This window comes from Haloferula sp. BvORR071 (genome assembly GCF_000739615.1).
GTDB lineage: Bacteria > Verrucomicrobiota > Verrucomicrobiia > Verrucomicrobiales > Akkermansiaceae > Haloferula.
Genome location: NZ_BATP01000003.1, coordinates 403143 through 460335, shown reverse-complemented (window position 1 = coordinate 460335; position 57193 = coordinate 403143). Strand labels below are relative to the sequence as shown.

49 protein-coding genes (1 of these 49 running past the window's edge) are annotated in these 57193 nt (G+C 62.3%); 28 read left to right on the top strand and 21 right to left on the bottom strand.

Annotation, left to right across the window (positions count from 1 at the left end; genetic code table 11):
• Positions 1-147 precede the first annotated feature (147 nt).
• Positions 148-969 (top strand): thioredoxin family protein, encoded by an 822-nt coding sequence (locus tag BV071_RS02790; protein WP_035601642.1) that lies wholly within the window; start codon positions 148-150, stop codon positions 967-969.
• A gap of 607 nt (positions 970-1576) precedes the next feature.
• Here BV071_RS02790 and BV071_RS02780 read toward each other — a convergent pair.
• From BV071_RS02780 to BV071_RS35105, 4 genes are all read right to left on the bottom strand, one after another.
• Positions 1577-2080: a DMP19 family protein gene (locus BV071_RS02780; RefSeq protein WP_081885747.1), complete on the bottom strand. Its 504-nt coding sequence runs from the start codon at positions 2078-2080 to the stop codon at positions 1577-1579.
• 17 nt (positions 2081-2097) lie between these two features.
• Positions 2098-5553, bottom strand: a complete 3456-nt coding sequence (locus tag BV071_RS02775; protein ID WP_035601634.1) for a pyruvate carboxylase — start codon at positions 5551-5553, stop codon at positions 2098-2100.
• Positions 5554-5909: 356 nt separating this feature from the next.
• On the bottom strand, positions 5910-6344 hold the full coding sequence (locus BV071_RS02770; protein ID WP_035601632.1) for a hypothetical protein: 435 nt from the start codon (positions 6342-6344) through the stop codon (positions 5910-5912).
• 72 nt (positions 6345-6416) lie between these two features.
• Positions 6417-6632, bottom strand: coding sequence for a hypothetical protein (locus BV071_RS35105; RefSeq protein ID WP_035601629.1), 216 nt, complete (start codon positions 6630-6632; stop codon positions 6417-6419).
• Between the two features lie 139 nt (positions 6633-6771).
• On the opposite strand from BV071_RS35105, the gene BV071_RS02760 reads away from it, so the two are divergent.
• The 5 genes from BV071_RS02760 to BV071_RS02740 all read left to right on the top strand — a co-directional run bounded on the left by BV071_RS02760 (position 6772) and on the right by BV071_RS02740 (position 10812).
• Positions 6772-7221 carry a hypothetical protein gene (locus BV071_RS02760; protein ID WP_035601626.1) on the top strand — a complete coding sequence of 150 codons (450 nt, stop codon included), beginning with the start codon at positions 6772-6774 and terminating at the stop codon, positions 7219-7221.
• Positions 7222-7301: 80 nt separating this feature from the next.
• Positions 7302-8168, top strand: coding sequence for a prephenate dehydrogenase/arogenate dehydrogenase family protein (locus tag BV071_RS02755; RefSeq protein WP_035601623.1), 867 nt, complete (start codon positions 7302-7304; stop codon positions 8166-8168).
• Positions 8165-9517, top strand: coding sequence for a 3-phosphoshikimate 1-carboxyvinyltransferase (gene aroA, locus BV071_RS02750; protein ID WP_052572797.1), 1353 nt, complete (start codon positions 8165-8167; stop codon positions 9515-9517). Before BV071_RS02755 ends, aroA begins: the two co-directional genes overlap by 4 nt.
• Complete coding sequence (cmk, locus tag BV071_RS02745) at positions 9514-10188, top strand: (d)CMP kinase (RefSeq protein WP_035601620.1); 675 nt, start codon at positions 9514-9516, stop codon at positions 10186-10188. Before aroA ends, cmk begins: the two co-directional genes overlap by 4 nt.
• Positions 10189-10200: 12 nt before the next feature.
• A complete protein-coding gene (locus BV071_RS02740) occupies positions 10201-10812 on the top strand; it encodes a lysophospholipid acyltransferase family protein (RefSeq protein WP_035601617.1) in 612 nt (203 codons plus the stop codon).
• Here the strand turns inward: BV071_RS02740 and BV071_RS02735 are convergent, their stop codons facing one another.
• Positions 10813-11124: a pentapeptide repeat-containing protein gene (locus BV071_RS02735; RefSeq protein ID WP_035601614.1), complete on the bottom strand. Its 312-nt coding sequence runs from the start codon at positions 11122-11124 to the stop codon at positions 10813-10815. It lies immediately after the preceding gene.
• A gap of 85 nt (positions 11125-11209) precedes the next feature.
• Between BV071_RS02735 and BV071_RS02730 the strand changes: the two genes are divergently transcribed.
• The gene (locus BV071_RS02730; RefSeq protein ID WP_343123395.1) at positions 11210-11938 is read left to right on the top strand and encodes a metallophosphoesterase; all 729 of its coding nucleotides are present in this window, start codon (positions 11210-11212) and stop codon (positions 11936-11938) included.
• Positions 11939-11959: 21 nt separating this feature from the next.
• On the opposite strand, the gene mfd is transcribed toward BV071_RS02730, so the two are convergent.
• Both mfd and BV071_RS02720 read right to left on the bottom strand, forming a co-directional pair.
• Positions 11960-15133: a transcription-repair coupling factor gene (mfd, locus tag BV071_RS02725; protein ID WP_265593990.1), complete on the bottom strand. Its 3174-nt coding sequence runs from the start codon at positions 15131-15133 to the stop codon at positions 11960-11962.
• Between the two features lie 65 nt (positions 15134-15198).
• Positions 15199-15903, bottom strand: coding sequence for an SDR family NAD(P)-dependent oxidoreductase (locus BV071_RS02720; RefSeq protein ID WP_052572796.1), 705 nt, complete (start codon positions 15901-15903; stop codon positions 15199-15201).
• A gap of 246 nt (positions 15904-16149) precedes the next feature.
• Here BV071_RS02720 and trpS point away from each other — a divergent pair, with 246 nt between their 5' ends.
• The 11 genes from trpS to BV071_RS02665 all read left to right on the top strand — a co-directional run bounded on the left by trpS (position 16150) and on the right by BV071_RS02665 (position 29842).
• On the top strand, positions 16150-17118 hold the full coding sequence (gene trpS / locus BV071_RS02715) for a tryptophan--tRNA ligase (protein ID WP_035601609.1): 969 nt from the start codon (positions 16150-16152) through the stop codon (positions 17116-17118).
• A 31-nt stretch (positions 17119-17149) separates the two neighbouring features.
• Positions 17150-18091 carry an alpha/beta hydrolase gene (locus BV071_RS32400; protein ID WP_052572795.1) on the top strand — a complete coding sequence of 314 codons (942 nt, stop codon included), beginning with the start codon at positions 17150-17152 and terminating at the stop codon, positions 18089-18091.
• Positions 18092-18429: 338 nt separating this feature from the next.
• Positions 18430-19182, top strand: coding sequence for a YebC/PmpR family DNA-binding transcriptional regulator (locus BV071_RS02705; RefSeq protein WP_035601607.1), 753 nt, complete (start codon positions 18430-18432; stop codon positions 19180-19182).
• Between the two features lie 31 nt (positions 19183-19213).
• Entirely contained in the window at positions 19214-21163 is a 1950-nt protein-coding gene (gene rho / locus BV071_RS02700; RefSeq protein WP_265593989.1) for a transcription termination factor Rho, read from the top strand.
• Positions 21164-21306: 143 nt separating this feature from the next.
• A complete protein-coding gene (locus BV071_RS02695) occupies positions 21307-21639 on the top strand; it encodes a hypothetical protein (RefSeq protein ID WP_035601603.1) in 333 nt (110 codons plus the stop codon).
• A gap of 477 nt (positions 21640-22116) precedes the next feature.
• Positions 22117-23397 carry an NADP-dependent isocitrate dehydrogenase gene (icd, locus tag BV071_RS02690; RefSeq protein WP_035601600.1) on the top strand — a complete coding sequence of 427 codons (1281 nt, stop codon included), beginning with the start codon at positions 22117-22119 and terminating at the stop codon, positions 23395-23397.
• Positions 23398-23574: 177 nt separating this feature from the next.
• Positions 23575-23820: a hypothetical protein gene (locus BV071_RS02685; RefSeq protein WP_035601596.1), complete on the top strand. Its 246-nt coding sequence runs from the start codon at positions 23575-23577 to the stop codon at positions 23818-23820.
• 163 nt (positions 23821-23983) lie between these two features.
• The gene (locus BV071_RS02680; protein WP_035601593.1) at positions 23984-24649 is read left to right on the top strand and encodes a hypothetical protein; all 666 of its coding nucleotides are present in this window, start codon (positions 23984-23986) and stop codon (positions 24647-24649) included.
• Between the two features lie 161 nt (positions 24650-24810).
• Positions 24811-25263 carry a hypothetical protein gene (locus BV071_RS02675; protein ID WP_035601590.1) on the top strand — a complete coding sequence of 151 codons (453 nt, stop codon included), beginning with the start codon at positions 24811-24813 and terminating at the stop codon, positions 25261-25263.
• Between the two features lie 25 nt (positions 25264-25288).
• Positions 25289-25762, top strand: a complete 474-nt coding sequence (locus BV071_RS02670) for a hypothetical protein (protein ID WP_035601585.1) — start codon at positions 25289-25291, stop codon at positions 25760-25762.
• Between the two features lie 162 nt (positions 25763-25924).
• Positions 25925-29842: a HEAT repeat domain-containing protein gene (locus BV071_RS02665; protein ID WP_265593988.1), complete on the top strand. Its 3918-nt coding sequence runs from the start codon at positions 25925-25927 to the stop codon at positions 29840-29842.
• Positions 29843-29906: 64 nt separating this feature from the next.
• Here the strand turns inward: BV071_RS02665 and BV071_RS02660 are convergent, their stop codons facing one another.
• Positions 29907-30434 carry a hypothetical protein gene (locus BV071_RS02660; protein ID WP_035601580.1) on the bottom strand — a complete coding sequence of 176 codons (528 nt, stop codon included), beginning with the start codon at positions 30432-30434 and terminating at the stop codon, positions 29907-29909.
• A 157-nt stretch (positions 30435-30591) separates the two neighbouring features.
• Here BV071_RS02660 and BV071_RS02655 point away from each other — a divergent pair, with 157 nt between their 5' ends.
• The gene (locus BV071_RS02655) at positions 30592-31512 is read left to right on the top strand and encodes a hypothetical protein (protein WP_052572794.1); all 921 of its coding nucleotides are present in this window, start codon (positions 30592-30594) and stop codon (positions 31510-31512) included.
• Between the two features lie 119 nt (positions 31513-31631).
• On the opposite strand, the gene BV071_RS35100 is transcribed toward BV071_RS02655, so the two are convergent.
• Genes BV071_RS35100 through BV071_RS02645 form a run of 3 tightly spaced genes read right to left on the bottom strand, consistent with a single transcriptional unit; the run spans position 31632 to position 33938 of the window.
• Positions 31632-31778: a FeoB-associated Cys-rich membrane protein gene (locus tag BV071_RS35100; RefSeq protein WP_265593987.1), complete on the bottom strand. Its 147-nt coding sequence runs from the start codon at positions 31776-31778 to the stop codon at positions 31632-31634.
• Positions 31775-33673 carry a ferrous iron transporter B gene (locus BV071_RS02650; RefSeq protein ID WP_035601577.1) on the bottom strand — a complete coding sequence of 633 codons (1899 nt, stop codon included), beginning with the start codon at positions 33671-33673 and terminating at the stop codon, positions 31775-31777. Before BV071_RS02650 ends, BV071_RS35100 begins: the two co-directional genes overlap by 4 nt.
• Before the next feature lie 13 nt (positions 33674-33686).
• Complete coding sequence (locus tag BV071_RS02645; RefSeq protein ID WP_052572793.1) at positions 33687-33938, bottom strand: FeoA family protein; 252 nt, start codon at positions 33936-33938, stop codon at positions 33687-33689.
• Positions 33939-34087: 149 nt separating this feature from the next.
• Here BV071_RS02645 and BV071_RS02640 point away from each other — a divergent pair, with 149 nt between their 5' ends.
• The gene (locus BV071_RS02640) at positions 34088-35488 is read left to right on the top strand and encodes an ROK family protein (RefSeq protein WP_052572792.1); all 1401 of its coding nucleotides are present in this window, start codon (positions 34088-34090) and stop codon (positions 35486-35488) included.
• 136 nt (positions 35489-35624) lie between these two features.
• On the opposite strand, the gene BV071_RS02635 is transcribed toward BV071_RS02640, so the two are convergent.
• A complete protein-coding gene (locus BV071_RS02635) occupies positions 35625-36935 on the bottom strand; it encodes a porin (RefSeq protein WP_035601574.1) in 1311 nt (436 codons plus the stop codon).
• Positions 36936-37218: 283 nt separating this feature from the next.
• Here BV071_RS02635 and BV071_RS02630 point away from each other — a divergent pair, with 283 nt between their 5' ends.
• The 4 genes from BV071_RS02630 to pstB all read left to right on the top strand — a co-directional run bounded on the left by BV071_RS02630 (position 37219) and on the right by pstB (position 41966).
• Complete coding sequence (locus tag BV071_RS02630; protein ID WP_035601570.1) at positions 37219-38031, top strand: phosphate ABC transporter substrate-binding protein; 813 nt, start codon at positions 37219-37221, stop codon at positions 38029-38031.
• Positions 38032-38134: 103 nt separating this feature from the next.
• Entirely contained in the window at positions 38135-40081 is a 1947-nt protein-coding gene (gene pstC, locus BV071_RS35095; protein ID WP_052572791.1) for a phosphate ABC transporter permease subunit PstC, read from the top strand.
• A complete protein-coding gene (locus BV071_RS02620) occupies positions 40081-41190 on the top strand; it encodes a PstA family ABC transporter permease (protein WP_052572790.1) in 1110 nt (369 codons plus the stop codon). The genes pstC and BV071_RS02620 overlap by 1 nt, the downstream gene beginning before the upstream one ends.
• On the top strand, positions 41184-41966 hold the full coding sequence (gene pstB, locus BV071_RS02615; RefSeq protein WP_035601568.1) for a phosphate ABC transporter ATP-binding protein PstB: 783 nt from the start codon (positions 41184-41186) through the stop codon (positions 41964-41966). Before BV071_RS02620 ends, pstB begins: the two co-directional genes overlap by 7 nt.
• Positions 41967-42316: 350 nt before the next feature.
• Here the strand turns inward: pstB and BV071_RS02610 are convergent, their stop codons facing one another.
• The 4 genes from BV071_RS02610 to BV071_RS32390 form a co-directional block, all read right to left on the bottom strand.
• Entirely contained in the window at positions 42317-43459 is a 1143-nt protein-coding gene (locus tag BV071_RS02610; protein ID WP_035601566.1) for a hypothetical protein, read from the bottom strand.
• A gap of 215 nt (positions 43460-43674) precedes the next feature.
• Positions 43675-44274, bottom strand: coding sequence for a HupE/UreJ family protein (locus tag BV071_RS02605; protein ID WP_265593986.1), 600 nt, complete (start codon positions 44272-44274; stop codon positions 43675-43677).
• Positions 44275-44285: 11 nt separating this feature from the next.
• Positions 44286-44894 carry a HupE/UreJ family protein gene (locus BV071_RS02600; protein ID WP_035601560.1) on the bottom strand — a complete coding sequence of 203 codons (609 nt, stop codon included), beginning with the start codon at positions 44892-44894 and terminating at the stop codon, positions 44286-44288.
• A gap of 67 nt (positions 44895-44961) precedes the next feature.
• The gene (locus BV071_RS32390; protein WP_265593985.1) at positions 44962-46152 is read right to left on the bottom strand and encodes a HupE/UreJ family protein; all 1191 of its coding nucleotides are present in this window, start codon (positions 46150-46152) and stop codon (positions 44962-44964) included.
• Positions 46153-46270: 118 nt separating this feature from the next.
• Between BV071_RS32390 and uvrA the strand changes: the two genes are divergently transcribed.
• From uvrA to BV071_RS02575, 4 genes are all read left to right on the top strand, one after another.
• A complete protein-coding gene (uvrA, locus tag BV071_RS02590; protein WP_035601559.1) occupies positions 46271-49120 on the top strand; it encodes an excinuclease ABC subunit UvrA in 2850 nt (949 codons plus the stop codon).
• The gene (locus BV071_RS02585) at positions 49080-49739 is read left to right on the top strand and encodes a sigma-70 family RNA polymerase sigma factor (RefSeq protein WP_265593984.1); all 660 of its coding nucleotides are present in this window, start codon (positions 49080-49082) and stop codon (positions 49737-49739) included. Before uvrA ends, BV071_RS02585 begins: the two co-directional genes overlap by 41 nt.
• 33 nt (positions 49740-49772) lie before the next feature.
• The gene (locus tag BV071_RS35090) at positions 49773-50420 is read left to right on the top strand and encodes a hypothetical protein (RefSeq protein ID WP_035601555.1); all 648 of its coding nucleotides are present in this window, start codon (positions 49773-49775) and stop codon (positions 50418-50420) included.
• Between the two features lie 98 nt (positions 50421-50518).
• A complete protein-coding gene (locus tag BV071_RS02575) occupies positions 50519-51463 on the top strand; it encodes a PDZ domain-containing protein (protein WP_265593983.1) in 945 nt (314 codons plus the stop codon).
• Between the two features lie 21 nt (positions 51464-51484).
• On the opposite strand, the gene BV071_RS02570 is transcribed toward BV071_RS02575, so the two are convergent.
• From BV071_RS02570 to BV071_RS02550, 5 genes are all read right to left on the bottom strand, one after another.
• Positions 51485-52108, bottom strand: coding sequence for a hypothetical protein (locus tag BV071_RS02570; RefSeq protein ID WP_035601544.1), 624 nt, complete (start codon positions 52106-52108; stop codon positions 51485-51487).
• 176 nt (positions 52109-52284) lie between these two features.
• Positions 52285-52851 (bottom strand): hypothetical protein, encoded by a 567-nt coding sequence (locus BV071_RS02565; protein ID WP_035601542.1) that lies wholly within the window; start codon positions 52849-52851, stop codon positions 52285-52287.
• A 38-nt stretch (positions 52852-52889) separates the two neighbouring features.
• On the bottom strand, positions 52890-54248 hold the full coding sequence (locus BV071_RS02560) for a replication-associated recombination protein A (protein WP_035601538.1): 1359 nt from the start codon (positions 54246-54248) through the stop codon (positions 52890-52892).
• A 92-nt stretch (positions 54249-54340) separates the two neighbouring features.
• Entirely contained in the window at positions 54341-56908 is a 2568-nt protein-coding gene (locus tag BV071_RS02555; RefSeq protein WP_265593982.1) for a LamG-like jellyroll fold domain-containing protein, read from the bottom strand.
• 128 nt (positions 56909-57036) lie between these two features.
• Positions 57037-57193: the final stretch of a glycoside hydrolase family 2 TIM barrel-domain containing protein gene (locus BV071_RS02550; protein ID WP_265593981.1), read on the bottom strand. Its footprint extends 4226 nt past the window's final position; 157 of the gene's 4383 nt are visible here — the last part of the coding sequence; the start codon falls outside the window, past its right edge; it ends in the stop codon at positions 57037-57039.

Genomic DNA, 57193 nt, shown 5'->3' with positions numbered 1-57193 from the left:
AAAAAAAATGCAGTGAGGCTGTCCTGAAATGCTCCCGCGCTTCGTCGCATCTCGGAACGCACGAATTCCATCAAGCGTGGACGGATCGCCGGAGCGGCGTAGGTTTCGCATGCCCGGACCCCGAGTCACTCGAAACGAAGCAAAGTCATGAGCACGAATGCCACCATCTCCGAACCCCAAGGATTGGGACGGAAGCACAAGATCGTATCGCAGGAAGAATGGATCGCGGCCCGCAGGGAGCTGCTGGAACGCGAGAAGGAGGCGGTCCGCCTGCGGGACCGCTTGAGCGCCGCACGGCGCGCCCTGCCCTGGGTGAAGGTCGACAAGATTTACCTCTTCGACGGCCCTTCAGGGAAGGTGTCGCTGGCGGATCTCTTCGCCGGGCGGAAGCAGTTGGCGATCTATCACTTCATGTTCGGCCCGGATTGGAAGGAAGGCTGCCCGAGCTGTTCCTTTGTGTCCGATCACTTCGGAGGGACCTTGCCTCATCTGGCAGCTCGCGATGTCTCGATGGCGGCGGTTTCCCGTGCGCCATTCGCCAAGCTTGCAGCCTTCAAGCAGCGCATGGGCTGGAACTTCAATTGGGTCTCCTCTGCCAGCAGCGATTTCAACTTCGACTACCACGTGAGCTTCAGCGATGAGGAACTCGCGGAGGGCGAGGTCGACTACAACTACACGCGGCAGGAGTTCCCGAGCACGGAAGCGCCGGGCCTAAGCGTCTTCTACAAGGATGATGATGGTAGCATCTACCACACCTACTCCACCTTCGGTCGTGGTGTGGAGGCGGTCATGAACACCTACAGCATCCTCGACATGGTGCCGAAGGGCCGCAACGAGGATGAGCTGGATTTCCCGATGGCCTGGGTCCGCTACCACGACAAGTACGGCACCAATGAATTCGCGGATGCGGACAAGCCGTACTGGCCGGAGAACGCGACCGGCTCGACTGCGGGCTGTGGCTGTGACTGAGGCGAAGTGGTCTTGATGATTGGCTCCGCAATCAGGCATTTCCTGCCCTATGCCAACCGAATTTGCCTTCTTCTCCGGAAGAGGAGAAGGCAACCCGTTGCTCCAACAAGAATGGATGTAGATGGCTCCGGGACCAAGTGATAGGTTCCGGAGAGAATGGCTACGTAGCGGTCGGTGGGCGTGTCCACGATGAGGACCATTCGCTCCAAATCCACGGACCCGGCGAGGATGACGAACTCGACGGTACCGGAAAGCTGGGGAAAGGCATTGTCCCATAGTGGGGATATGCCGAGAAGGGCGCCCAATCCCGAAGCGGTTCCGTTGAATGTGGTCCGTTTGACAGGGACAGATTGACCGGTGGCAGTGATGGTGAGCGACAGGCGCTCCCCGAGATCCAACTCATCCTCTCCGAGAGTCACGGCATATTGATCCCCGGCGCCCGTCCCGGAGGTAGTGCGATCTAAAGTAAAAGTCCAAGTGAGCCGCTCCGGCGACGCGAAGACAACGGTAGCATCGCAACGCAAGCTGCCGAAGACGAGGGTGGCGATGCAGGCGGCGAGAGTAGATAGCCTGTTCATTGAGGAGATTCTTTCAGATTCCGCCGCGGTCACGGCACCCGGATCTCCGCCTGATGCTTCTCGACGTAGGCGAACAAGAGTCCCTCGATGTCCTCCTCGCAGTCGTAGTAGCGCTCGTCGCAGCCGTCGAGCAGATCGATGACTTCCTCGTCCAAGTCTTCAACATGATCCGGAATGTATTCCGGATCCATGTCTTCCGTGATCCCCGCATGGCCGATGGCATCCGCGGCGATCTTCGCGTGTTCCGGGCAGCCGATCCGCTTCAGTGAGGGAACGATGGCGTGGATGAAGATCGAAGAGGAGTTTTGGAAGAACTGCTCGTAGCCTCCATTGTTAACTTCCCGCGCCAAGGCCTCCACCGCCACCACTGTAAGCTCGGGCTCGGTTAGATGCGCAGGGTTCCTGCGCACCAGCGCGCGCTGGATTCCATCATCCAGCGCGCTCAAGAGGGAATCGATGCGATAGCGGTCCTGCATCGCAACCAACTCCCGGGCCGTTTGGCCGCCGTATTGCTCAAGCCAGGGTTTATCCATCGTGGGAGAGGGGAGCGTTATTCCAGCTTCACCAGCAGGTCATCACTATCCACCTGCTCGCCCTTCGCCACAAGGACCTCCTTCACCACGCCATCCTGCGAGGCACTGACGGTGGTGAGCATCTTCATCGCTTCGAGGATGATCAGCTTGTCGCCCTCCTTGACCTCCTGGCCGGGGGAGACGGCGACCTCGGTCACCATGCCGGGCATCGGGGCGCAAGCCTGGGTGCTGTCGTCGGGGCTGCCTTTCACGCGGGCTGCCTTCGAGTCCTTGCTGATGCGGGACTTGTCGACGATCACGCTTTCGCGCGGCATGCCGTTGAGCTCGTAGAAGAGCGTGCGCTTGCCATCCACATCGGCATCGCCGATCGAGACCAGCTTCACGAAGAGGGTCTTGCCGGGGTCGATCTCCATCTCGACTTCCTCGCCGACGTGCATGCCGTAGAAGAAGGCTGGGGTGGCGAGGCCACTAAGGTCATCGTACTTGCGGCGGAACTCCATGAAGTCCGCGAAGACGCCTGGATACATCAGGTGCGAGTAGAGATCGTCGTCGTCGACGTTGCGGCCGATCTTCTTGGCGATCTCGGTGCGGGTCGCATCGAGATCGACGGGGTCCGCGAGGTCGCCGGGGCGCTGGGTGGTGGCGGGCTTGTTGCCGAGCACGACCTTCTGCACATCTTCCGGCCAGCCGCCGTCCGGTTGGCCCAGGCCTCCGGCGAGCATGTCGATCACGCTTTCCGGCCAGTCGATCGAGCCGGGCTTGAGCTTCGGCACGTCCGCCGCCTTGATGCCACGGGTGATGAGGAACATCGCCATATCACCGACCACCTTCGAGGATGGGGTGACCTTCACGATATCGCCGAAGAGCTGGTTCACATCCGCATAGGTGCGGGCGATCTCGCGCCAGCGGTGGCCCAGGCCCATCGCATTCGCCTGCTCGCGCAGGTTGGTGTATTGGCCGCCGGGCATCTCGTGCTCATAGACCTCTGCAGTGCCGGCGCGCGGCGCGGAGTCGAAGGGCTTGTATTGCGCGAGGACCTCTTCCCAGTAGTCGGAGATCTCGTTGAGCGCATCGGCATTCAGGCCGGGATCGCGGTCGGAGTTGGCCAGTGCGGCGCAGATCGAGTTGAGGTTCGGCTGCGAGGTTGAACCGGACAGCGAGGCAACCGCAAGATCGACGATATCCACACCTGCGCGAGTCGCGGCGATCACCGAGGCGGCGTTCAGGCCGGAGGTGTCGTGGGTGTGGAAGTGGATTGGGATGGAAATTTCCTGCTTGAGCGCATCGACGAGGTTGTAGGCGGCCTGCGGTTTGCAGAGGCCGGCCATGTCCTTGATCGCGAGGATGTGGGCACCCATCTTCTCCAGCTCCTTGGCCTTCGCGACGTAGTATTTCAGCGAGAACTTGTCGCGCTTCGAGTCGAGGATGTCGCCGGTGTAGCAAATCGCGGCTTCGCAGAGTGCCTTGCCGTGGTCGCGGACCGCCTTCATGGCGACTTCCATGTTCGGCAGGTAGTTCAGCGAGTCGAAGATGCGGAAGATGTCCATACCCGCGTCCGCCGAGTGCTTCACGAAGCCGGCGACGACGTTGTCCGGGTAGTTCGAGTAGCCCACCGCATTCGAGCCGCGGAAAAGCATCTGGAAGAGCACGCCCGGGATTTTCTCGCGCAGGCGGCGCAGGCGGTCCCAGGGATCTTCCTTCAGGAAGCGCATCGCTGTATCGAAGGTGGCACCGCCCCACATCTCCAGCGAGAAGAGGTCCGGCAGGGCCGACGCGTAGGCATCCGCGATCCGCAGCATGTCCACGGTGCGCATGCGGGTGGCGATCAGCGACTGGTGCGCATCGCGCATCGAGGTGTCAGTGATCAGCAGGCGCTTCTCATCGATGATCCACTTCGAGAAGGCCTCGGGTCCTTTCTCTAGCAGGATCTCGCGGCTGCCCTCGAAGCTCTTCGCGGCAAGATGCGGCACGCGCGGGTTGAGGATCGGCTTCTCCGGCTTCCAGCCCTTGGCGGTGGTGTTGCCATTCACCGTGATGTCCGAGAGGTAGGACAGCAGCTTGGTCGCGCGGTCGCGCTTGGCCTTGAACTTGAGCAGCTCGGGCTTGGTGTCGATCAGCTTGGTGTGGGCCTGGCCGGAGCGGAAGGTTTCGTCCTGGATGACGTTTTCCAGGAACGGAATGTTGGTCTTCACCCCGCGGATCCGGAACTCGCGCAGGGCGCGGTCCATCCGCTGGCAAGCAGTCTCGAAGTCGCGGCCCATCGCCGTGAGCTTCACCAGCATCGAGTCGTAGAAGGGCGTGATCACCGAACCCGCATCACCGGAACCCGCATCGAGGCGGATGCCGAAACCTGCGGCCGAGCGGTAGTTCAAGATGCGGCCGTAATCCGGCGCGAAGCCCTTCTCGGGATCTTCTGTCGTGATGCGGCACTGGATCGCGTAACCGTTGCAGGGAATCTCGTCTTGTGGCGGGATCGCGATCTCATCGCTGAAGAGCGAGTAGCCCTTCGCCACCAAGATCTGAGAGCGTACCAAGTCGATGCCCGTGACGCACTCCGTGACCGTGTGCTCCACTTGGATGCGCGGGTTCATCTCGATGAAGAACCAGTCGCCGCGGACCATGTCGTAGAGGAACTCAACCGTTCCCGCGTTATTGTAGCCGATGCCCTTGGCGAGGGTCACTGCGGCTTCGCAGAGTTCCTTGCGGACCACCGGATCGAGCTCCACGGAAGGCGCGATCTCCACGACCTTCTGGTAGCGCCGCTGCACCGAGCAATCGCGCTCGTGCAGGTGCACCACATTGCCATGCTGGTCACCGAGGATCTGCACCTCGATATGCTTGGCGCGGGAGACGTAACGCTCGAGGAAAACCGCAGGATTGCCGAAGGCCTTCTCCGCCTCGCCTTGGGCTTCCGCCAGCAGGCCGGCGAGTTGCTCGGGCTTCTCGACCACGCGCATGCCGCGGCCACCGCCGCCGAAGGCGGCCTTGATGATGAGCGGGAAGCCGATCTCCTTGGCTGCCTTCAGTGCCTCATTCGGATCGGTGATCGGTTCCTCGGTGCCGGGCAGGGTTGGGACATTGAACTTCGCCGCGAGATGGCGGGCGGCGGTCTTGTCGCCCATGCTCTCCAGCAGCTCGGGGGAAGGGCCCACGAAGGTCATGCCCTCGCGCGCGCAAGCGCGGGCAAAGGCCGCATTCTCGGAAAGGAAGCCGTAGCCGGGGTGCACCAGGGTCACGCCCTTCGACTTCGCCAGCGCTGCGATACCGTCCACGTCGAGATAAGCACCCACCGGACCCTTGTTGTGATCGAGCTGGTAGGCCTCGTCCGCCTTGAAGCGGTGACGGGAGAAACGGTCTTCCTCGGCGAAGATCGAAACGGTGCGGAGACCGAGTTCATTGGCGGCGCGGAAAATGCGGATGGCAATCTCACCACGGTTTGCGGCGAGCAGCTTGTCGGTCTTGGGTTGCGGCATGCGGCGCTTTCCTTAGGAGGCACCGCCGAATCGGCCAAGGGCAAAGGTGGCGGCAGGCCGATCCTTTGGGTCCCTGAAAATTCCCGAAGAAAATTTCCAGAAAAGTGTTGACGGGTCGGTCGGTCGCTGGTAATCCTTCGGCGTCGCGACAATAGTAGGCGGCCCGATTGAAGAGTCTTTCCGGTTTTTGGGTTTTTCCGGAGTCTAGTCGATCGGGCCGCTTCATTTTTTGTCGCGGCATTTTCTTTTCCGGGGTGCGCGGGCTAGTTGAGGGGCGCTGATGGCGGTTTCCACTCCAGATGACCAGTGGGCCGACGAGGTCCTGATGAAGCGCTGAGTCAGATTGCAGGAATCGCTCAGGGCTTTGCCGTCTGCCCTTTTACGAGCTTCCGCAGGGTTGGGCCATCGATGGTGAAGTAGTGGCCTTGGGCGTCGTTCGCTTGGAGGTGATAGCGGATCTGCAATTGCCCAACCAGTTCATCCGCCACTTCGAAACTCACGGGCAGCGGGCTGCCGCTGGCGACATCGAAGCGCGCGATGGCATCGGCGGGGCCGCCTTCCCTGAGAATCGTGACAGAGCAGCCGCTGTAAGGGGTGTCGGCCCCGGCTTGGATATGCAGCGAGACCGTCGTCATCCCTCGCTGCGACTTGAGACCGACCTTCAGGGAGTGGTAGGGCAGCTTCGCGGCATTTTCGACCGTGATCGGGGTGATGGACGCCAAACCCTCGGCACGGAGGGGGAGCTGAGAAGAGGTCGCCAGGGCGATAAGCAGGAGGAATCGGGAGATCATTTCTACATGACACCCGATCGCTGGGAAACTTAGAAGTAGGAAAGGGCGGCAGTTCCAGCGGTTCCGGCCCACTCAGAGCACCTTCGCAATCCGCCCCCGGTCCAAGTCGAAGGGGCTGAGCTCCAGCATGACCACCGTCTGGTCCGGCAATTCCGGCGGATTGGCGGCGAGTTCCTTCGAGAGGTGGCATACCACCGGCTTGCCATTCGGCAGGGCGACCTCGTGGAGGCCGTTTTCGAGGGTCCGCAGAATCGTTCCGCGGGTTCTCAGGCAGTCGTCGTGACTCATCGCGCAGAGGCAGTCAGTTGTGACGCCGATTTGCAAGCCCGGGCAAGTCCGTGGCTTGACGTTACATTGCCGTTGATTCAAACTCCCCGCGTCTGCGACTGTGGCTTGATGGCACCGTTCCTGACCTATCCCTAGCACCATGAAGCTTCGCTTGATCCTTCCGGCCTCCGCCGCGTTTTTCCTGGCTGCGTCCTGTACGCCTTACAAGGAGCCCCCGCCGCCGGCTCCGGCTGATCCCGCTGCCAACAAGCAGACCGAGGAGCAGAAGCAGAAGGCTGCCGAGCTGAAGGAGAAAAGGAAGAAGGACGCCGAGGAGCTGGCCAGCAAGGAGAAGCAGGAGGAAGGCGCGACTCCTGGTGGCGGCGACGTGGGGAATAACGTGGGCAACGGCAACCCCGACGCGACCCCGCCCAAGAAGCCGGAGCCGAAGAAGACCTACGACACCGCCAGGCCCGTGCCCGGCCGCCCCGGCTTTGTCTTCAGCCCCTACAACAACAAGATCGTGGATGTTCAGGACATCCCGAGTGGCAAGCTGGTGCAGGACCCGACCTATCCGAAGTCGGAGAAGAAGTATTTCCGGGTGCCTTGAGATCACCGCGATTCCGCAAGATCTGATTTCGCGGAGCCGGTCCCACCCCAGGGTCCGGCTCCTTCATTCCCGGAAAACCGATGGATTTTCATAAGGTGGCCATTCTCGGCGGCGGGCTGCTCGGCGGTTCGCTGGCGCTGGCCCTGAGACAGCGTTGTCCGGAGCTGCCTGTAGCCCTTTGGGCGCGGCGGGCGGAGACGGTGGCCATGGCCCAGGATCGGGGGATTGACGGGGCCACCGGTGATCTCTCCCAAGCCCTTGCGGGGGCTGATCTGGTCGTCCTTTCCACCCCGGTCGGGGCGATGGCCAGCGTGCTGCTGAATGCCCAAGCGGCCGGACTTTCGGCAGATGCCCTGATCACGGATGTCGGCAGCGTGAAGGCCTCGCCGCACCGACTGTTGCGGCCGCTGCTGGAGCGGAGTGGTCTGCGCTTCATCGGCAGCCATCCGATGGCCGGCTCTGAGCAGACAGGGATGGAGGCCGCGGAGGCGGATTTGTTCGAGGGGGCTGCCTGCCTTCTGACCGACGAGGAGGGGGTGGGGGACCCTTGGCTCTCGCGATTGCAGGTTTTTTGGGAGTTTCTGGGGTGTCGCGTGACCGGGATGACCGCAGGTGATCACGACGGCCTGGTCGCGCGTATCAGCCATTTTCCGCACCTGATGGCGGCGGTGACGGCGAAAGTCGCGCTCCAAGACCCGGCGGATGGCCGCTTCGGCGGCGGCGGCCTGCGCGATACCACCCGGGTTGCCGGGGGAGATCCGGCCATGTGGGCGGAGATCGCCATGGAGAACCGCGAGGCCCTGCGCGCCGTGCTAAAAGATGGACTCCGGGAGATGAGTGAAATGCTTGCCATGCTGGAGTCCGGCGACCAAGAAGCGCTGCGCCATTGGCTGGCTGTCGCGAAAGAAGCCCGCGACGGCTCGCGCGGTTCCCAAGATTTCCCATGAGCGAGTTCCGAGTCCGATCCATCCGCACGCTGGCTGCCGAATTTCCGGTGCCCGGTGACAAGAGCATGTCGCACCGTGCGGCGATGATCGCGGGCTTGGCCGACGGCGTTTCCACCGTGCGCAACTTCCTGCCCAGCGAGGACTGCCTGAATACCCTGGGGGCCATGCAGGCCTGCGGCGTGCAGGTGGAGGTGCTGGAGGAAATGCCCGGTTTCGGTCCGACCTCAATGCGGATCCATGGGCGCAAGATGGAGCTTTCCGCGCCGACCAAACCGATCGATTGCGGCAACTCCGGCACCGGTATGCGCCTGCTGGCTGGCCTCTTTGCCGGGCAGTCCTTCGAGACCGAACTCTTCGGCGATGAATCGCTTTCCGGTCGCCCGATGGGCCGTATCACCGATCCGCTCGGCCAGATGGGCGCGAAGATCGATTGCCTCGGCGCCAAGCCGGGCTGCGCTCCGCTCAAGATCCACGGCACCAAGCTGACCCCCATCCGCTACGAGTTGCCCGTCGCCAGCGCGCAGGTGAAGAGCGCGGTTTTGCTGGCCGGAATGTTTTGCGATGGCACGACTACCGCGGTGCAACCGGCGGATACCCGGGACCACACGGAGCGGATGCTCGAGTCCTTCGGCGTGAAGATCCGGACCGAGGGCCAGGCGATTTCGATTGATGGCGGACAAGTGCCGCAGGCTCGTGACTTCCGCGTGCCCGGAGACATTTCCAGCGCCGCCTTCTGGGTGGTGGCTGCCGCCGCTCTGCCGGGTTCCCGCCTGGTGATCAAGAACGTCGGCCTGAATCCGACCCGCACCGCAGTGCTCGATGTCATCGAGCGCATGGGCGCGAAGATCATCCGCACGGTGCTCTCGACCGATGACGGCGAGCCGATCGGCGACGTGGAGATTCTCGGCGGTGCACTGAAGGGCACCGAACTGCTCAAGGCCGAGATCCCGAACCTCATCGATGAGATTCCCGTGATCGCCATTGCCGCCGCACTTGCGGAGGGCCAGACGGTGATCCGCAATGCCAAGGAACTCCGTGTGAAGGAGACCGACCGCATCACCACCGTGGTCAACAATCTGCGTGCCATGGGTGGGCAGGTGGAGGAATTCGAGGACGGCATGGTTATCACCGGCGGCAGCCCGCTGCACGCCGCTACAGTGGAAAGCCACGGTGACCACCGCATCGCCATGGCCTTCGCAATCGCCGGGCTCTTCGCGGAAGGTGAAACCGTGGTGCAGAACACCGCCTGCGTGAACACCTCCTACCCGGGCTTCTCCAAGCAACTCGCCGCCGTGCTCGCCGAGAGCAAGTCGCTTGCGGACTACGATCTCCCTGTCGTTCCCGTATGATTCTTCACCGCGCCATCGCCATCGACGGTCCCGCCGCCTCCGGCAAGAGCACGCTCGCGCGCATCCTGTCGAAGCGCCTGGGCCTGATCATGGTGAACTCGGGAGCGATGTATCGCGCCGTGACTTGGAAGGTTCTGAGGGACGGCGTGGATCCAACCGACCGTGCCGCCGTGGTGGATGCCCTGCGAGGCATGGAGCTGGAGTGCGGCGTCGATGGTCTGTCCTCAACCGTCAAGGTGGACGGCATCGACCCCGGTGATGAACTCCGCAGCGAGGAAGTGAATTCCAACGTTTCCGCAGTGGCCGCCGTGCCGGAAGTCCGCGAATGCTTGGTCTCCCTGCAGCGCGACTTCCTCAAGCTGGGCGACGTGGTCATGGAGGGCCGCGACATCGGCACCGTGGTCTTTCCCGAGACGCCCTACAAGATCTACATGGATGCGGACCCGTCTGTCCGCGAAGCACGCCGTGAGGAGGTCGGCGAGGTCGATTCCGTGGCTGCCCGCGACCATGCCGACAGCCGCCGTGAAACCGCTCCGCTCAAGATTGCGGAGGGCGCGGCGATCCTCGACACCTCCGGTCATACCATCGAAACCGGCGTGGCAGCTGCTTTGGACATTCTCCGCAGCCAAGGCTTCCTCATGTCCACGGAGGACGGAAGTTCACCGCTCTAACAATCGTCGCTCATGCGTTGGATTTACTGGTTGGGTTGGACCCTTTTCGGAAGTGCCTATCGCTCGCTCTTCGGGCTGAAGGTGATCGGCCGCGAGAACCTCGTGCGGGAAGGGGCGGTGCTGATCGCCTCCAACCATGAGAGCTTCCTGGATCCGCCGCTGATCGGCACGCTCTATCAGGACGAGATGTTCTATCTCGCCCGCAAGTCGCTCATGACGGGCGCGCTCATCAAGTGGATCTACCTTGCGTGGAATTCCATCCCCGTGGACCAGGATCGGCCGGACATGACCAGCCTGAAGGCGATCATCAAGCTGCTCGCATCGGGCAAGCGGGTGCTCGTATTCCCTGAAGGCGAGCGCAGCCTCGATGGTGTGATCGGCGTGGCCCAGCCCGGCATCGGCCTCATCGCCGTGAAATCGAATGCGGTGATCCAACCGATCCGTATCGAAGGCGCGCGCGAAGCCCTGCCACGCGGTTCGGGACGAATCCGCTTCAGCCAGATTTCCCTGCACATCGGCCCCCCTATCCGTCTGACGGAGGAGGAGTTGGCCACGGCGCGGGGCAAGCACGGCTACCAGCACATCGCCGACCGGATCATGAACGAGATCAAGGCTTTGGCTTAGTCAGTCCGCGGGCCCGCTTTCGGTGTCCGCGGCTTTGGCTTGCATCTCGTCGTAGGCATGAAGCAGCTCGGTCACGAGAATGCCATTGATCGTCATTCGGTCGTAGCAGGCATTCTCGATCGCCATGCCGGAGCAATTGGCGTCTGAGATGCGGGCTCCGCTGAGGGAGACATTCTCGAAGCCGGCACCTGCGAGACTGACGTCATCGAAGCGGGCGCCGCCGAGGTTCACATCGTGGAAACGGGCATCGCCGAGGTCCACATTGTCGAACTCGGCGCCCTTGAGGGAGGCGTTTTCGGTTTTGGGGTTCATGGGAGTGGGAGGGTGGGGAGATCGTCTGCCGAATAGCGGATGGCGTGCCCGTTGACGAGAAAGCTTTTGCTGGGGAAATGCCATCGTGGCTAGAGTGCAGTCCTTGAAGAAGGGCCTCGTTGTTTCCGATCTGCATCTTTTCTCTGCGCGCTCAAGCGGGGAGAAGTTGTTGGAGGATTTGAGTCCGATTTTGCGGCGGGTCGATCTACTCGTCTTGAACGGGGATACCTTCGATTTCCGCTGGAGCACTTTGGCCTCGGAGCATGAGACGCTGGTGGCCGCGCGATGGCATTTGGAGCGCTGGCTGAAGCTCTTCGAGGGGCGGGAGATCCATTATGTGATCGGAAACCACGACTGCCTCGTCGGCCACTGTGCGATCCTGGCAGAGATGGCTGCGGCGAGTGAGACCTTGAAGGTTCATGAGCGGGAATTCGTTCTGGGCGATTCCTTGTTTCTGCACGGCGATTGCGCAAACCGCGGGATGAGTCCCGCGCGGCTGGATGCCTATCGCGAGGCGTGGAGCCGCGACCGGCAGCGCGGGGCGGTGGGCAGGGGATTCTATCGTGTGGTGGATGCGACAGGGGCGGGGCTGATGTTCCATCGCGTCTACTTCCCGCAAGCGGCCACGGTGGCGCGGGTGAGCGGATATCTGGATCAAGCTCTGCCGCAGTGGCGGGAGGGAATCCGCAACTGTTACTTCGGGCACACGCATATGCCTTTCCGCGATCACGAAGTGGGTGGGGTGCGCTTTCACAACACCGGTTCAGGAACCCGCGGAATGGGCTTCAATCCGCTGGAGTTTGAGATCCCGTAGGGGAATGGCTGCGGCGCTTTTCTACAAGACCCTCAGCATCTCCAAGGTCTCCTGAATCTTCTTCTTCGGATCTTCCGACGTCAGCCGCGGGAAGCGCTTGCCCTCGAGCATGATGTAATCTCCGCCACGTTGGAGCATCAGGCGTTGGCCCTTGATTTCCACCGAGCTCACGCCCTTGCCGGCGGCCACGAGGCGAATGCGGCCGACCGTGATCAGATTCTCCGCGGACTCCGGCAAGCGGCCGAAGCGATCCTTCCAGCGCGCTTCCAAGGCATTGATATCCTTCTCGACCATGCTCTCGGCGAGTTCGCGGTAGGCACTCACGCGGAGCTGGGTCTCGCCCAGCCAGGCATTCGGCAGGAAGGCCGGGAGCAAGGGTCCATCACCGGAGCCACGGGCGAATTCGGCTTCAGAGAAGGCCACGAAGTCGCTGCGGAAGCTCGCTTCCACGCGGGCCTTTGGCGTCTTGCCCTGCAGGCGGTCGACGGACTGACGCAAGAGCTGGCAGTAGAGATCGAAGCCGACCGCAGCAATGTGGCCGCTCTGCTTCGTGCCTAACAGATTTCCCGCACCGCGGATCTCCAGGTCGCGCATGGCGATCTTGAAGCCTGAGCCGAGCGCGGTATACTGCTTGATCGCGTGGATGCGCTTGCGGGCATCCCCAGCGGTGATGAAATCGCGAGGCAGCAAGAGGATCGCGTAGGCTTTCTCACCGGCGCGCCCGACACGGCCGCGGAGCTGGTAGAGATCCGCCAGGCCGAAGCGGTCGGCGCGGTCGATCAGGATGGTGTTGGCATTCGGGATGTCGATGCCGGTCTCAATGATCGTGGTGGCGAGCAGGATGTCGGCCTCGCCATGCACGAACTTGCGCATCACCACCTCCAGATCGTCCTTCTCCATCTGGCCGTGGCCAATGAGGATTCTAGCTTCAGGCACCAGTTCCTGCAGCTTCTTGTGCATCATCTCGATGCTCTTCACCCGGTTGTGCAGGAAGAAGACCTGCCCGCCGCGCTTCATCTCGCGCTGGATCGCCTCGCGGATGATGCGCTCATCATACTGCACCACGCTGGTGTGCACCGGCACGCGGTTCGGCGGCGGGGTGTCGATGGTGGACATGTCGCGCGCACCCATCAGCGCCATGTAGAGCGTGCGGGGGATCGGCGTGGCGGAGAGGGTCATCACGTCGATGCTGCGGAAGAGCTCCTTGAACTTCTCCTTGTGCTTCACGCCGAAGCGCTGCTCCTCATCGACGACCGCGAGGCCGAGGTTCTTGAAGTGTACATCGCCGGAAATCAGTCGGTGGGTGCCGATCACGATGTCCACCGAGCCATCGGCGAGTCCTCGGATGGTGTCCCTGATTTGGCCGGGTGTGCGGAAGCGATTAAGCAGATCGACGCGTATCGGATAGTCGCTCATCCGCTCGCGGAAGGTCCGCCAGTGTTGCTCCGCGAGCACTGTGGTCGGCACCAAGATGGCCACCTGCATTCCTCCGGTCGCGGCCTTGAAGGCAGCGCGGATCGCGACCTCGGTCTTGCCGAAGCCGACGTCGCCACAGATCAGCCGGTCCATCGGCTTGGCCGATTCCATGTCGCGCTTCGACATCTCGATCGCGCGGCGCTGGTCAGGCGTTTCGGTGTAGTGGAAGGAATTTTCGAATTCCCACATCCAGCGCGAATCGGGCGGGTGGGGGATTCCCATCTCGGCCGTGCGCTCGGCCTGCACCCGCAGGAGCTGGGCGGCGTAGTCGAGGATCGATTTCTCCGCGGTCTTGCGGATGTTCTTCCACGCCGTGCCTCCGAGCTTGTTCAGCTCCGGCGTCTTGCCGCCGAGGCCGACATATTTGGCCACCAGGTGCGCTTGCTCGATCGGCACTGCCAGCAGACCTCCTTCGCGGTATTCAATGCTGATCTCCTCGCTGGTCTCGCCCGGGGCGATCCCACGGAAGCGGCCGATGCCGTATTCGTAGTGGACGACAAGGTCGCCCTCCTCGATGTCATCGAGCGAGGCCCGGGCTGTTAGAATGCGCTGACCCTCGGCGCGGCTCCGCTTGAGTGTGCCCGGCGTGCGATAGCGGCCGAAGAGTTCGCTGGAGGAAAGCACCGCCATGCGCGCGGCGGGAACGGTGAAGCCTTGGACCAGCTCGCCGCGCAGGCGCACGATATCAGCCACGGCTTCCTGGCCGGCCAGTTCGGTGAAGCGGTCTTCCTCGCCCTTGTTGGAGAAGACCATGCCGATCTTCCAATCCTGCGCCCGCCATTCGTCGAGCTGCGCGAAGAAGCGTTCGCGCCGCGATTGCTCCAGCACGAAGTCGCCAGCCTCGAAGCTGCCAAGTGGGCTGCCGAAGCAAGCGGTGGAGAAGTCTTCCTCGCCCTCGGCTTCGATCGCGCCACCGGTGATCCGCACGGTCGCGTCGATGTCCGCCTCCTCGAAGGCGATCTTCACATCGCCGGGCCGCAGATACTCCGCGACCGTGGCTTCCAACTCCGGCTCCGCGAGCAGCAGTTCGGCGCGGTCGAGCTTCGCGATGGATGCCTGGGAATCGACATCGAACTCGCGCAACGACTCGACCTCGGTATCGAAGAACTCGATCCGCAGCGGGCGTCCGCCTTGCCACGGAAAGACATCAAGGATGCCTCCGCGCACCGCGAATTGCCCGCGGCCCTGCACGGTGGTCACCCGGTCGTAACCATGGGTGGAGAGCTTGGCGGCGAGTTCAAGAGGATCAGCCTCGGAGCCTTGGCGGATGGTGATGCGGCTGCCCGCGAGTTCGGCGGGCGAGGGGGCTCCTTGCCCAAAGGCATCCGGCCCGCAGAGGATCACGAAGGAGTCTTCCTGTGCAGCCCTGTCGAGCAGCTCCAGCCGGAGTGCCGCGGCTTCTGGATCGGAGAGCTGGCCGCCCTCCAATTCGACCGGGGCCTCAGGCAGGTCATCCGCTTGAACTCCCCACAATTCGAGCTCCGCCGCCAGCCGCTCACGTTGTCGTGGCCCCTCGCAAATCAGCCAGAAGCGCTGCGGCTTGGGCTGGGATAGATGCTGGATCACCACTGCGGCGAGCCACGCATGGGCGGCTTCATCGACGTGATCGAACACGACGCTCCCCGCACCTTTGACCGCAAGGGCCAAGCGCTGAGCAAAATCCGGCTGCCCGATTGCCCGCAACAGCCAGTCATCCTGGGCTTCCGCCTTGCGGGGCACGTGGGACTGCTAGGGGCGAAACGGCAAAATTCCAAACCCTAATTTCCCGCAAGTGGAGCGGCGGACTACATCTGCTGCCCCGAACTCCTCAGCATGATGTCCCCGATTTCCACGTGGGGCGGAGCATCGAGAATCGTTAGAATCGCACATGCCACATCTTCCGGCGTAAGCATGGTCATGCTTTCCTTGGTCTTGCGCAGGGATTCCTCCCGGCCGCGGAAGTAGAGATCGAGCAGAGGTGTATCGACGAAGCCGGGGGACACACAGGCAACTTGGATCGGGGAGTTGATGCTCTTCAGCTCCAGGCGCAGGGCATCGGTGATAGCCCGCACTGCGAACTTGGTGGGCGCATAGAAGCCGCCGGTTGGCGGCACCCGGTGTCCGCTCATCGAGGAGACATTCACGATCCGGCCGCCTTCGCGCGGGAAGTGACGCAGGGCCAACTGGCTGCAGAGGGTCAGGGCGAAGACATTGACCCGCCACATCTCTTCCCAGTCCACCGGGTTGCCGTCGACGATCCGGGACAGGTAGGCGATCCCGGCGCAGTTCACGAGGGCATCGATCTTTCCAAGGTGGCGGAAAATCTCGAGGATCTCCTCGCGCTTGGTCAGGTCCGCCTGGATCGGGGCCACCCCGGCGGGCAGGGTGGAGGGGTGGCGGGTCACACCGATCACTGCGGCACCTTGCTGTAACAGCATCTCCGCCAAGGCCCTGCCGATGCCGCTGGAGGCTCCGGTGACAAGGACGGTGGATCCGGCGATACTCTGCATGGCCGGAGTTTTCCATCCGGTGGCGGAGTTTGCTAGTTCTGAGTGTTCAGTTTTCAGGAACAGCCGTCGGAGCTTCGTGTGCGGCCCGATGCAAGTGCCTTTCCCTGAAAACTGAATGCGGAAGAAGCGTCAGCTTCGATTTCTCATCGCGAAGCGCAAACCGGCAAAGTCCGGAGGACAACACTGAAATCTAGCAAGCCATCCCTCCCTTGACCAGTCCCCGCAGTCCTGTCCATCTTCCCCGCCATGCGCATTTTGACCGGGCTGCAACCCAGCGGGAAACTTCACGTCGGCAATTACTTCGGCGCGATGGAGCCTGCCGTGCGGCTGCAGGATCAAGGCGAGGCATTCTACTTCATCGCGAACTACCACGCGATGACCACAGTGAAGAATCCGGACGATCTCCGGGCCTTCAGCCGTGAACTTGCCATCGACTTCCTGGCCTGTGGTCTCGATGCGGATCGCACGACATTCTTCATGCAGAGTGCCGTGCCGGAAGTGAATGAACTCGCATGGATCCTCTCGACGGTGTGTCCGGTCAGCCAATTGGAGAAGGCACACTCGTACAAGGACAAGGTCGCGCACGGTTTCTCGCCGAGCCACGGCCTCTTCGCCTATCCGGTGCTGATGGCCGCGGACATTCTGCTGTATGACTCGCAGCTTGTGCCGGTCGGCAAGGACCAGAAGCAACACCTGGAGATCACCCGCGACCTTGCTGGCAAGATCAACGAGTCCTTCGGTGAAGGCACACTCGTAGTGCCGGAGCCGATGATCCGCGAGGAGACCGCGGTGGTGCCCGGACTCGATGGCCAAAAGATGAGCAAGAGCTATGGCAATACGCTCCCGCTTTTCGCCGAGGAAGGCGAAGCGAAGAAGCTCATCATGAAGAAGCTGGTGACCGATGCCACGCCGCTCGAAGCACCGAAGCCAAAGGGAAATTCCACCTTGCTCGCCCTCTATCGTTTGATGGGCTCCACCGAAGAAGTCGCCGCGATGGAAGCGGACTTCGACCGCGGCGGCATCGGCTACGGCGATTTCAAGAAGCGCTTGCTGGAAGCTTACGAAGCCCGCTTGGCACCGATGCGTGTGCGGCGTGCCGAGTTGCTTGGCGATCCCGGCTACGTGGATTCCATCTTGGCCAGTGGTGCCCAGAAGGCACGCGCTGCAGCCACGGTTGTCCTCGATCGTGTCCGCAAGGCCGTCGGCATCGTCTGATAGTTTGCCGCTCGTCGCGAGTAAGACTCGCATGCCGAAGCGTTCCCGCCTGCTGCTGCTTGCCGCATCATCCTTGGTGCTCGCGCCATTGTCTGCGCTTTCCCAGGAAGAGGTGTCGCCAGCAGCGGCAAAGGAAGCGGCGACAGCGGAAGGTGACTTCCAATTCGAGTGCGTGCATGCGGATCGTCCGATCCAAGTCTACGGCTATCGTCCATCGGACTACCAAGGTGGTCTGCTCCTGGTTCTCTTCCACGGCGCCAGCCGCAATGCCAAGAGCTATCGCGATGGCGGGCGGGTGCTTGCGCGCAAGCTCGGCATGCTGCTGCTCGTGCCGGAGTTCGACCGCGCCCGCTTCGATGTGGCCGCTTATCAAGAAGGCGGAGTCATGAAGGACGGCAAAGTCCAAGCGCGCGATCAATGGACCTTCGCCTACCTGCATCCTCTGCTCCAGCAGGTTTTCCAACGCGAGGGCAAGAAGCTGCCTTACTATCTCGTCGGGCACTCGGCGGGCGCTCAATTCCTCGGCCGCATGGCAGCGCTGTATCCGAATGAAGCGCAGCGCATGATCCTCGTGAATCCCGGCTCGCTGATGTTTCCGGATCGCGCGCAGAAGTATCCCTATGGCTTCGGCGGACTGCCGGAAGAGATGGCATCGGATGCTGCCATCCAGCGATACCTGGCCGCGCCGCTAACCCTCTATCTCGGCACCGGTGATGTGGGCCTCAAGAATCTCTCCACCGGTGAAAAGGCGATGAAGCAGGGTACCACTCGCATCGAGCGTGGAAGAAATTGCCTTGAAGCCGGCAAACAACTCGCGGCCTCCAAACAGTGGAAGTTCTCATGGCGGCGCGTGGAGGCGGAGGGCTTGGATCATCCCTCGCTGCCGATGTGGAATCATGCGAACTGCCGGCTCGCGATCCTGGGCACGCCGGAATCGTCCTCCACGCCAGGGCCCCCCGGACCGGCCGAGTGAGCCACAATTTTAACCGGGTATATCCGCCCGGGGCCTGATTTTAAAAAGATTCGGCCGCCTGCGGGACGCGAAATCGCGTGATGCCGCGGCGAAATTTTTGCTTTGCCAAATGGCGGAAGAGAGGCAAAGTTCCGCTGTCCGATGGACTTGGCGGTTGCGGGTTTTGCAGTCGCCTCCGGGTTTGAAAATCTTGCCGCGACCATTCTCGCACTGGGCAGGAATTCCCCATACCCGGCCCTCGTCGTTCCCCAAATCCCATTCACGCATTTCCTAACAGGGAAATGGCACGCGCCTCAGCGTAGCGCCGTACTCCCGTTTTCAGTTTTTTCTCAGCGATCATGGCTGGTCACAACAAGTGGTCGAAGGTCAAGCACATCAAGGCTCGCGTCGACGTCATCAAAGGCAGGGTGTTCAGTAAGTGCGCCCATGAAATCGCGCTCGCGGCGCGTGCCGGTGGCGGAGATGTCGGCATGAATGCCCGTCTTCGCGCCGCCGTGGACAATGCCAAGGCGGTCTCGATGCCGAAGGACAACATCGACCGCGCGATCAAGAAGGGCCTCGGAGAACTGGGTGGCGAAGCGATCCAAGAAGTTGCCTACGAGGGTTACGGCCCCGCGGGAATCGGCTTCCTGATCGAGGCCGCCACCGACAATCTGAACCGCACCGCGGCGGACATCCGCTCGATCTTTTCAAAGAATGGCGGCAGCGTCGCCACTCCCGGCAGCGTCTCCTATCAATTCGACCGCAAGGGCGAGATTCGTATTTCTGCGCAAGACATCGGTGAGGACCAGATGATGGATGCCGCGATCCTCGCCGGTGCCGACGATGTCCGGAGCGACGAAGAGGAGCATCTTGTATATACATCGCCGACCGAACTTGCCGCCGTGGCGGCTCAATTACGCACTGCCGGTTTTACCATTGCAGCGGAGAAGCTCGTGTCCGTTCCGCAAAATCCATCCATCGTCGCGGACACTGAGATCGCGCGGCAGGTGATGAAGCTCTACGACCTGCTGGATGCCTACGACGACACCCTGAATGTTTTCACCAATTTCGAAGTGGCAGACGAAGTTCTCGTCGCCCTCGACCACTGAGCTGCTTGCCAGCTTTCGACCCTTTTTTTGAATGAGCCATAACACGCCCCAGGACACCGCCGGCTACGAACCCGCCGCGGATACTTCGTCCGCCGAATCCAAACCCGCTGCCAAGAAGACGGCCAAGAAAGCCGCCAAGAAGGTTGCGGCCAAGGTCGCGAAGAAAGCGACTGCCAAGAAGGCAACGAAGAAGGTGGCGAAGTCGAGTGAGGCGGAATCCATGCCGGCTCAAGCGGTTCTCCCACTGGATGTGCCGATGGAGGCTGTTGCCCCCAAGGCCAAGAAGGTGGCGAAGAAAGCCGCCAAGAAGGCAGCGCCTGCGGAAGAGAAATCATTCGCGATCGCCGAACCACCGGTGTCCGCACCAGCTCCCCGGGAGGAAGCCAAGCCTGCTCCCGCACCTGCCGCGCAGGTTTCAGTTGAGTCGAAGTCTGCCGAAGCTTCTTCTTCGGAGACCAAGCAATCTTTTGGTCGCGTGCCCGGTGGTGGCCGCGTCCAGCGTGACGACCGAGACCGGGATCGTGAGCCGCGCGAGCGCGAGCACCGTGAACCCCGCGAGCAACGCGAGCCCCGCGGTGAACGCGATCAGAATCAAAACCAGAATCGCCAACAGGATCGCCAGCAAGATCGCCAGGACGGTGGTCCCAAGGACCGCACCGAAGCCAACCGGGAACGCCGCAAGCGTCGTCGCAAGCGGCGCCGTGAACGCGAGCGTGACACCCGCCATGGTGGTGGGGGCGGCGGTGGCGACCAAGGAGAACGCGCCGAGCGCCAAGAGCGTTCGGAACGTCCCGAACGCCAAGAGCGCCCCGAGCGTCAGGGTGGGGGAGAGCGGTCGGAACCCGTCGAGAAACAGCCAGCCTTCAGCGGCCCGAAGGTCGAGGTGAACGGCATGCTGGAACTCGCGCCAAAGGGCTTCGGCTTCCTGCGCGTGCCCAACAAGAATTTCGAGCAAGCCCGCGACGACGTTTTCGTTTCGCCGGAGATGGTGCGCCGCAGTGGCTTGCGTCCTGGCGTGTGGATTCATGGCCTTGCCCAAGACGGATCCCGTGGCCAGCAGTTGGTGGAGATCACTTCCATCAATGGCCTGACTCCCGATGATGCGAAGAAGCTCCCTGCCTTCGAAGAACTCAAGGCGGTGAATCCGAACAAGCGGATCAGCCTCGAGACCACTCCCGAGCGTTTCACCACCCGCGTGCTGGATCTCATGGCACCGGTCGGCCGCGGCCAGCGCGGCTTGATCGTCTCGCCGCCACGCTCGGGCAAGACCACCTTGCTCCTGCACATCGCCGAAGCCGTGCGCGAGTTGCACGACGAGACGATGCATCTCATGATCCTGCTCGTCGACGAGCGGCCGGAAGAAGTTACCGAATTCCGCCGCACCCTTCCCGGTGCGGAGATCTACGCCAGCTCGAATGACGAAGGCGCGCGCAGCCACTGCCGCATCGCCGAGATGTGCATCGAGCGCGCCAAGCGCCTCGTGGAAGCCGGCAAGCACGTCTTCCTGCTGATGGATTCCATCACTCGTCTGGCCCGCGCCTACAATGGCGGCATGCGCTCGCAGGGTCGCGGCATCGGCAGCGGTGGTATCACCGTGGGCGCTCTCGAGATCCCGCGCCGCCTCTTCGCCGCCGCCCGCAATACCCGCGAAGCCGGCTCGCTGACCATCCTCGCCACCGCGCTGATCCAGACCAACAGCCGCGCGGACGAAGCGATCTTCCAAGAGTTCAAGGGTACTGGTAACATGGAACTCGTCCTCGATCGCAAGATCGCCGAGAACTACATTTACCCCGCTGTGGACATCTTCAAGTCCGGCACCCGCCGCGAGGAACTGCTCCTGCCCGAGCACACCCTGCACAAGATCCACCTCATCCGCCGCGGCCTCTCCGGCCACCGTCCGGTCGAGGCCATGGAGCGCCTGACTTACTTCCTGAAGAAGTTCCCGAACAACCCGCAGATGCTGCTGGAGATTAAGGGATGATAAGCGCTACCTCCCTCTAGGACGAAGAGGAGTGGCCGGCATGACCTCAGCCATCCGGTTTTCGATTTCTGCCGCCACCCCGCTTCCAACTTCCCCGCAAACTTCGAATTGCCCCTGCCGCCGGATCAGCGAAACTAGTCGCCGTGCCCGACACGATCGAAGCCGAAGTCTTGGAAATCGACGGCAGCCCCGCCCCGCCGCCATCACGCGATGCGCAGACACCGCCCCAGCGCGGTGGAGCCGACGCGTGGCGCGCCGCCCTCCAGGGGCAGATCTTCCGCTTGGACAAGCGCTGGTGGCCGCTATGGGTTTTCCTCGGAATCGTGGCGGTAGCCATCCTCGCCGTGATCGGCGTTTTCGTAGTGGCCTTCATCGTGGTGGCGAAGATCCTCGGCGGCATCCTCCGTCTCCTCGGATTGGGTGGGGGATCTGCCGCTCGACCGGGTGCCAGTATCCTGATCCGTCGCGGACCCTGAAGGCCTTGCAGGGGAGTTTTCGGCAAGTTATTCACAAGTGGTTTTGCCCACAGTTGGCTCTCAAGCCGCGCTGTTTAAAGGATTTGGGACGCCTCGCGAAACTCTCCACATTCGCGCTCACAGAATGTGAATAACTTGTGGATAGTCGGTGTGAAACGGTTTTGTAACTTTGCTAGGCCTTGTGGGTGAATGGTTTGTGTAAAATGGGGACGCGTCTGCTGCATTCCACGAGCGTGAACAACTCGGACCGCCCACACCAATCAGGCTCTCGCGCGTTCGGGGGAGATGGAATTCCCCCTCAAATTCCGGCCCGGGGCCTGCTTTCCCCCTGGATGGTAATTTCCGCCTTGTTCTCAACTTATTCACAACGGCCCCGGAAGAACGTGGAAAAGCATTGAGGCCACGGCTTTTAGGCTTGGATTGCTTTTGACGCCGCCTCTCCCGCCCTGTTCACTCCGCGCGGCTTTTCCCGATACCATGTCTTACGAACATTTGACCCCGCCCGCCGGAGACCGCATCACCATTCAGGATGGTAAATTGAACGTGCCTGACCAGCCCGTGATCCCCTTCATCGAAGGCGACGGCACGGGTCCAGACATCTGGAAAGCCTCGGTCCGGGTGTTCGATGCCGCGGTCGAAAAGGCCTACGGCGGCAAGCGCAAGATCTCCTGGTTCGAAGTGCTCGCCGGCGAGAAGTCCTACGACATGTTCAAGGACAAGGTCTCGGACCTCGGCAAGGCCTGGCTTCCCGACGACACCCTGAAGGCCTTCGACGAGTACCTCGTCGGCATCAAGGGCCCGCTGACCACTCCGGTCGGCGGCGGTATTCGCTCCCTGAATGTGGCCCTGCGCCAGATCCTCGATCTCTACGTCTGCCTCCGCCCCGTGCGCTGGTTCGATGGCGTGCCTTCCCCGGTGAAGCGCCCTGACCTGACCGACATGGTCATCTTCCGCGAAAACACGGAAGACATCTACGCTGGCATTGAGTTCAAGGCCGGCACCGACGAGGCCAAGGCCTTCGGCGACTTCCTCAAGGAGAAGTATCCGGCCCTCGCCAAGAAGGTCCGCTTCCCCGCCACCGCCGGCTACGGCATCAAGCCCGTGTCCGAAGAAGGCACCGAGCGCCTCGTCCGCGCCGCGATGGAATACGCGATCGCCGAGGGCAAGGACTCCGTCACTCTCGTCCACAAGGGCAACATCATGAAGTTCACCGAAGGTGGCTTCCGTGACTGGGGCTACGAGCTCGCCAAGAAGGAATACGGCGCGGTCGAAATCGACGGCGGCCCATGGTGCAAGATCCCGGAAGGCAAGCGCGGCGCCGGCATCATCATCAAGGACGTCATCGCCGACGCTTTCCTCCAGCAGATCCTGACCCGCCCGGCGGAATACTCCGTGGTGGCCACCCTGAACCTGAACGGCGACTACATCTCGGACGCCCTCGCCGCTTGCGTCGGCGGCATCGGCATCGCTCCCGGCGGTAACATCAACTACGTCACCGGCCACGCGATCTTCGAAGCCACCCACGGCACCGCGCCGAAGTATGCCAACCAGGACAAGGTCAACCCCGGCTCCGTCATCCTCTCCGGCGAGATGATGCTCCGCCACCTCGGCTGGACCGAGGCTGCCGACCTCATCATCAAGGGCGTCAACGGCGCCATCAGCGCGAAGACCGTCACCTACGACTTCGCCCGCCTGATGGACGACGCGAAGGAAGTGAAGTGCTCCGAGTTCGGCGACGCCATCATCAAGGCGATGTAAGAAGTAGTCCGCACAGTCCTCTGTGCGGACGAAGCGATCTTAGATCTTCGCTTAATTTCTCAAGGCGCGGTCTCCAACAGGGGGCCACGCCTTTTTCATGGGCAAAGGCAGGTCTGCATCGATTCCGTCCGTTCGATTGTAATCGCCCCATCCCGGGGCTCCTGCTTCTATCAAGGCGTGAGCTGCCTCGCCGGTATCTTCATCCTCCTCTACACCCTTGCGAACATCAAGTCGGGGCGAGCCGATCTGCTTGCCCTTATCACACTCAAGGGCCGCCCGTCGGATGCGGAGGTGACCCGCGAGGATAGTGGTTGCCTCTTCTGGTTTGTCATCCTCTTCCAGTTGATCCTAGGCATCGGCGTGATCACCGTCGGGGCCAAGCTCGAGCGCGGGATGGGCATAGGTCCGCTCTGGTCGATGTGATTCAGATCGTCGAACGCTCCAGAAGCTGTGGTGCGGGATAGTCCGTTTTTCCGGAAGTGCTGCCATAGTGCCGCCCGGAACCAGCCGGAGCTTGGACGACGCCTCTTTTTCATCGTGGCTTCATCCTCCCGTCTCACCGGGTTGTTAGCTTCTCATTCTGGTCATGGATCGAGGTTCGCAGAAAACAGCTCCCGGCATTTCCGAGTATGTTGCCGCGTTAATAGAAGCGGCATCGCTGTGGCGGCAGATCGTTCAATGGTGCTGCGCTCTGCTGCCCCTAGGCCTGATGCTCGGCTTGCTGGCTACGCTTTGTCAGTTCGGCTGGCCGAGTATCTTCAGCGGGAGTTTCTTGGCCGTGCTTTGGCCGATCTTCCTGGCCCTATCTTGCGTTTGGTATCGCTTCGCAATGCGAACCCCGCGCTCCGCGCTGCTCGCGGGAGTCTTTGCCGGCGCGTTAGGCCTCACTTGTGCCAAGATCGATTGGATGCTTGTGACCTCCCACCAAGACGAGGGCGTTAGATATAGGCAGTCGATGTTCGAGGCTCTTCCACCCGCTCCACTTTGGCGGAGGCCGACACCGGAGCAATTCAGGCCCGGCGCGAAGTCATGGCGGGACTGCGTCTTCAGTGCGAAGGACGACGATGGTAGCTCAATGGGTGTGCCTTCGCCCGTTCCGAACTGGCTGCTGATCTGGCTGCGGCTATTGGCTTATACGATTATTCCGTTCGCGGGTTTGTCCGGGCTTCTGGCTGGATATGCGCAATGCCGCCACTGGATACTCCGCTTCGGAAAACGCTGGCTGCAGGATGAACCGACATTTCATTCGTGAATGACGTAGCTCCATCGGATTCCCTCCAAGCCCAGTGCTTGGAGTGCGGGGCAAGCATCCTTTCTGCCACCGCGGCGCGCACGGGCGGACTTTGCATGCGATGCTGGAATCAATTCGTGTCTGTTTCCAGACCTTGGGTTCATTGGCTGAGATGGATTACAATGGCATTTGCGGTCGCAGGCTTGGCCTTGGTCGGCACCATCGAAGTCCTGAATTGCAAGTGCGGGAATGCAATCGCGCGCAAGATGGCACAGGAGCCCCATTCTAAATGGCGGATTCTCGCTCCCCGATCCGCTTGGCTTCTCTATCAGCGGGACTTCAAGGCTCTGAGGGGCATCAATCCCCAGACACCTCTGTCTGCCGCTAACCAAGAGGCATTTGAGGCCTATGCACAATCGCGCTGGCGCGCTTATCTGCCCTACTACTGGCTAGACTACGCCATGAAGTACAGCATCTGGGGAATGCCAGCGGGCCTCTGCACAGCAATCTCTTCCTTCATTCTCCTTGGCAGGAGCCGGTCCTCCTGGCGCGCACTCCTCTGGACCACGGGCATTGTTGGGATCATGACCTTCCTGACGGTCGCTATTCGCTATTTCCCGGCCTTGGGCTGGTGAGCTATTGTCGCCGGAAGCAACTTGCATGAACGCCCTTATCAAGAACCCGGCAGCACTGGCACCACTGCTCTTCCTGATCCTCTTTCCTGCCTTCTGGTGCTTCGTGGTCTGGATCATCTCGATCCTCGGCGGCTGGGCGCGGCTCGGGAGAGACTACACCGCCCGCAACAAACCCCTGGGACCGGACTTCTCGATGCTCAGCCTCCAGATCGCGCCGATGACTGGATACAACAATTGCCTGCAAGTCACCTTCTGCGCGCAGGGAATCTACATGGTGCCTTTCCTCATCTTCCGCGTGGGCCATCCGCCCCTGCTGATTCCGTGGTCGAAGGTCGGCCCGATTCAGACCAGGAATTTCCTTTGGATGCGGACTGATTTCTTCCCGATTGAAGTGGCCGGGAAGTCCCTCAAGCTTTACCTCAAATCCAACGCTCGGCAATGGATTGAGCAGAATCCCAACTACCGGGATTTTGCGCCGCGATTCACAGGACTCCCCTAGATGGGGGATTTGATGGAATTTCGTGCAACCGACCAGCTCGGCCAGCGTCATCCCTGAAAGATCTGCCACTTTGGCCCCGTCCCGCGGAAGATGCCGAAAACTGCCTTCTGCGAGCGCCCTCCATCATTGCCAAGCCCGCCTTCGCCGCTAGCCTTGCGCGGAATGAGAACCCGTTTGCTCTGCGCCTCTGCCATGCTTTTCGCCACCGGTGCCTCGCCGGCGGCCACCACCGTCCTCCAAGCCTTCGAAGGCGATGGCTACGGTGATTGGAAGGTAGAGGGCACCGCCTTCGGTCTGGCTCCCAATGGCGACCAACTTGATGGCCTCACGGCTCCGCTGACCGCCTATGCGGGGAACTCGGTGGCCTGTTCGGCTCACGGCGGCGATGTGGCGAAGGGCTCGCTGACTTCTCCCGATTTCAAGATCACCGAGAACTACATCTGCTTCCTCATCGCCGGCGGCAATCACCCCGGCAAGGTCGGCGTGCAACTCATTGTCGATGGCAAGCCGGTGCTCGATGCCACCGGCGGGAACAGCCTGCAATTCCGCACCCAAGTCTGGGACGTCACCCAGTACAAGGGCAAGCAAGCCAAGATCCGAATCTATGACGATGAGAGTGGAAGCTGGGGCATGATCGCCGCCGACCACTTCATCATGACGGACTACGCCAACACCAAGTTCCCGGCGCCGACCAAGAACGGCAAGCCGCACCAAGCCGGCCTCATTGCCAGCGGCGTGATGGGCGGCGTGAATATTCCGGAAGGCACCAAGGCCACCATCGTGGCCGACTACAAGAACGGCCAGGTCACCTCGCCGACCGCGCTGGCCTTCGGCGAGAAAGGGGAGATCTACGTCACGGAGACCCACCGCTTCCGCCACGGTGTGCCGGACAACCGCGACCACCTCTACTGGTACCTCGATGACATCGCCTCGCGCAAAACCGAGGACCGCCGCAAGATGCACGAGAAGTGGCAGAACCAGCAGAAGATCTCCTCGATCCAGTTCCTGACTGAAGTGGCCGACAAGGTGCGCGTGCTCTCTGCTCCCGGTGCCGATGGCAAGTCGGCGAAGTCCTCGATTTTCGCAGACGGCTTCAATGATCTGTTAGATGGTCCCGCCGCCGGTGTCTTCGAATACGAGGGCACGGTCTACATGGCCTGCATTCCCAAGATCTGGGCCCTGCGTGACAAGGATGGCGACGGCAAGGCCGACAAGCCCGAAGAGCGTGAGGCGATGTTCGATGGCTTCGGCGTGCGCGTGTCCTTCTCGGGTCACGACCTCAATGGCTTTGTGCTTGGACCCGATGGCCGCATCTACGGCACCCTCGGTGACCGTGGCCTGAACCTCACCACCAAGGAGGGCAAGCACTACGAGATGCCCGACCAAGGCTGCGTCTTCCGCTTCGATCCGGACGGCACCAATTTCGAGATCGTCCACACCGGCCTGCGCAACCCGAAGGAGCTCGCCTTTGACGAATATGGCGATGCCATCTCGGTGGACAATAACTCCGACCAAGGTGACCAGGCCCGCGTTGTCTATGTGATGGACGGTGCCGACTCCGGCTGGGCCATGGAGCACCAGGCTCTGCACAGCTTCCATCGCCAGATCGGCCTGGAGGAAGAGCCGCCTAACCGCTGGATGGCGGAGCAAATGTGGGCACCGCAGAATGACAAGCAGCCAGCCTACATCCTGCCGCCGGTGGCGAACCTGACCTCCGGTCCTTCCGGCCTGACCTACCACCCTGGCACCGGCTTCTTGGAGAGCGAGGCCGGCCGCTTCATGATCTGCGACTACCGTGGCGGCGCGGCGAATTCCGGGATCTGGTCTTTCAAGGTCGATCGCGTCGGCGCGGGCATGAAGATGACGGACTCCCGCCAGCTGAACTGGGGTGCTGCGGTGACCGACGTGGAATACTCGTGGGACGGCAAGCTCTACGTCACCGACTTCATTGGTGGCTGGGAGTCGCACGAAGACGGCCGCGTCTATGCCCTGTCCGCGGACAAAATGTATCGCCAGGACGAAGCCGAACACACCGCGGAGCTCATCGCGGAAGGCTTCGAGAAGCGCCCGGTGCCCGGCCTCGAGAAGCTCCTTTCCCATCCGGACATGCGCGTCCGCCTGCGCGCCGAGTTGGCTCTTACTCGTCGCGCTGAAGGGATGGAGGTGCTGACCAAAGCGGCCAAGTCTGGCGGTGACACCATTACCCGCCTGCATGGCGTCTGGGGCCTGGGTATCATGGCCCGCCGTGGCTCCGCGGTGCTGCCCGGTGGTGGCGGGGACTTCGTGAAGATCCCCGGCAAGGATTTCCGCCAGAAGGCCCTCAAGGAATTGATTTCGCTCTGTTCGGATCCGGATGCCGAAGTGCGAGCTCAAGCCGTCAAGTCGATCGGCGAGTCGGGTCTCGTGGCAAGCGGCATCCCCTTCGCCAAGCTTCTGGAGGATGAATCGCTGCGGGTCCGTGCCTTTGCCGCGATTGCCGTGGGCCGGATGAAGGATTCGACGGCATTGACCGGCATCTGGAAGATGCTGGAGGGGAATGATGATCCCTATCTGCGCAGCGCCGGCTCCTACGCCATGTCCCTGTTCGGTGATCCTCGTCAGATCGCCGTCCTCGCTGAGGAAGAGGATCCCTCCCTGCGTCTGGCCGCAGTGGTGGCTCTGCGCCGCCTGAAGGCTCCGCAGGTCGCATCCTTCCTTCACGACGACGACAAGCGGGTCGCGCGCGAAGCGATGCTGGCGATTCACGATGCTGGCATCGAGGAAGTTCGCCCGCACGTCGCAGCTCTCTTGGATGAGCTTCCGTCTTATCTCACTGAGATGGACTGGCGCCGTCTCCTTCAAAGCGCTTTCCGCCTGGGTGATGAGAAGAACCTGCAGCGCGTGCTGAAGGTGGTGCTCGATCCGAAGGCCCCGGCTTACGCCCGCGCGGAAGCCCTGCGCCTCGTCGGCGAGTGGAGCAAGCCGCATCCGGTCGATCAATCGCTCGGTCACTGGGCACCACTGCCGGAGCGCGATCCGGCGCTCGTTCGCAATACCCTCACGCCCTTGCTAACGGAGCTTCTCAAGCTCGATGGCAAGCTGGCGGAACCTGCGCTCCAGTTGTTGCAGACCTATAAGCTGGATTTGACTTCGGTGGACGATGTCACGCTGAAGGGCCTGGTCATGAATCCACGCCTCCCGGGCAGCGCCCGTGCCGAGGCTCTCAGCCTCTATGCCAGCCGCAAGCCAGCCGGCATTGATGGACTCTTGGGTGAACTGGCCAAGGGTAAGGACGACGACCTCGCCATCGGTGCGATCAAGCTGCTTGCTGCCGGGCAACCCGCTGCCGCACTGGAAGCAATCCGTGCCGCGGTGGAAAGCCCCAGTGCCGCCCGCCAGCAGGATGCTTGGCAACTTGCCGCCGACTTGCAGGCACCGGGGATTGATTCGCTCTTCGTGAGCGGCCTCAGCAAGCTCAAGGAGAAGTTGGGTGTTTCACCTTCCACCCTTGAGTTGCTCGATGCCGCAGCCAAGCGCAGTGAAGAGCCGGTCGACAGGGCGCTCGCCGAATACAAGGCAGCAATCGCGGCCTCGTCCGATCCGCTTGTTCCCTTCCTCGGCTCGCTGCAAGGCGGCGATCCCAAGAAGGGCGGCCAGCTCTTCGAATCGCAGCCCGCAGCCCAGTGCATGCGCTGCCACTCCGCTGGTGGCGGTCACGGTGGCGGCGATGCCGGCCCGAACCTTGAAGCCGTCGGCAAGCGCGGCGACGCGAAGTACTTCCTGGAGTCGCTGATCAACCCGGGTGCCAAGGTTGCCCCGGGCTTCGGGATCTCCACGGTCACGCTCAAGGGCGGCAAGACGGTCTCCGGCCTCGTGCTCTCCGACACTGCCGAGCACGTCGACCTCGACTCCAACGGCAAGGTGCTGCGCGTGCGCAAGAGCGACATGGACAACATGCTCCCGCCAATCTCGGCCATGCCGCCGATGAGCGCGATCCTCTCACCCGCTGAGATCCGCGACGTGGTCGCTTGGCTCGGCACCCAGAAAGGCAAGGAGCCGGAGCCCAAGAAGCGCCCGGCGCCGGAACTGGTGACGCCTTGAAATAGGTAGCAGTAGGAAGCTTCAGGCAGGGACTTTCGCAAGGAGGTCCCTGCTTTTTTTGCGCCTACTGCATCGACTCCTGCAGGATCGGGATCTCGTGCCGGATCAAGCGCTGTAGGGCGGTGGTGAAAACGATCCAGCCCTCCTTGCCTTGGGACGGGCTTCCATCGCGGCCACGATGGAAGTGGTTGCCATTGACGACGTTCTCGCGGTCCTGCTGCTTCATGTCGAGCGACCAGACGAAGTCCGGTTCGCCGGGATCGACTTCGGATTTCCACTGCCAGAGTGAGATTGGGTCCGCGGCCTTCCAGAAGCTCTGCCAGTCCTCCCGGGAAGGAGTGAGGTCGTAGGCCTCGGTGTTGCCGTCGCGCTTGTCCGAAATGTAGAGCTTGCCCTCAAAGAAGTGGATGGTCAGTGCATCCTGCTCGCTCGGCGGAGGATCATCCAGAGTGTGGCGCTTCATGCTGAAGTCGAAGCCAGCAGGGAGCGGGTCGGCAGAAGAGGAGGATCCGCTGGCCGGATTGTGCGTGAACAGACCACAGCCGCTGAGGGCGAAGACGAAGAGGGCTGGGAGAACGAGACGTCGCTTCATGATCGCAAGGGCGAGGGGAGTGTGGAAGGCGCCTGCGGAGGATCAAGCCGGATGAGCGCGGTGTGTGGAGAGCGGCCCCCGCGAGATCTGAACGAAACGCCCCCCAATGACTTTCCTGCAATTCACCCTTAAGCGGACCGGTATACAGCAGTGACCCATGAAGCTCCACCTCCTCGCCTGCACTCTGCTCGTGGCTTCTCCCGCCCTCTCACTCGCGGGCGGTGACCCGGAGGGCAAGGCCAACCTCGCGGCCACCAGCAAGCTCCCTTCCGGCCCCGGCCTCGCCGCCGCCTTTCCCGCGGACAAAGGCATCGGTGAATCAAAAGACGTCATCTTCCACGACGACTTCGAGGAAGGGGAGATCGGCAAGACCTGGGACGAGACCGGCAACCCAAGCGGCAAGGTCCTCAGTTTCGCCGAAGCGGGTTCGGGCCTCGGCAAGCGCTGCCTGCGCGTGGAGGCCCACCTCGGCACCGATACCGGCGGCGGCCTGACCAAATGGTTCGAGCCCGCGGATACCGTCTTCATCCGCTTCTACACCCGCTTCGATGCCGGCTGCGATTACGTCCACCACTTCGTCACCCTGCGGGCAAATAAGAGCCTCCAGGGCAAGGACAAGTGGAGCGGCTTCGGCCAAGCTGGCCTCAAGCCGGAAGGGGAGGAACGCTTCTCCACTGCGATCGAGCCATGGGGTAACTGGGCCAAGTGGACCGCGCCCGGACGCTGGAACTTCTACAGCTATTGGCACGAAATGGAGGTCTCCAAAGACGGCAAATACTGGGGCAATTCCTTTGGCGTGCCTACGGCACCGATCATCCCCAAGGAGCAATGGATCTGCGTCGAGTTCATGCTCAAGCACAACACCCCCGGCGAGCGCGACGGCGAGCAAGCCTTCTGGATCGACGGCAAGCTGCAGGGCCATTGGACCGGCATCAACTGGCGCAAGAGCCCGACTCTGAAGGCCAACGCGCTGACCTTGGAGTCCTACATCACTGATAGCTGGACCAAGAACCCGGTCAATGTCGTCTCCTTCGACAATCTCGTGATCGCCAAGAGCTACATCGGGCCCGTGAAGTAGCACGGCGGGAATAAGGAGCAGCGACCTTACTGTCGCTGGCACCGTCCGGGCGAAGCGGCTCTTGAGGACCACTCCGGGGACAGTAAGGTCCCCGCTCCTTATCGAAAGCAATCCGCCATTCAGCGGCCGAGTGGCTTCTTCCCGCACCCGCAATCATGCCCGCAGGAGCCGCTCTTCTTGTTGTTCCCGCGCGTCGCAGTCCGCGCCAAGTAAGCCGTGGCCAGCACCACCGCGCCAACAATGATCCACGTTTCCCAGCCGTTCATTTGATGAAGATCGATGACACTTGGAACACAATCAAGGCCGCCACGTAGGCAAAGCCGCTCATGAACAGGAACTGCCCGGCAGCCCACTTCCACGAACCGGATTCCCGCGCCACCACCGCACAGGTGGCGAGGCACTGCAGTGCGTAGATGAAGAACACCAGCAGCGAGAGGACCGCTGGAATAGTGAACATTGGCCGCCCGTCGTCCCAAGTCTCGCTGGCCAGACGGTCGCGTAGGTTGGCCTGGGTCGCCTCATCGTCCTCTCCCTCATCCACGTGGAAGAGCTGCGCCATCGAGGTCACGAAGACTTCCCGCGCGGCGAAGGAGGTGAGGATCGCGGTGCCCCCGCGCCAATCGAGCCCCAGCGGCTTCACCAGCGGCTCGGTCAAATGCCCCACGCGACCCATCGCGCTGTAGTCGAGCAGCTCGCCCTTGTCCTCCGTGCCTTCCTTTTTCGGATAGGTCTGCGCAGCCCACATCAGGACGCTGATCGCGAGAATCACAGTGCCGGCTTTCTGCAGGAAGGCACCCGCGCGTCCCGCCACGTGACGGAAGACGTAGCTCCACTGCGGCGCACGGTAGGGCGGCAGCTCCAGCATGAAGTGCTTCACTTCTTGGTCCGGACCTAGCTTGCCGCGCAAAACCCGCGCGACGATGAAGGCGGTCAGGGTGCCCAGCGAATAAACTCCGAAGAACACCAACGCCTGGGTAAAGCCACCCTTGCCGCCTAACAGCAGTGGCACCAGCACCAGATAAACCGGCAGGCGCGCCGAGCAGCTCATCCACGGCGCGACGAAGATGGTCACCAGCCGCTCCTTGGCCGAGTCGATGGTGCGCGTCGCCATGATTCCCGGGATCGCGCACGCATAAGAACTGAAGAGGGGCAGGAAGGCCTTCCCGCTCAAGCCGGCCTTGCCCATCAGCCCGTCCATCAGGAAGGCCGCGCGGGCCATGTAGCCGGAGCTTTCCAAGAGTCCGATGAAGAAGAACAGCAGGACGATCTGCGGCAGGAAGACGACTACGCTGCCGACACCTTCGATGATGCCGTCCTTCACCAGACTCACGAGGTCCGGGTTCACGGCCTTCGCAGTCATCCAGGCTTCGGCCTGGGTGCCGAGCCAATCCTTGCCCGACTCGATCGCATCCATCGGAATCGAGGCGAAGGAGAAGATGCTCCAGAAGAGCAAGAGCATGATCACGAAGAACGCCACCCATCCGATCACCGGGTGCAGCAGCCACTGGTCGAGCTTGTCGGAAAGCGTCGACATGTGGCCGTCCGGCCGCCGTGCAGCGACCTCGCAGATCCGCAACGCGAGTGCCCGGCGGCGTTCACCGCTCTCTTCCTCCGTCGCACCTTTCCAGGGCGTTTCCGCCGCAGGAGGGAAGGGGTGCCGCAGCGCTTGCTTCAGCTCCACGATGCCCTTGTTGGCATTCGCCTGCACTGGCACCACCGGCACACCGAGTTCTTCGGAAAGCTTCGCGGGATCGAGCCGCAGACCGGCCTTCTCGGCCATGTCCACCATGTTCAGCGCCACCACCACCGGCAGGCCCAGCTCGATCACCTGCAAGGTCAGCACCAGATGCCGCTCGAGGTTCGAGGCATCCACCACGCAGACCACGATGTCCGGGCGGGGCTCGCCATCGACCTCACCCATCAGGGCATTGCGCGCCAGTTCCTGATCAGGGCTGCCGCTATCCAGCGAGTAGCAGCCAGGCAGGTCCACCAGCCGCAGCTTCTTGCCGTGAGGGGTGAAGAACTCCCCGGACTTCAGCGCCACGGTCACCCCGGCGTAGTTGCCGGTGCGCTGGGCGGAGCCTGTCAGGGCGTTGAAAAGCGTGGTTTTCCCGGCGTTGGGGTTGCCGGCGAGGGCGACGGTTTCGAGCGAACCGGACATTTTGAAAAATCAATCAAGCCACAGCCACCATCACCTGGCTGGCCAATTCGCGGCTCAACGCGAGCCGCGTGCCGCAGACGGAGCAGATCAAGTTGCGGCCATCCGCCAGCTTCCTCACCTGCAAGGTCTCGCAAAAACCGAGGTCGCGGAGCTGGTCACAAGCAGGACCGGACAGCACCTTGATCTGGAAATCACAGCCGACCTTGGCTTGGCTCAAGCTGACCAAGCTATCGGCATGCAAATCGTTGGCCGTCGCGAGCGCCATGTGCAGTTAGGCTCCTGCAATTGAGATGGGTTTGCAACAAGAATCCCGGAGACGCTTCTGAAAATCCTGTAAGCATTCGCAAAAGCCGTGTCCTTTTGCGCATTAAATCATTCCATTCCGGCAGGATTTGGCTCTAGATGCGACTGCTCATGACGGCCATTGCACCCAGTCCCTCCCGTATCCAAGCTACCTGCCTGCCAGTTCTCGATCCATTCTTCCTGCCGGCCGTTCTCTGGAACCGCGCCTACCGCGAGCTTGCGGGGGATCGCGCGGATTCCCGCCAGCTCGATCTGGCCTTGGTCCGCCCGGACGGCACCGCTTTCCGTTGGTCCTCGCCGCTGCTGCCGGAGACCGCAGAGCACGCCGGAATGACCCTGCGCTACGTCGAGCGCATCCTCAAATTCCTCCTCTGGCAGAAGGGCGGCAGCCGAGTCCTGATCTCCGGCGCGCCGGAACTCGTCCCCGCCTTGGCCGCGATCTACGGACCGGCTGGCGCCCGTGAGTTCGACAGCACTTTCATCGGCCAGAAAATCTTCGGCGAGCCGATCTCTTTCCAAGCTGTTGCCAAGGAAGAGCTTCCCGTGGAATCCAGCGAGACGATCGCTTTGGGCCGCCATCTCGGCGGCTGCCGGATCGGCTTCGACCTCGGTGGCTCGGACCGCAAGTGCGCCGCCGTGGTCGATGGCGAAGTGGTCTTCTCCGAGGAGATTGTCTGGGATCCCTATTTCCAGAGCGACCCCTCCTACCACATCGAGGGCGTTCAAGACTCTCTGCTCCGCGCCGCGGCCCACCTGCCGCGTGTCGATGCCATCGGCGGCAGCTCCGCCGGCGTCTATGTGAACAATGAAGTCCGCGCCGCCTCGCTCTTCCGTGGCGTCAGCGAGGCCGACTTCGAGGCTCGCATCCGCGGCATGTTCTTCGAACTTCAGGAGCGCTGGGAAAACATCCCCTTCGAGGTCGTCAACGACGGCGAAGTGACCGCTCTGGCCGGCTCCATGTCGCTCAACGAAAACGCCGTGCTCGGCGTCGCCATGGGCACCAGCGAGGCCGCCGGCTACGTCGATCCCAACGGCTCGATCCGCCCCTGGCTCAATGAACTGGCCTTCGCCCCGGTGGACTACCGCGAGAATGGCCCGCTCGACGAATGGAGCGGCGACGAAGGCTGCGGTGTGCAGTTCTTCTCCCAGCAAGGCGTGGCCCGCTTGGCCAAGGCCGCAGGTTTCGAGTTCGGTAACATGCCCTTCCCGGAGCAGCTGGTGGAAGTCCAAACCGCCATGAAGGCTGGCGACGAACGCGCCCGGCAAATCTACGAAACCATCGGTGTCTGCTTCGGCTACGCCATCGCGCACTACGCGGATTTCTACGAGATCCGCAATCTGCTGATCCTCGGCCGCGTGACCTCCGGTGAAGGTGGCAGCATCATCATCGCCGAGGCAGAGAAAGTCCTCGCGACCGAATTCCCCGAGCTGCGCATCAAGCTCGTGGTGCCGGACGAGAAGACCAAGCGCCACGGCCAAGCCGTCGCCGCCGCCAGCCTCGCGGCCGTATAATCTCCTCTCCTCCAATCGCGAAGCGCACTCCGATTGATGATTGGAGGATTGGTGATTGATGCTTTCAAAAGAAAGGCACCGGTCCTCACAGACCGGTGCCAATCGAGCAACTGAACCAAGAAAACGCTAAAGTAAATCAGAAGAAGGTGCGGAAGCCAAACTGATAGGTGATGGCATCCACATCTCCGTCACCCGAATGTGGGGTCTCCAGGTGCGTGAGTTCCGCGCCAAGCTGGAACTTCAGGTTGTCGCCGCAGACCAGGTAGTTCAGGCCCGCATACAGCGTGTGCAGTTCGTCGCCGCGGCCGCCGTTGACGATGTTCGGGTTGCCGCCGCCGCCGTAGTTGGTGGCGCGCACATAGCGGCTGTTGGTGCGGATGCCCTGGTCCTCCTCGGAGCCGGCATACTGGTACTGCACCACCGCCTGCAGCTTGGCCGGGACGATCCAGTAGTAGGGAGTCACCACGAAGGCCCAGAAGTTGCCACGGCGGGCAGCGTTGCTCTGCATCCGCTCGTCGCCGTTGTCGCCGTAGATGCCCTCGATGTTCACGCCGCCTTGGCCGATCGCGTATTCCGCGGACAGGGTGGTCGCCCAGCGGTAGTCCAGCAGGGAGTCCTCGTTGGCGAGGCGCTCGTCGGCATTGTTGTAGAGGAGTTCCCAGCCGAAGCGCAGGTCATCGGTTGCGGAATAGAGCAACTCGGCGTTGTAGATCAGGCCATCGTTCCAGCCGCCCCAACCCTCGGGGTTGCCGTCATCCACGCCGAATTCGTCGGTCTTCTCGTCGCTGCTATAGACCCCCATGGTCCCGCTCAGCTTGCCCTTGCTCGCATTCACGAACACACCTGTCGGGCGTGCGCTCTGGTAGAGCTTGTTGGAGATCGCGGAGCGCTCCACTGTCAGCAGCGCGTTCGAGGAGGTGCGTGCCTCCAGGCCGCCGTGCCACTTCACGCGGCCGTAGTTGATCAAGAGGGTGTCCAGACCGGAGATCCCGAAGGCCTTGACCGCGTCGAAGGTCAGGAAGGACTCGTCGAAGTCCTGGTAGCCATAGTGCAGCTCGCCGCCGTTGAAGCGCTGGTCGTCCACCATGTTGACCACGCCCTTGTAGGCGAAGTAGTTCAGGAAGCCGATCTTGCCGCCCAGACGGAAGCGGCGTGCATCCGTGTAGGTCTCGCTGAAATCCTGACCGTTCGTGCCCTCGCCGTCCACATAGGCGGCGTTCCAGTGGAAGCGGCCTTCGAAGACCACGCTCTGGATCACCGGGTTTTCCGGGATGCCCTTGATCGTCCCCGGCTTGCTCGACAGCCAGGAGCAGAAGTTGAAGTCATTCACGACCGACCCGCTGTCGGCGGCGGCGGGTGCGGGCTCGGGTTCACCGGCAAAGGCCATGCTGGAGAGACCACAGGCGGCGAGCGCCACGGTCTTCAGTCGGATGGTGTTTTGTTTCATGGATGGTATGGAAGCAAGTGTCCGGGAGCTTGGGCCTGCCCGGCGACGGCGGAGAAACCAGCGATTGTGACGCGTATGTGACAGAATCTCGTGGTGACGTTCCTGTCACATTGGGGTGTGAAGCCCTGAATCACTGATGGTTCTAGGGCTGCATTGCTTCTCCGCCCGCTTGTGCGGCTAGGTTTCGTGACGAACCTGTCACAGAGAGCCGGTGGACCTTTGTGACGTTGCTGGCATCCATGCCGTCGACGCCGTTCGCGGCGTGGAAATCCATCATCACATCATGCGCAATTCCATCCGATTCACCGCCGCCAGCCTCTTCGCGGGAGCCATGCTCGCCGCCACCGCCGGCGCACAGACCATCAGCATCAAGGGCTCCGATACCCTGGGCGCCAAGCTCGTGCCCCAGCTCAAGGAAGCCTTCAAGGCGAAGAACCCGGACGTGAAGATTGAGATCGCTGCCGAAGGGTCCTCGACCGCCTTCCCGGCACTGGCCAATGGCACCGCGCAGATCGGCATGTCCTCGCGCAAGGCCAAGCCGGAAGAAATCACCGCCGCCCGCGCCAAGGGCATCAAGCTCAATGAAGTGGAAGCCTGCCACGACATGATCGTGGTGGTCGTCAACAATTCCAATAAGGTCAAGAGCCTCACCAAGGACCAAGTCGCCAAGATCTTCACCGGCGCGGTGAAGGATTGGAGCGAAGTCGGCGGTGCCCCGGGTGCGATCTCGATCTACACCCGCAACACCTCCTCCGGCACCTACAAGGACTGGCAGACCCTCGCCATGGGCGGCAAGAACTACGCTGGCAGCTCCCAGAAGCTCGCCGGCAATGAGCAGATCGCCGAGGAAGTCGCCAAGAACAAGAACGGCATCGGCTACGTTGGCCTGGCTTACTCCAAGAAGAGCGGTCTCATTGACGTGACCATCGATGGCGTAGAGCCGGTGGCCGCCAACGCGACCAAATACGCCTACAGCCGCGCCTGCTACTACTACGTGCCGGAGAATGCGGACGCCACCACCAAGGCCTTCGTGGACTTCGCCACCGGCGCTGAAGGCCAGAAGATCGCCAAGAGCCTCGGTTTCGTGCCGAAGTAGTCCTAGCCTCTGACGTTTTCGACACGCAATCCCGGCGCGGGGAAGCCCCGCCGGGATTGCCATTTCCACGCAGCGCCTTCACGTTCGCCCCCGCACGCAACGCATGCCGGAATCCTCTTCGCCATCCCCAGTTCCTGCCGGTCACCCCTTCCGCCGCAAGGGCCGCGGCACCGATGGCCTGATCCGGGCCTTTTTCGGGGCCAATGCGGGCCTGACCATCGTCATTCTGGTCCTGATCATCGTCTTCCTCGTCCGCGAGGGGGCCGGCTTCTTCCCGGACTACCGCAAGGAGCTGGAACTCTACCGCAAGGCCGGTCTGGAGTTCGTGGATTTCCCGCGCAAGGACCTCACCGCCCACGAGCAGATGTCATCCCTGCTCAACCGTGCCTACTTCGCCCAGGTCAACTCCGCCTGCCGCCGCGAGTTCCTGCGCTCGGCGGAGGCCACCGCGATTGTCACCTATGTGAATGAGACCGTGACCCCGGCGCAGAGCGCGCTCCAGCGGGTCAAGGAAGGGGTGGGGGAGGGCGGCGAGATCCCGAAGGATCTCCAGGCAAGCCTCACGGCGAAATACAAAGAGCTGGCCGCCAAGGCGATCGCCGGCAAGGCAGGTAAAGGACTGCCGCCGGCGCCGCACCTCACTTCAGAGGAAGTCACCGGCCTGCTCAATGTCCTGGCGGACCGCGATCCGCTCTCCACCGAGGATCCGCCCTTCATCACCGCCGTGGACGAACAGCTTGCCGCCAAGAAGGCCGAGGCGGCGGCCCCCTTCGCCGACTTCAAGGCGACGATTGATGAATTTTCAGAGGCATCCTCGGCACTCGACACGCTGATTTCCGAGTCCGGCGATGTGGTCAAGGCCACCAAGGAAGGAGCCACCCTTCACGAGATCGAGATCACCAAGCGCGCCACCCTGCTGGAGGCTGCCGCGAAGACAAATAAGCCCGAACTCAAGACCCAGTTGGAGGCCGATGCCCAAGCGGCGGTGACCACCGAGCCGGTCGATTTCAAGGCCGCGGTCGAGCCGGTGCTGGCACGGATGGGCGAATTTCGCGACGCCAATGCCACCCTCGGCAAGTCGGCCAGCGAGATTCTCGCCAAGCTCCCCGCCAAGCTCGAGGACGAGAAGGCCAATCGCTATCTCTCCGCCTTCCGCAAGGCCCTGCCCGAATATCAAAACGAGGTGGGCGACACGGTCGGCAAGATGGAGGCATGGAAGTATGACCTGCCCGTCGGTCTGGGATCCACACTCTGGGGCTTTATTGCCGGCCGCGACTGGATCACAGGCGGTGAATGGCAGGACTTCTACGGGATCATCCCGCTCTTTGTGGGCTCCTTGTTGATCGCGATCATTGCGCTGGCCTTGGCAATCCCGCTTGGAGTGGGTGCGGCGATCTACACCAATCAGCTTGCTGGTCGCCGTGAGCAGAATTTCATCAAGCCCACCATTGAGTTCCTGCAGGCGATTCCTTCGGTGGTGCTGGGCTTCCTTGGCATCGCGGTACTCGGCACCTTGCTGCAGGAGAACTCGACCAAGGACGCCTTTTCCTGGGTGCCGGGTTTCCCCATCCAGCAGCGCCTCAATATGTTCACCGCCGGCTGCTTGCTCGGCCTGATGGCGATCCCGACGATCTTCACTCTTTCGGAAGACGCGCTCAACAACGTGCCTTCAGCCTTTGCCGAGGCTTCCGATGCGTTGGGTGCCTCTAAGCTCCAGACGATCTTCCGCGTGGTCTGTCCCGCCGCGATTTCCGGCATTCTGGCGGCCGTGCTGTTAGGTCTCGGCCGCGTGATCGGTGAGACCATGGTGGTGCTGCTGGTTGCCGGTAACCGCATCGAAATTCCTGATTTCAGCGAGGGGCTCGGGGTCTTCTTCCAGCCGGCTCACACCCTGACCGGCATCATTGCACAGGAGCTGGGTGAGGTGCCCTTCGGCAGCGTCCACTACCGGGCGCTCTTCGTGGTTGGCCTGGTCCTCTTCATCATGGTGCTGGGCATCAACTGGTCCGCGCAGCGCATCCTCCACAAATTCCGCATCGGCCACGAGTGATGGACAATCCCGAACAACTCATCCGCAAGGGCGTCCATCACACGGCGCTGAAGGAAGGCGCGGTCAAGGGCTTCCTCGGCGGCCTCACTTGGGGCGTGGTGCTGGTGGCACTCCTGATCTTCGGCAAGATCTGTTGGGATGGCGTGCCAACCTTGCTCAAGCCTGAGGCTCCCTTCGTCGATATCGGCTTCCTGACCAAGGAGACCGAGACCCTGCACGTCTTCGATGACTCGGCGGGAACCCGCCACAGCATGCCGGCCTCTGAATACCACGCCTGGGTGGACAAGAACGGCAGCGCCGCGGTCTTCAATGAACAGACCTACGCCTACTCCGGCGGTGGTATCGCGGGACCGATCATCGGCACGGCCTTGCTGACCTTGCTGAGTATCGTCATTGCCCTCTTCTTCGGCGTGGCGGCGGCCATCTATCTCAGCGAGTACGCGAAGCAGGGCCGCTTCATCAATCTGGTGCGGCTGGCGATCCTGAATCTCGCGGGCGTGCCATCGATTGTCTTTGGCCTCTTCGGCTTCGCGGTCTTCGTGTTGGCGGCCCCGGTCTTCACCGGCGATCCCGCGGACCGCACCTTGCTGGCGATTCCCCTGGGCTTCACTTACCTGAGCTTCCAAGGCTGGAACTCCTCGCTGATCGCGGGCTCGGCCACCCTGGCCTGTATGATCCTGCCGGTGATCATCACCGCTTCGGAGGAATCCCTCCGCGCCGTGCCACAGGGTTTCCGCGAAGCCTCGCTGGCCTTGGGCGCCACCCGCTGGCACACCATCCGCAAGTGCGTGCTGCCTTTCGCGCTGCCCGGTATCCTGACCTCCTCAGTGCTCTCGCTGGCACGTGCTGCCGGTGAGACCGCGCCGATCATGTTCACCGCTGCTGTGGCCGCGAAGGAACTGCCTTGGGCGAATCCTTGGGTCATGCTCCAGAATCAGGTGCAGGCACTGCCCTACCACATCTACACCCTGGCGGCGCGGATCCCGACCTCGGAATACACCCAACGGGCCCAGTATGGCTCGGTCTTCGTCTTCCTGATGATGATCTTCATCTTCTCCGCGCTTTCCATGTTCCTGCGCCAACGCGTCCGCTCGAAGCTCAAATGGTAAACGGCTCCTCCACCACGGTCACCCCGGCGATCGCGATCGATACGCTGCGCTTCAATTACGGCGCAAAGCAGGTGCTGCACGACATCAGCCTCGATATCGCGCCGCGCGAGATCACCGCCTTCATCGGCCCCTCCGGCTGCGGCAAGTCGACCCTGCTGCGCTGCTTCAACCGCATCAACGACCGCATCCCTGGTGCCAAGGTCACCGGCGGAGCGATCCGCATTGGCGGGATCGACATCGCGCGGCCGGATCTCGATCTCCAGGTGCTGCGCCGCCGCGTCGGCATGGTCTTCCAGAAGTGGAATCCCTTCCCGAAGTCGATCTACAACAACATCGCCTACGGCCTCCGCATCCACGGCGAGAAGAACCGCAAGCTGGTCGACGAACGGGTGGAATACTGCCTGCGCCGCGTCGCCCTCTGGGATGACGTAAAGGACCGCCTGCACTCCAGCGCCTTCGGCCTCTCCGGCGGCCAGCAGCAGCGCCTCTGCATCGCCCGCACCATCGCCACAAAGCCGGACATCATCCTCATGGATGAACCCTGCTCGGCCCTCGACCCGCTCTCCACGCTCAAGGTCGAGGAGCTGCTGTTAGAGCTGAAGAAGGAATACACCATCGTCATCGTCACCCACAACCTGGCCCAGGCCAGCCGTTGCTCCGACAAGACAGCCTTCTTCTACCTTGGCAAGCTCATCGAATACGATGCGACCCAGAAGATGTTCTCGAACCCCTCCGTCCGGCAGACCGAGGAATACGTCTCCGGGGCCTTCGGTTGAAGCCTGTAGGGACCGCGGCTTTGCACACCCGCAGTCCCCTGACTCCTCATCACCGCGGCGCCCCACCACTCGTAGCGGAACGGCTGCGCCGTTCCGGCAGGGCAGGTCCACCCCCAAATCGCCATTTCTCCTTACCGATTGTCTCCCCCAATTTCGCTTCCCAGATGGAGCTACTTATGAGGGCGGGGGAGCTGGCGGAGGGCCATCCTTGAGCAAGATGCCTGGGATCTCGTTTGCCGACCTTGCTCCGCTTGGTAACCAGGTAGAGTTCCATGCTCTTCGGAACGCTTGGCCGGGAGCGCTCGCCATCCAGCTTCGTCAACCTGGCATCGGTGGCCTCTTGCAAAAACTCACCGTCCACTTGGCGGGACGATAGGCCCGTCAAGCTTGTCCGGGGAGACGGCGTTGGCGTTTCTCGAATTCAAGTAGGCGGACCAGAGTCTTCGGGCGTGCACCGAGTCTAGGTTTTCGGAGACGAATCGATAAACATCGGAAGGGTTCTCCGCTTGGAATGTTCTTCCTATTCCTGTGGCATAACTGCTGGCGGCAATCTCATCTGGTGGAAACTGGTAGTCTGAAAACTTGCCAAGTCCGTAGATGCGACCGGCCATTTCCCCGAGGCGGCAGAAGGCTTGGGACTTTTTGGTTTGGATTTCGTTGTAAGGCGAGGGGCTGTCCTCCTGTTCGGTGGTGAGGCCGGCATCAAGGGACAGAACGGATCGAGCAATCGCATCACTGAGGTCGAGCAATTCGCTCTTCTCAAGCTTGCCTCTTTTTTGGAGTTCGTCAGCCACGCGAGCAGCACCTTCGAGGTTTTGAACCCAGTCCGCCATCTTGGCTCCCGTGATTCCGTTAGCCCACCCGATGTATCGCTCCGGGGATAAGATCCGAGTGGCAATCCAAGACTTTGAGATCTCGAAGCCCAGCGATTTCACCAATAGCTCATCCTTGCTGGAGCTAATCCATGCCTCAACCCATTGAAGATCCTCATCGGATGATGTGAGGGTCAAAGCTCCAAAGAGACCCACCGCTGCAGCTGACCGCAAAGATCCAGGCAACTGGTCGGAAGAGATCGCCTCGCGGGCTTTCTCTCGATCGGCCTTCCCCCATTCAAGCCAGATCAGTTGGATCGAAAGGTTCTGGGTCGTGGCATCACCCAAAGTCTTGGCGACCTCCAGAGCCTTTTCATATTCTCCAGCCGCGATGAACGCCAGCATCCGCTCCTTCGTCCCGGGTTCAAACGCCTGTCCCTCGATACTGGGGTGAGGTGACCATTCGGCCACCAGCTTCAATCGTTGACTCGCGGTGCGCGAACCCTTGGCGTCTGGCCTGAGCTTCCTCTTGGCTTGAGCGGTATCTTTGGAAGCCTCGCGTTCGGGGGCCTTGCCGCCTTTCCCGGATATTGTGTCGTGGGTGCTGGAACGAAATGCAAGAAAGCCGCCAATGCTTGCCGCAGAGAAAAGGGCAATCGCGACTTTTAGTTTTCTTTGCACCCTATCAATAGGGATTGTCTTGGGTGATTCGGCGAGTTTTTTGAGCTGATAACTTTCAGGCTAGGCGTGCAAAGGTCCAAGCGTGTGGGTGACGCGCCGAGGCGAGTCGGGCTCCCGTCTCGAAGCGGGTGCCTCATCAATTCCCGGCACGAGGCGCCAGACCGCTTCCGTGCTGGTCGCCGGAGGCGAATAGTACCGACTCGCTAGCCCGGCAACTACGAAACCCGCCGGAATGACAATGCCAGCACCATGACTGAAATGGCGATGATCCACGAGGCAATGATCCGGACCCCGAAGCTCGCCCATTTTCGATCAGGCAGCATTCCCGTGTAAGCCGTCACGCAGACCACAATGACCAGCAAGCCCACCCAAGACCCGGTCGCGGTCTTGAAAGCATCCCAGCGGGAGTCCATGGCTTCGGGAGCCGAGTCCAAGCCAAGTAATAATCCTGACAGGCCCGCGATGACCAAGCGGAAAGCGGCGGGCTCACGAAAACCGGTCGTCACTGAAATGGCCGCCGCGACCGTGGTCAGCAGGATCAGCAACAAGGGCACACCCACACCGGGAGAGCCCAATCCCCAACCCAAACCCGCGGTCGCAAAGAGAGTGAACACGAGGAGCGGCCAACCCGGACTAAAGGGCTTCCTGCGACTTACCAAGAGCCCGAAGGCGATCAACAGCAACACGTGCGAGAGCGTCAGGAACGGGTGGATCACTCCGTTCTCAAACTGATCCAGGCCCTGGATCATCGTGTGTGCCTCCACACACAAGTTGTCCAAGCTCAAGGCCTCCACCATCCGCGGTATTGCAGTCATCGCGGCCATCATCAGAGGACTCCGGTAAGGAAGCAGGCACCCATGATGGCGATCACGCCACCCGCAGCCCGAACCGCAGTCTTGCCCCACGGGTATTTTACCAGCAGGCCGAAGGCAATTCCGCACAGGTGCAGCAAGCCGGTCGAGATCACGAAGCCGATGGCGAAGGCCAAGGCATTCGCGGATTCAGGAAGTTCGGTGCCGTGGGCGTGACCGTGGAAGATGGCAAAGATACCGACCAGGACTCCCGCGACCCACAATGGTGGTCGAACCGAGAAGGCCACCATCAAGCCGAGCGCGATTGCTGAAAGCGCGATGCCCGTCTCCACTCCGGGGATATGGACTCCGGCAACGCCCAGCGCTCCTCCGACCGCCATGACCATCGGGAAGATGACAGGCAGCAGCCAAGTCGCCCGGGAACCAAGGAAGGCGCCCCACAAACCCACCGCTACCATCGCGGCCACATGGTCCAGCCCGGTAAGCGGGTGCAGGAATCCACTGGAGAAACCGCCTGCTCCTCCCGATTCAGTGTGGGCGCTGGCGATACTGCAACTGAGGAGCAGGCCAATGCCCACCCATGCCCTGGTGGCCCGGCGGTGTGAAAGCGAAGGGGTGGACATTGAGGTGACTGGGATCGTGTTTTGAAATTGGAGTCTGAAGGATAGCGATCAAGCCTTCTCTGCCTGCCTACTTGAGTGCTGTGCCGAACAAGCGCTCAGCGATCAGGAGCAAGCCTGCCAAGCCCACCACCACGGACCCGATCCGGCGGATCCAGATGAAGTGTTGGTCCCAAGGCGCATTCTCGTCGTCCTTATTGCCCCGGATCGTTTTCACCATGTTCAGGATGACGAAGGTGGCCGCGAAGGCGATCAGCAAGGTCGCAATCTGGCCGAGCTCTACCCCGAGGTTGAAACCGAAGAGAGCGCCGGGCAATTTGTCCGGCTGATTCGCGGGCAGCCATTTCTGCAAGGTCCCGGCGAAGCCGAAGCCGTGGATCAGGCCGAAGGCTCCCACCAATGCCACGCGGCCTTTGCCGAGGTCCTTCACCACCAGGTTTTCAATCCCCACCCAGGCGATGCTGGCGGCGACCATGATTTCCACTGGTCCCGGCGGCAGTTTGATCCAGCCCAAGGCCGCCACGGCCAAGGTGATCGAGTGGGCGATGGTGAAGGCGATCGTCTGCTGGAGCAGCGGCTTCCAGCGCGGTGCCAGCAGGAAGAGCCCGAGCACGAAGAGGATGTGGTCTATGCCCTGTGGCAGGATGTGGTCGAAGCCGAGGAAGATGAATTGGTGCAGGGAGTATTCCGTGGGTTTCAGTTCCGCTGCACCAGCGCTGGAGACCTTCACCTCCGCCAGGGTCATGCGCTCCCCGCTCACCAGCGGCTTCATGGTGACATCCGCGCCCTGGCGGATGGTGGTGACGAGGACCACGTCATAGGGCTCGTGCCAGATGGCATCAAGCTTGTGGGTGCCCGCGGGCAGTTCGCCTTCGACCACGACCTCGATGAAGGGAAGTTCCTCCGGCTCACCCATCTTCATGAAGGCGGGCGGCTTCTCGTGCAGTTCGGGGATATCCAGCTTGAAGGGGACTTCCTTGCCGTCGGCCTCCAGGCGCAGGGACTCGTGCCAATACTTGTCGGTCTCCACCTCGATTCTCTTCCAGCCTTCCGGCCCCAGCCCGCGAAGCCAGACCAGGTCCTTCGGGTCTTGCTGCTCATCGCCGCGGAAATCCGGCAGCATGTAGGCGGCATCGGTCTCGATCGTGCCGCGCAGCTTGTTGCCATCGATCTCCAGCTTGAGCTGCATCTCCGCGATCTGGTGGGCCTGAAGTAGGGTCGGGATCAGCAGAAGCAGAAGAATCCGGAATATCGCGCGCATGAACTGCGGCTTGGATAGACCCGCCCGCAGTGGGCGGCAAGGGCGGCGCACGCATGCCCCCATGGGATTCCCGCGCTTGGCGCTTGGCATGGATGCATAGGCCCTTTTCCCTCAGCGGGTGGACAGCATCCGGATCCGGGGAGCACGGCAGCACAATTTGCGCGGCATCGACGTGGACATCCCGCGCGGCAAGCTGGTGGTGGTCACCGGCCCCAGCGGCTCTGGCAAGTCCTCGCTGGCTTTCCACACCCTGTTCGCCGAGGGCCAGCGGCGCTTCGTGGAATCGCTTTCGGCCTACGCCCGCCAGTTCCTCGACCAGTTGGAGAAGCCGGATGTCGATTCGATCGAGGGCCTGAGCCCGGCGATCGCGATCGAGCAACGCAGCGGCGGCCTCAACCCGCGCTCGACGGTGGCGACGGTGACTGAAATCCATGAGCACCTGCGGGTCCTCTGGGCGGCGGCCGGGGTGCCGCACGACCCGCTGACCGGTGAAAAGCTGGAGCGGATGGGGGCAGGGGACATCGTCAGCGCCATCTCCGCCATGGCAGAGGGCACCAAGGTCGTCCTGCTGGCTCCGGTCCCGGAAGAGGAGATCCGCGATCCCGAGCGCTTGATCGGCGATCTGCGCCGCCAAGGCTTCGTCCGTGTCCGGGTGGAGGGCGAGATCCACGATCTGGAAGACGCCCTGAAAGCTTGGCCTGAGGTGGCGAAGACCGTTGAGGTGGTCGTGGACCGCCTCGTGGTCCGGCCCGGTGGCGAGGCGCGCTTGGCGGACTCGGTGGAGACCGCCCTGCGGATCTGCGGCACCGAGGCCCGGGCCCTTCTCCAAGGATCGGACGACAAGGATTGGCGCGAGATCTCCTTCCAAACCAGCTACCGGAATCCCGCGACCGGCTTCATGATCGGCGAGCTGACGCCGCGGCACTTTTCCTTCAATTCCCACCTCGGTGCCTGCCCGGCCTGCGAAGGCTTGGGCACCGAGATCTTCTGCGACCCGGAGCTGTTGCTCGGCGATGCGGATGCTCCTCTCGCCAAGGGTCTCAAGGGCTGGTGGAAGATCGGCGCCCAGCGCGGCAAGGCCTTCGCCCGTGAGGCGGTAGCGATCCTGCGGATGAATGGCCTGCCTGAAGATGCCCCATTTTCCAAGCTTCCAGAGGAAGGACGCCAACTGCTTTTCTATGGCGGAATGCTCGATACCGGCTGGAAGGTTGGCCCGGAGAAAAAGAAGCAAGTCAAACGCTACGAGGGACTTTGCGTGGAGGCGGAGCGCAAGCTGCGCGAAGCCCGCAGCGAGGCCGTGCGTCGCCGCGTCGCGCGGGTCATGGCAGAGCGCCCCTGCAGCAGCTGCCACGGCCGCCGGCTGCGCCCCGAGATCCTCGCCGTCAAGATCGAGGGCGAGGGCGCCCGCTGGCTCGGCATCCAGGAATTCTGCGCTCTGCCAGTCGAGGAAGCGGACAGCTGGCTCGGCCAACTCCGCTTGCCGGAAGACCGGGCGGAAGTCTGCGGCCAGCTCGCGTCGGGAGTGGCCGAGCGGCTGGGCTTCTTGCGAGAGGTCGGCCTCGGTTATCTAGGCTTGGATCGCTCCAGTGCCACGCTCTCCGGTGGCGAGGCCCAGCGGATCCGCTTGGCGACCCAGCTTGGCAGCGGGCTAACGGGCGTGCTCTACGTGCTCGACGAACCCAGCATCGGCCTGCACGCCGAGGACACCGGCCGCCTGATCGCCGCGCTCAAGCGCCTGCGCGACCGCGGCAACACCGTAGTGGTGGTCGAGCACGACGAGGAAATGATCCGCGCCGCGGATTGGATGATCGAGCTGGGGCCCGGTGCGGGTCGCGATGGCGGCGCTCTGCTCGGAACCGGACGTCCGGAGGACTTTCCGGCCTCCTCTCCAACCCGGAATTGGCTCGAAACACCCCCTCTTACCTCTCAGGGGGCCCCCTTACCCTTGCTGGGTGATGCACTGGTGATCCGGGGCGCGGCGGAGCACAATTTGCAGGACCTCGACGTGCGGATTCCCCTTGGCGGGATTGTCTGCGTCAGCGGTCCCAGTGGCAGCGGCAAATCGACCTTGGCGGACGACATCTTGCTACGGGCCCTGAAACGACATTTCAACGGTTCGGGCGATCCTCCGGGCCGCCACCGGGCAATTGAGGGCCTGGAATGCCTGGGCAAGGTGGTGGCAGTGGACCAATCGCCGATCGGCCGCAGCCCGCGCTCGAATCCAGCGACCTTCACCGGGATGTTCGATGCGATCCGCGACCTGTATTCCAAGCTGCCGCTGGCCCGCCAGCGCGGTTACGGGGCCGGGCGCTTCAGCTTCAATACCCACGGCGGGCGCTGCGAAAATTGCGAAGGCGCGGGCCGCCTGAAGATCGAAATGCACTTCCTGCCGGATGCCTGGATCACCTGTCGGGCCTGCGGCGGCAAGCGCTTCAACCGCGAGACCCTGGAGGTGCGCTTCAAGGGTATGAGCATCGCCGATGCCTTGGATTTGACGGCCGGGGAGGCGCTCACCGCCTTCGCGGCGGTCCCGAAGCTGCGGCGCGTGCTGGAGGTGCTAGGGGAGCTCGGGCTGGGCTACCTGCGGCTCGGGCAGGCGGCAAATACCCTCTCGGGCGGGGAGGCTCAGCGCCTGAAACTGGCGCTGGAGCTCTCGAAACCGGCTGCGCCGCACACCCTGTATTTCTTCGACGAGCCGACCACCGGCCTGCATTTCGGCGATGTGGAGCGCCTGCTGACGGCCTTCCGCGGCCTGCGGGAGGCGGGGCACAGCGTGCTGGTGGTGGAGCACCATCTTGACGTGATCGCCGCGGCGGACTGGGTGATCGATTTAGGGCCGGGCGGGGGCCGGGAAGGTGGTCTTCTGGTGGCCGAGGGGAGGCCGGAACAGGTCGCCCGGATCAAAAATTCGCCTACGGGGAGGGCGCTTGCCCGGCGAAGCACTCGCCAAATCCCAGACAAAAGCTAAGTTTGATGACGCTTCTCCTATGGATCCCGACGATACAGTGAGCAGCCTTTCAGCAGCCGCAGAGAATCTCTCACCCTCGACCCGAGCATGGCGCGAGTGGCTGACCGAGAATGGTCCCCGCTTGATCTTGTTCGCGCGCCAGCAATCGCGCTCGGCAGAGGACGCCGAGGACATCGTTCAAGACGCGCTGGTGAAGTTGGTGGAAAAGCTAGATGCTGGCGAGTTCGTTGGCGGGCAGGAGGCGTGGATGCCTTATCTGTTCACGACCATCCGGCGGCTGTCGATCGACCTTGGCCGCCGGGATGACCGCCGGCGCCGTCGGGAAGACTACGTAGGTGGCGAGGCCGATAACGAGCAGAAGGAAGCCTTCCATCCGTGGTTCGAAAGCGAGTCGTCCGACGATGAAACCCGCCAACTGCTAGAGGCGGGGATCAAGGAGCTGCCGCCGAAGTTCGCCGAGGTGGTGGTGATGAAAGTGTGGGGTGACCGCACTTTCGCGGAGATCGGTGAAGCTCTTGATATTTCTCCAAACACCGCGGCCTCGCGGTATCGCTATGGACTTGAAGCCTTGAAGAAAAAGCTCTCTTCGGCCCGCCGCAAAGGCGACCTCTCGATCTGAGGGGAACATAAATTTCCGAGAAGACAGACACGCATGGACCACGAATTCCAGGACATCGAAGACTCGCTGAAGGGAATGCGCCCGGCAGCACCGGACGCCGCTTGCCTCGGCCGCCTGCTGGCGGCGGTGGAAGGGCGTCTGCAGAAGAACGATCTGTCGATGGCAGGAGTCGAAAGCCGGCTTGCGGCGATGGCACCGGTGGCTCCTGGCCCGGAGGTTTTCGAGCGGATGCTGAATACGGTTTCTCGCGTGCCCTTCCCGGTGAGCGACAAGGTCGTGCTGTTCCCGGGGGCGGCCAAGCCTGCCGCAGCGAAGGCGGCCTCGCGTCGTCCATGGTATGCCGCTGCGGCGGCGGTGGCGGTGGCCGGTGCCTTCAGTGCGATGATGGTCGAGAAGCCGTCAACCGGTATCCAAATCCCGGTGACTACAAAGACCGAGGAGTCCCGCGGGTATACGCCGGTGTCCGGGCCGGGTGCGGGCAATGGCAAGATCGTGCGGGCCAGCACTGGCTTGCAGGAAGCCTCCGACCAGGGCTTGGGCTGGCGCACCGACGGCAAGCCGATGCGGGTAGTCAAGCTGAAGTACATGGACACCGTGCAGGTGACGCAGCCCGACGGCAAGGTCGTGGAGATGCAGGTCCCGCGCGAGGAATTGCTGCTGGTGCCGGAAAAAATCGACTGAGACGCAAGACAAAACGACTCATCTACTACGCTTCTAGTATGTTAACGCCAATCAAGATGAACCAACGTTTCACATACGGATTTGCAAGCTTGTTCGGCTTGGTTTCACCACTCCTCGCGATTGAGGCGCCGGACTCGCTGACTCCCACACGTCCGGCCCGCGTGCTGGAACAGGAAGCCTCGACCGCGAAGCCGGAGGAGGCCCCGGACCCCGAGCGCGTGGCTCCGCCGGAGGATATCTCGCGTCCCTATCTCGGGATTGGTGCCGGGGAGTTGCCAGCTCTGCTGGCCGAGCACTTGAAGCTCGAAGCCGGACAGGGTGTGGTGGTGCATACCCTCGATCCGGAAGGTCCCGCCGCCAAGGCCGGTCTGACCGAGAATGACATCGTGACCAAGGTCGATGGCAGGCCGGTGGGTTCCCACGAGGCCCTGCGCGATGTGGTCGGCAATCACAAGCCGGGCGAGGAGGTCGCGATCGACTTCATCCACCGCGGCGAGGTCAAGACTGCGAAAGTAGCTCTGGGCAAGGCACCGGAGATGGGGCCGGAGATCGCGGGCCGCGGCACGCGCCCGATCGACCGCCTGCGCATGAACGGCATGCCGGAAGACCAAGCGCGGATGTTGCGCGAGGCCATCGAGCGGAGCCAGCAATCGCTCAATCAGTTGGACCAGGATGATCAGCTCGATCTCCGGGACCTGGCTGGCCAGGGGATGCTAAAGCGGATGCAGCAACTCATGGGTAATGCGGGTGCCGACATCGGAGCCCAGCGGCCCGGTGGGAACGGCTTCTCCTTCAACACCGGTGGCACCTTGCGGATGATGGACGAGCAAGGCAGCGTGGAGATCAACTCCAACAACGGAGAGAAGCAGGTCCGCGTGCTCGGCCGTGACGGCAAGCTGCAGTGGGAAGGTCCTTACAACAGCGAGGAGGACAAGAAGAAGGTGCCCGCCGACGTGCGCGAACGCATCGACCACCTGAACATCGACATGAGCTTCAAAGGCAACGGCATCCGTCTTCAGATGGGGCCGCGCGGTGAACGCTGAGCCTGCAAACTAACAACCCTTTCAGGGAGGCAAGTGCGCCCGTTCCGGCTGTCGGCTGGAACGGGCGTTTCCTTTGGTCCGTGCCGGCGAATGCACGCCAAGGAGACGGACGAAGATCACGATGTGGGTGAAGATCACCAGCGGCACGATGAAGGTGGGAAGCAGGCTCGAGGGCAGTTTCAACAGGGTTGCCATTGATGCCGGGTTTGCGATTGCCAAGCGTGCGGCGGTGATGACGACGAAGAGGATATCCACCAGGCCCAGGAAATTCCACGCGAGGTAGGTGCGCCGGCTTGCGTGACGCGTGATGAGGAGCAGTAAGGCGAAGGTCGCCACTGCGATATCTCCCCAGCCGGCTGGGATCGCAAAATCGCCCGGGAGCTCACCTCTTGCATGAAGCCAAAGGAAGTAGATCCCCACAAAGCGGACGAGGTGGAGCGCGATGAGGGAGGCGAGCGGGATCGAGTGTAGCCAGTCCCGGAGGCTTTTCGAGATGGCGTAGACGGCCAGTAGCAGCAGGACGAGAGCGGCGAGGATCAACTGGGGCCACGGAGGGAGCAGCCCAGCCATGGTGCCGCTCGCAGTAATCAGGAGCAAGATCGCGAGCCACAGCGCAAGCGCGAGGGCGACGGTTCGGAATTGCATGGCGGCAAGGAGGGGCATTCCATCCGGAACCGTGCTTCTCCTTGAGCCTGTTGTCATTGCTACTTTGGTAGCATGGGTTTGGCTGGACTGAGACGGGTGGATCTGTCTTGAAGGGGGGGCTTGGGTTAGGGATTCGACAAGGTAGAGAGCCGCACGGATTACCTTTTCGCGTCGCCCTACTTCGGGCGGGTGTTGATGTAATCGCGGAGGAAATCAGCGAACTCTGCTGGATCCGGGCGGGACCCGATGCCGAGGTTCGTGTGGTCGTCTTCTTTCGCCCAAGAGCAGAAGATTCCTTTGTCGTCCTCGGTCGGGAAGCCAGGGAGCTCAAGCGTGTAGTAATCAATCGGAGGTACTTCGTATTCCTGATTCATGACTTCCCAGGTCATCTCCTCCGTGGTGAGGCGACTGACGATGACCACGAAGTGGGCCTCGGTCGGCTGATTGGCGGGAGGCATGATCACCATGGCGCAGGGCCGGTCATTGATGTTGAAGCCGGCGAAACGGATGTCCTCGGCGCTGAAGTTCCGCTTGCCGTCTTCGGGCCCCAGATGCTTGTCCATCACCTCGATGAGTTCGTTGAAGAAGCCTGCACGATCCGGAGAGGTGAGGATGGGGAACATCATCAAGTGGTGCTGGAAGGCAGCAACCCGCAGCGCATAGTGGGCGAAGAAGTAGTGGTGCTTGCTATTCTCCTGCGGCGGCTGTGGATCACTGGGGGGCGCGCTGTCGTAAAATCCCATGCGCTGATTCTGAAGATGTGGAAGCGGGGGTGCGAGACCTACTTCGGGCTATCCGGTGAAGCTTGCTGCCGCAAGAATTCCATCCGCTCCCTGATTCGCTTCTCCAATCCGTTTTCGCTGGGACGGTAGTAAACCCGGCCCTCGGGCAGGTAGGCTTGCGGGACGTAGCCGCCCTCGTAGTCGTGGGCGTAGAGGTATTGCAGCTTCGCGTCTTCCGTGCCGCTGGCAGCGGCTAGCTTTTTGCGGGTCTTGGTCCGGAGGTGCTCCGGGACAGCGAGGGTGCGGCCCTTCTCGACATCGGCCATGGCCTCGCCAAGGGCGGCATAAGCGGTGTTCGATTTCGGCGCGGTGGCGAGATAAACGGTAGCGTGGGCGAGGGGGATGCGGCCCTCCGGCATGCCGATGAACTCGAAGGCCTGCTGGGCATCGACGGCGACGCGCAAGGCATTCGAATCGGCGAGTCCGATATCCTCGCTGGCTGAGATCACCAGACGGCGGGCGATGAAGCGTGGGTCCTCGCCAGCGTGCAGCATCTTGGCGAGCCAGTAGAGTGCGGCATCAGGATCCGAGCCGCGGATCGATTTGATGAAGGCGGAGATGGTATCGTAGTGGGCATCGCCATCGGCGTCATAGACGATGGCCTTGCGCTGGATGGACTCCTCCGCGACCGCGAGGGTAAGATGAATGCCACCGTCCGCTTCCGGCGGGGTGGTGAGGACGGCGAGTTCGAGCGAGGTGAGGGCCTTGCGGACATCGCCGTCCGACATCACTGCGAGGTGTTGGATCGCCTCCGGTTCGACCTTGACGTTCATCCCTCCGAAACCGCGCTCGCTGTCGTTCAGGGCCCGGTGGAGGACTGGCAGGAGATCCTCCGTCGAAACGGATTCGAGCTGGAAGATCTGCGAGCGGGAGACCAGCGGCGAGTTGACGTAGAAGTAGGGATTGTGGGTCGTCGCGCCGATGAAACGAACGGTGCCACGCTCGATGTGGGGCAGCAGGACGTCCTGCTGGGCTTTGTTGAAACGGTGGATCTCGTCGATGAAGAGGACGGTCGTTTCCTTGCGGAGGTCGCGCCAGGTGCGGGCTTGGTCGATCTTGGCGCGGATCTCGGCGACGTTCGACTCGACGCCGTTAAGCGCCTCGAAGCGCGACCCGGTGCTGCGGGCGATGACGCTGGCAAGCGTGGTCTTGCCGGTTCCAGGCGGGCCGTAGAAGATCAGCGAGGTGAAGCGGTCCGCCTCGATGGCGCGGCGCAGGAGTTTGCCCTCGCCGAGGATGTGCTGCTGGCCGGCGATTTCATCAAGCGTGCGGGGCCGCATGCGGGAGGCCAGCGGCTCGCCTTCATGGCGAGTTTCGCTGGCGGGACCGGATGGGGTGGCATCGAAGAGATCGGGCACGCGCCGAATCTAAATCCGCATCCGAAAGTGCCAAGTGCCAAGAAATGCGTATAAGTGCAGGCCTTGGGCGGCGCATTTTCCGGGCGGGTTGTTCAGGGCTTGCCGGGAATTCGCAGCACCCGTAACCGGTAGAGTGCCCTCGGTTGCTGCGTGGTGGTGACCGTGTCCCTCACCGTCACGAAACGTGCGGTATTGTTGAGCGAGAATTCGTCCGAAAGGGTAAAGCCGCCAGTGAACCAGCTCTGCATCTGATTGTAGGAATACTCGAGCTGGATCTGCAGGCTGTCCGGCCCATCAGCCTGATACCAGACCGGGGTCGCAGTGCCGGGGTCGCGAATGCTATTGTAGCGCAGCCGGAAGGCCCCTTCGAATTTCTGCACCCCCGGGCTGGTCGTGGCGAGCGCGGGAATCAAGCGCAGTTGATTGAAGGCGGCTCCGGTCTCCGCGGAGAGGTCGCTGCTGCCTTGCGCCAATTCAATCAGGCCGGGGCGCCCGTCGCCGTCGCGGTCTTCATGGTCGCCTTTGTAGGCATTGATCAGGCCCGGCGGCACGGTGATGACCAGCGGCGAGTCCTCGCTCGGGTTCCCGGAATCCGCGCCGGGGAAAACAATATAGGGGTAATCGCCGGGACCGATGGCGATGGCAGGTGGACCGCTCGCGACCACCGGCATATTGACCGTGTCGAAGTTGCCATCAGCCCTCTCTCGATAATAGACCAGCTCCTGAGAGCCGGGATACCAGAACACCAGATGCAGGCGGTCCAAGCCGTCGAGCGCGGCATCGCAACCGCCAGTCGAGAAACCCAGGAAGACCCTTTCTTCATAACCGCCGGCGATGCGGCGTTCCTCGACCGTGTTGGCTCCCGCTTCATCCGGGATCGGGATGCGGCGCTTGAAGACCATCGGGTTTTGGGTCTTGGTGTTCAGCCCGATCACCCACTTCGGCTCGCCCGTCCCGTGCGTGAGGAGGATCTTCGGGTAAGCCAGCACGGAGTCGATGCCGACGGTCGTGGAGGAGTTGTTAGAGCTGGCGACGATGGTGCTGTATTTCTGCCCCAGGGTGGTCGGGCTGCTCAGATTTTGATGAACTACGGCCAAGGCAGAGCGGACCTGGTAAGGGCTGACGGAGGGATCCTGTAGCGAGGTATTGACCAGGTAGTAACAGTCCTTCCCATCATCGGTGATGGCTTGGTCGATGGAGTGGACGCGGCCGATCGAGTTGAAGATTCCCTGGCTGAAATCGTAAGTGGTAGTTGCATTCAGCGTGGTGGCACCGAGTTCGTAGCTCGAGTTGAGGTTCAGCACGCGCTGGCTATTCGGGGCGACTGCCAAGGTGCTCACCGTGCCAGCGGCACTCACGGCTACGCCCGGAGCGATCGTTTCACTCGCCTGCAAGTCATGGTGATAGTTCCATGCCGAGCTTCCCCACGGCTTGCGCGGAAAGTAAGGGAAGGGCGCGGGCGAGCCTGCGAAGACGTAGTGCTGGGTCGTCGTGTTCCCGTCGATACGGCTCTCGCCAATGAAGCAGGACCGGACGGTCATGCCAGTGCCGCTCTCGACGACGCCCATCTTGGTGCGCAGCGGATAGTCCAGGATATTCAGATAGGCGTAGTCGTCGTCGATGTTGGAATTGTTAGGAGTGCCGGGAGCGAAGCCGTTGGAGAGACTCGCGGTTTCGGCCTGCACGAAGCCGCCTGAAGCGCGCCGATAGCTGAACATCAGGGCCTGCCTGCGGAAGTTGTTGTTCCCTGAAAGCGGAGCGCGCGAATTGATGAAAGCCATGCGCAGCCGCCCATCCGGATCGGTGGCGGCGGAGACGTGGCCCGGAGTGAAGCCATAGTAGGTGTCCACGTTCCACGTGCCCCAGGCCGAGGGTGCTGCCGGATAGGCGAGGAGGTAGCCGCTGATGCCCGCAGGCGTGGGGCCGCCGAGCTTCGAAATATCAGCGGCGCTCAGCGCTTCGTTCCAGAAACCCAGGCTGCCGAGTTTCGCGGGTCCTAGTTCCTGATTCTCGTCGGTGAAAAGATGGAAGGTGGAGGCGAGCGTGGCCGGGCCATTGAAGGACGAGGGCACATCCAAGCCGCTCTGGGAGCCGTTCACGTAGCAGCGCAGCGTTGTCGCTCCGCCCGCGCCGTTGTTAGAGCAGGTGAGCGCCAGTCGATGCCACACCCCGCGGGTGATGGCTCCGCCCCAGCTGAGCGCGCTGCCGGGTGCATAGATCGTGCCTTGGTCCGCATTGACTGCCTGGACGTAAAAGGACACGTCGGTGGTGTTGTCGGGATCGAGTTGCAGGAATCCGGCGTAGGGCGAGAAGGAGTCGAACTTCACGTCCATCACGATGGTCCATTGGTTGCTCCGGGTGGCCCCGGAACCGCCATTGGGTCCGGCGAGGTGGGAAATCGACAGGCGCTTGCCCGGGCTGCTGAAGGGCTGGGTCTGGAGATAGCCGTAGCCCTCGGCGTCAGTGGCAAAACCGTAATCAGTCGGGGTGCTCAAGCCGGTGGGGACCATCGCCGGGTAGGCGGGCTGGCTGCCTTTCAGATTTCCGTTGAGCTGCCACAACCCCTTCGGGTTCGCGAGGTCGGCGCGAGCCGCGGGGATCGCGAGAAGGCACGCCAAAAGGCCTGCCGCAGGCCGAAACCGGTGCAAAAGTGGGTGCATGATGACAGTCAACCTAGCGGTAACAAGACCGCGTGAGAATAGGCCGTACCGCGTACGCGCCCTCGGTTGTCCGCCAAGCACGCACCTGACTGTCAGGCTGCACCCCGCTTGGTCAGGGGAACTTGAACCTAGCGGATGAAGTCGAACTCCGCCGCGGTGGCAAAGTCATCGCCATCGTGGGCGCTGAGGGCGGTGAACTTGATGAAGCGGGCAGTGGTGGCCTGCTTGAAGGGGATCTGGTGGAGCTGGGCATCGTCGGGCAGGTCGCCGCTGGCGATGGGATCG

Excerpts from the sequence above, each read along its gene's own strand:
- BV071_RS02790 (WP_035601642.1), top strand. The coding sequence starts at position 148 with ATGAGCACGAATGCCACCATCTCCGAACCCCAAGGATTGGGACGGAAG.
- BV071_RS02780 (WP_081885747.1), bottom strand. The coding sequence starts at position 2,080 with ATGGATAAACCCTGGCTTGAGCAATACGGCGGCCAAACGGCCCGGGAG.
- BV071_RS02775 (WP_035601634.1), bottom strand. The coding sequence starts at position 5,553 with ATGCCGCAACCCAAGACCGACAAGCTGCTCGCCGCAAACCGTGGTGAG.
- BV071_RS02770 (WP_035601632.1), bottom strand. The coding sequence starts at position 6,344 with ATGATCTCCCGATTCCTCCTGCTTATCGCCCTGGCGACCTCTTCTCAG.
- BV071_RS35105 (WP_035601629.1), bottom strand. The coding sequence starts at position 6,632 with ATGAGTCACGACGACTGCCTGAGAACCCGCGGAACGATTCTGCGGACC.
- BV071_RS02760 (WP_035601626.1), top strand. The coding sequence starts at position 6,772 with ATGAAGCTTCGCTTGATCCTTCCGGCCTCCGCCGCGTTTTTCCTGGCT.
- BV071_RS02755 (WP_035601623.1), top strand. The coding sequence starts at position 7,302 with ATGGATTTTCATAAGGTGGCCATTCTCGGCGGCGGGCTGCTCGGCGGT.
- aroA (WP_052572797.1), top strand. The coding sequence starts at position 8,165 with ATGAGCGAGTTCCGAGTCCGATCCATCCGCACGCTGGCTGCCGAATTT.
- cmk (WP_035601620.1), top strand. The coding sequence starts at position 9,514 with ATGATTCTTCACCGCGCCATCGCCATCGACGGTCCCGCCGCCTCCGGC.
- BV071_RS02740 (WP_035601617.1), top strand. The coding sequence starts at position 10,201 with ATGCGTTGGATTTACTGGTTGGGTTGGACCCTTTTCGGAAGTGCCTAT.
- BV071_RS02735 (WP_035601614.1), bottom strand. The coding sequence starts at position 11,124 with ATGAACCCCAAAACCGAAAACGCCTCCCTCAAGGGCGCCGAGTTCGAC.
- BV071_RS02720 (WP_052572796.1), bottom strand. The coding sequence starts at position 15,903 with ATGCAGAGTATCGCCGGATCCACCGTCCTTGTCACCGGAGCCTCCAGC.
- trpS (WP_035601609.1), top strand. The coding sequence starts at position 16,150 with ATGCGCATTTTGACCGGGCTGCAACCCAGCGGGAAACTTCACGTCGGC.
- BV071_RS32400 (WP_052572795.1), top strand. The coding sequence starts at position 17,150 with ATGCCGAAGCGTTCCCGCCTGCTGCTGCTTGCCGCATCATCCTTGGTG.
- BV071_RS02705 (WP_035601607.1), top strand. The coding sequence starts at position 18,430 with ATGGCTGGTCACAACAAGTGGTCGAAGGTCAAGCACATCAAGGCTCGC.
- rho (WP_265593989.1), top strand. The coding sequence starts at position 19,214 with ATGAGCCATAACACGCCCCAGGACACCGCCGGCTACGAACCCGCCGCG.
- icd (WP_035601600.1), top strand. The coding sequence starts at position 22,117 with ATGTCTTACGAACATTTGACCCCGCCCGCCGGAGACCGCATCACCATT.
- BV071_RS02680 (WP_035601593.1), top strand. The coding sequence starts at position 23,984 with ATGGATCGAGGTTCGCAGAAAACAGCTCCCGGCATTTCCGAGTATGTT.
- BV071_RS02675 (WP_035601590.1), top strand. The coding sequence starts at position 24,811 with ATGGCATTTGCGGTCGCAGGCTTGGCCTTGGTCGGCACCATCGAAGTC.
- BV071_RS02670 (WP_035601585.1), top strand. The coding sequence starts at position 25,289 with ATGAACGCCCTTATCAAGAACCCGGCAGCACTGGCACCACTGCTCTTC.
- BV071_RS02665 (WP_265593988.1), top strand. The coding sequence starts at position 25,925 with ATGAGAACCCGTTTGCTCTGCGCCTCTGCCATGCTTTTCGCCACCGGT.
- BV071_RS02660 (WP_035601580.1), bottom strand. The coding sequence starts at position 30,434 with ATGAAGCGACGTCTCGTTCTCCCAGCCCTCTTCGTCTTCGCCCTCAGC.
- BV071_RS02655 (WP_052572794.1), top strand. The coding sequence starts at position 30,592 with ATGAAGCTCCACCTCCTCGCCTGCACTCTGCTCGTGGCTTCTCCCGCC.
- BV071_RS35100 (WP_265593987.1), bottom strand. The coding sequence starts at position 31,778 with ATGAACGGCTGGGAAACGTGGATCATTGTTGGCGCGGTGGTGCTGGCC.
- BV071_RS02650 (WP_035601577.1), bottom strand. The coding sequence starts at position 33,673 with ATGTCCGGTTCGCTCGAAACCGTCGCCCTCGCCGGCAACCCCAACGCC.
- BV071_RS02645 (WP_052572793.1), bottom strand. The coding sequence starts at position 33,938 with ATGGCGCTCGCGACGGCCAACGATTTGCATGCCGATAGCTTGGTCAGC.
- BV071_RS02640 (WP_052572792.1), top strand. The coding sequence starts at position 34,088 with ATGACGGCCATTGCACCCAGTCCCTCCCGTATCCAAGCTACCTGCCTG.
- BV071_RS02635 (WP_035601574.1), bottom strand. The coding sequence starts at position 36,935 with ATGAAACAAAACACCATCCGACTGAAGACCGTGGCGCTCGCCGCCTGT.
- BV071_RS02630 (WP_035601570.1), top strand. The coding sequence starts at position 37,219 with ATGCGCAATTCCATCCGATTCACCGCCGCCAGCCTCTTCGCGGGAGCC.
- pstC (WP_052572791.1), top strand. The coding sequence starts at position 38,135 with ATGCCGGAATCCTCTTCGCCATCCCCAGTTCCTGCCGGTCACCCCTTC.
- BV071_RS02620 (WP_052572790.1), top strand. The coding sequence starts at position 40,081 with ATGGACAATCCCGAACAACTCATCCGCAAGGGCGTCCATCACACGGCG.
- pstB (WP_035601568.1), top strand. The coding sequence starts at position 41,184 with ATGGTAAACGGCTCCTCCACCACGGTCACCCCGGCGATCGCGATCGAT.
- BV071_RS02605 (WP_265593986.1), bottom strand. The coding sequence starts at position 44,274 with ATGACTGCAATACCGCGGATGGTGGAGGCCTTGAGCTTGGACAACTTG.
- BV071_RS02600 (WP_035601560.1), bottom strand. The coding sequence starts at position 44,894 with ATGTCCACCCCTTCGCTTTCACACCGCCGGGCCACCAGGGCATGGGTG.
- BV071_RS32390 (WP_265593985.1), bottom strand. The coding sequence starts at position 46,152 with ATGCGCGCGATATTCCGGATTCTTCTGCTTCTGCTGATCCCGACCCTA.
- BV071_RS35090 (WP_035601555.1), top strand. The coding sequence starts at position 49,773 with ATGGACCACGAATTCCAGGACATCGAAGACTCGCTGAAGGGAATGCGC.
- BV071_RS02570 (WP_035601544.1), bottom strand. The coding sequence starts at position 52,108 with ATGCAATTCCGAACCGTCGCCCTCGCGCTTGCGCTGTGGCTCGCGATC.
- BV071_RS02565 (WP_035601542.1), bottom strand. The coding sequence starts at position 52,851 with ATGGGATTTTACGACAGCGCGCCCCCCAGTGATCCACAGCCGCCGCAG.
- BV071_RS02555 (WP_265593982.1), bottom strand. The coding sequence starts at position 56,908 with ATGCACCCACTTTTGCACCGGTTTCGGCCTGCGGCAGGCCTTTTGGCG.